We start from the raw sequence: 55,116 nt of genomic DNA on the forward strand, positions 1-55,116 counted from the left end.
CCCCGCGCGGCCGCCGCCGCGCGCGCCCCCCCCCCCCCCCCCCGGCCGTTTCGCGCGGTGCGGTTCGGCCGTTCACGCGGTACGCCGGCGCAACGCGGCCCGGACACCGGCCACCGCGACGACCACCACCAGCGCCGTCATCAGCACCGCGCCCGGCGCCTTGCTGAACCGGGCCAGGTTGGATCCGTCGGGCAGGGTGAGCGCCGAGGCGACCGCGCAGGGCGCCACGAACCAGACCTGCCGGGCCAGCGGCACCGCCGCGACCGCGAGCACTGTCAGCGGCCAGATCGCGTACCAGGGGTGGAAGACCGGGGCGAGCAGCACCGTGGCGGCGAGCGCCAGCCCCGCGCCGAGCAGCGCCACCCGGGGGCGGGCCAGCGTCAGCCGGGCCACCCGCTGCCGGGCGTCGTTGAGTCGGCGCAGCGTCGTCCACGCCTGCCACCAGAGCGCGACGAGCGTCCCGGCCAGCAGCACCAGCGCGACCGCCCGGGCCACCGGAACCGCCTGCGGTCGCAGGCCGGCCAGCTCACCGGCGTAGTCGATGACGAAGCCGACAGCTGTGGGCGGGGACGTCCACTGCTGCGAGTCGCCGCTGTGGCCGAGCCCTCCCACCCAGCCCAGTCCGAGACCGGTGGCGAGCGAGAGGACCAGCAGCGTGCCGAGCACCGACGCGGCCAGCTGCCCGCCGTCGCGTAGCAGCGCACGCCAGGTGTAGCGGCCGAGCACGGCGGCGAGCGCCGCGAACGGCAGCGCCACCACCGCGACCGCCTTCACCGCCACGGCCAGGCCCAGCAGCACCCCGGCCACCAGCAACGCGCGCGGCTTGCCCGGCAGGCGGACCAGCACCAGCAGGCCGAGCAGGAGCAGCCCGAGCGCGAGCGCGTCGTTGTGCGCGCCCGCCACCAGGTGGATCCCGACCAGCGGGCACGCGAGTACCAGCCAGGCGGCGCGGCGGGTGGGCACCCCGGCGGCGCGGGCCAGCCCGGGCAGGCAGAGCGCGGCCAGCAGCACCCCGGCCACCGCGACCAGCCGCAGCGCCACGATCGTCCCGATCAGGCCACCACCGGCGAGGACGGCGAGCCCGGCCAGCAGCACGAAGAACGGCCCGTACGGCGCCGGGGTGTCCCGCCAGATCGGCGACACCGAGTCGGTCCACGGGCAGCCGGCCGCGGCGACGCCCACCCGGTACGGGCTGAGCCCCTGCGTCCACGTCCAGCCCTGGCAGGCGTACGAGTAGACGTCGCGGCTGCCGATCGGCGGCGCGGCGAGCAGCGGCAGCGACCAGAGCCCGGCGGTCACGTACGCCCACCGGCCGGACGGTGCGCCCCACCGCAGCGACCACCAGGCGCCCACCAGCAGCAGCGTCCCGGCCAGCCAGCAGCCGAGCGTCACCGGCCCATGCGGTGCGGTCCAGATCGCGGCGAGCGTGCCGCGCGGGGGCGTGCGTGGCAGCGCGCCGCCGAGCCATCCGGCGACGGTGAGCAGCACGGCCCCGGCGAGGCCGGTGTAGCGGGCGAGACCGGCGGCGATCGGCCGGACGGGTCCGTCGGGCTCGCTCACCGGCACACTCCTCAGTCCACGGGAACCGGCTGCCGACCCTTGCGAGCCGACCGTACCAACCACACGACCACCCCGATCACGAACAGGGTCATCAAGGGCGCACCGGGCATCTTGGTGTACCGGGCCAGCCCGGTGCCGTCGGCCAGCACCAGGAACGACGACACCACTGTGACGATCGAGAACCAGAGCGTGCGGTGCGCGGTGGCGGCGAGCACGGCCAGCGGCCACAGCCAGTACCAGGGGTGGAACAGCGGAGAGAGCGCGACGGTGGCGGTCAGCGCCAGCCCGGCGTGCCAGAACGGATCACCGCGACGGAACGACCGGAACCAGAGCCAGATCAGCACGGCGACCAGCACGACCATGCCGATCGCCCGGGTCACCGGCAGCGCGTCGACGTGCACACCGAACGGCGCCAGCAGGTAGCCGACGGTCTGCCCCACCGCCGTCGGCGGCGACGTCCAGGCCACCACCAGCCCGCCCTGCTCCAGCCCGCTGACGAACCCCAGCCCCAGCCCGGAGGCGACTGTCACGGCGGTGAGCGCGGCGAGCGAGCCGCCGACCACCCACCCGCCGTCGCGCACCAGCGTCCTGATCCGGTACGCCCCGACGATCGCGGCCAGCGCGGCGAACGGCATCACGACCAGCGCGGTGACCTTGACGGCGGCGGCCAGTCCGAGCAGCGCCCCACCGGCGAGCAGCGGTCCGGGCCGGCCCGGACGGGCCGCCACCACCGCCAGCCCGGCCACGAGCAGGCCGATCATCAGCGCGTCGTTGTGCGCGCCGGAGACCAGGTGCACGGGCACCAGCGGGCTCGCCAGCGCCAGCCAGAGCGCCCGGCGCGGCGGCACCCCGCAGCGGCGGGCCAGCACCGGCAGCGCCCACGCGGTGAGCGCCACCCCGGCCACGGCGAGCACCCGGAACAGCGCGACGGCGGCGAGCAGCGAGCCGGTGGCCTCCACCACCGCGCCGGCGAGCAGCACGAACAGCGGCCCGTACGGTGCCGGGGTGTCCCGCCAGATGTAGGAGATGGTGTCCAGCCAGGGGCACGGCAGCGCGGACACGCCCTGCTCGTAGGGGTTGATCCCGGCCGAGAAGCTGGCGCCCTGGCAGGCGTACGCGTACACGTCCCGGCTGCCCAGCGGCGGCGCGACGAGCATCGGCAGCAGCCACAGCGCGACGGTGACCAGCACCCACCGGGACGACGGCACCCGGTCCCGCAGCGACCACCAGGCCCACGCCAGCAGCGCGGTGCCGACCAGCCACAACCCGATGATCAGCGGCCCGTTCGGGCCCTGCCAGATGCTGACCGGGGTGGGACGCAACTCGCCGTCGGGCAGGGCGCCGCCGAGGAACGCGGCCACGGCGAGCAGCACCGAACCCGCCAGGCCGATCCAGCGCGAGAGGTGGTGAGGCACGTCCGACATGCTGCCAGTACGGTGGTTCGCGATCAGGAGGTGGGCATGCGGGGCGGTCGGGTGGTGGCGGTCTCCGCCGTGTCGGCGCTCGTCCTCTGCGTGCTCTACCTCACGCTGCCGGCCACCGGCTCTGACCTGTCCGCGCAGGTCGCCCGCGCCGGGTTCTTCGCCGACCACGGAAGCGCCCTGGTCGACCTGCGCTGGTACGGCGGTGTGCACCCGTGGGGCTACAGCCTCGTCTCGCCGCCGCTGATGGCACTGCTCGGGGTACGCGTCACCGGCGCGCTCGCCCTGCTCGCCTCCGCCACCGCGTTCGCCGCCCTGCTGGTGCGGACCCGGGTGCCCCGTCCGCTGCTCGGCAGCCTGGTGGGCGTGGTCACGATCGCCGGCAACCTGGTGTCCGGGCGGGTCACGTACGCCCTCGGCGTCGCGTTCGGCCTGGCCGCGCTGCTGGCGCTCACCGTCCCCGCCCGCCGCTCCCGGCTCGTCGCCGCCGGTGCCGCCGCGCTGCTCGCCTCGGCGGCCAGCCCGGTGGCCGGGCTGTTCGTCGGGCTCGCCGGCGTCGCGCTGCTGCTGACCCGCCGGTACGCCGACGGCCTGCTGCTCGCCGTACCGGCCGCCGCACCGCTCGCGGTGACCGGGCTGCTGTTCGGTGAGGGCGGCTGGATGAACATCAGCACTGCCGACACCGTGCACGCCGTGGTGACGAGCCTGGTGGTGGCGGCGCTCGTGGCGTACCGGCCGGTGCGGGTGGGCGCGCTGCTGTCCGCGGCCGGGGTGCTGGCGTCGGCGCTGCTGCACACGCCGGTCGGGCTGAACGCCACCCGCCTGGTGGTGATGTTCGCGCTGCCGGTGCTGGCCGCCACCGCGACGCTTCCCGCCCCGGTGTCCGATCGGCTTCGCGCCGCCGGCCGGCGCTCCCGGCTCGCCGGGGCGGTCGGGCTTGCCGCGCTGCTGGCGGTGGTGTGCTGGTGGCAGCCGCCGGTGGTCACCGCCGACCTGCGCAGCGCCGACGACCCGACGGCGGACCCGGCGTACTTCACGCCGCTGCGTGCGGAGCTGGCCCGGCGCGGGCTCACCGGGCGGGTGGAGGTGCCGCCGACCCGCAACTACTGGGAGGCGGCCCACATGGGGGACGTGCCGCTCGCGCGGGGCTGGCTGCGGCAGGCCGACATCGACCGCAACGCGCTGTTCTTCACCACGGTGCCCGGCGCGGACGGCACCGGCGTCCCGCTGACCCCGATCACCTACCGGGACTGGCTGGCCGACAACGCGGTGCAGTACGTGGCGGTGCCCGACGCCGACTTCTCCTGGGTGGGTGCGTCGGAGGCGAAGCTGGTGGAGACGGGCCAGCCGTACCTGACCGAGGTCTGGTCGGACCGGCACTGGAAGCTGTACGCGGTCGCCGAGCCCACCCCGCTCGTCGGCGCGCCCGGTGAGCTGGTCCGCCAGGACGGCGCCTCGATCACGTTCCGCGCCCCCGCCCCCGGCAAGATCCCGATCCGGGTACGCCACGACCGCTGGCTCACCGTCAACGGCGGCGCCGAGGTCACCCGAGACGGCAAGTGGATCACCGTAACGGTCCCCCGAGAGGGCACCTACACCCTCACAAGCTGACCACCCGCCCCCCGCCCTCGTCCCCCTGCCCCGTCGATCTTGCGGTTGCGGCCCCTCGGGAGCCGGAAATGCCGCTTTCGCCGGGGCCACAAGTGCAAGATCAACGCCGCGGGAGGCGGGCGGGGCGGGGCGGGAGGGGCGGCGTGGGGTTAGAGGGGGGACTCGAGGATTCGCTGGACGACTGTGCGGGAGTGGCGGCCGGTGCGCAGGTACTCGTCGAGGAACTCGCCCTGGTCCTCGCGCCCCAGCAGCCGCACCACCCCGGCCAGCTCCACCCCGTGCCGGGGCAACTGGTCCCCGGCCCGGCCGCGGACCAGCATCAACGCGTCGCGCACCTCGGCGGCGAGCGTCCAGCCGGCGGCCAGCTCGGCGGCGTCGGACGGGTCGAGCAGCCCGGCGTCGCGGGCGGCGGCGAGGGCGTCGAGCGTACGGGTGCCACGCAGGGCGGGCACCTGACCGGCGTATCGGAGCTGGAGCAACTGCACCGCCCACTCGACGTCTGCCAGCCCGCCCCGGCCCAGCTTGGTGTGGGTGGCCGGGTCGGCGCCGCGGGGCAGCCGCTCGGTCTCCACCCGCGCCTTGATCCGGCGGATCTCCACCACCTGCTCGCGGCTCAGCCCCTCGGCCGGGTAGCGCACCGGCTCGATCATGGCCTCGAACTCGGCGCCCAGGTCGGCGTCGCCGCAGACGAACCGCGCCCGCAGCAGCGCCTGCGCCTCCCACACCCGGGACCAGCGCGCGTAGTACTGCGCGTACGCGGCGAGGCTGCGGACCAGCGGGCCCTGCCGGCCCTCGGGGCGCAGGTCGGCGTCGACGCCCAGCGGCGGGTCGGGGGCGGGCGCGGACAGCAGCCGGCGCAGTTCCTCGGCGATGGCCTGTGCGGCGGCGCTCGCCGCGCTCTCCCCCAGCCCGGGCGGCGGGTCGTAGACGAACAGCACGTCGGCGTCGGAGAGGTAGTTCGACTCGTACCCGCCGAGCCGGCCCATGCCGATCACCGCGAAGCGCAGGCCGGGCGGTCCGGGGTGGACGGTACGGGCGGCGCGCAGCGCGGCGGCCAGCGTGGCGTCGGCGACGTGCGACAACGCGGTGCCGACGGCAGTCACGTCCACCACAGTGGGCCGGCGTTCCCCGCCGCCGACCGGGCGCGAGGTGAGCGGGGCGAGCGAACCGGCGTGGCTGAGCACGTCGGCGGCGGCGATCCGGACCAGCTCCCGGCGGCGCAGCGCGCGGACCGCCCGGATCGCCTCGACCGGGTCGTCGTGGCGGGCGGCAGCGGCGGCGAAGCCCTCGACGAGCGTCTCCCGTGGACGCGGAGTCAGCTCGCTGTCCTCGGCGAGCAGCCGCAGCGCCTCCGGTTCGCGGGCCAGCATGTCGGCCGCGTACCGGGACGAGGACAGCACCCGGGCCAGCCGGCGCGCGACCGGGCCGGAGTCACGCAGCAGGCGCAGGTACCAGGGGGTGCTGCCGAGCTTGTCGGAGACCTGCCGGTAGTTGAGCAGACCACGGTCCGGTTCGGGGGCGTCGGCGAACTCGTCGAGCAGCACCGGCAGCAGCGTGCGCTGGATCGCGGCGGTACGGCTGACGCCGCCGGTGAGCGCCTGCAGGTGCCGCAGCGCACCGGCCGGGTCGGCGAAGCCGAGCACCTCCAGCCGGTGCCGGGCCGCCTCGGGCGTGAGGCGCAGCCCTTCGGCCGGTACGCGGGCCACGGATTCGAGCAGCGGCCGGTAGAGCAGTTTGGCGTGCAGCCGGCGTACCTCGGTGGCGTGGGTGACCCACTCGGCGCGGAACTCCTCGACGGCGCTGCGGCCCGGCGTGGCCACGTAGCCGAGCGCGGCGGCGAGCCAGCGCAGCGCGGCCGGTTCGGTCGGCACGGTGTGGGTACGGCGCAGGGCTTGGAGCTGGAGCCGGTGCTCGACGGCGCGCAGGAAGCGGTAGCCGCGCAGCAGCGCCTCCCCGTCGGCGCGCCCCACGTAGCCGCCGGCGACGAGCGCGCGCAGCGCCGGCACGGTGCCGGGCACCCGCAGCGACTCGTCGCCCCGGCCGTGCACGAGCTGGAGCAGCTGGACGGCGAACTCGATGTCGCGCAGCCCGCCCGGACCGCGCTTGATCTCGCGTTCCAGCTCCTTCGGCGGCACGTTGTCGAGGATCTTGCGGCGCATGGACCGGACGTCCTCGACCGCCTCGGGGCGTTCGGCGGCGGTCCACACGAGCGGGGCCAGCGCGTCGATCCACTCCTTTGCGAGCTCCAGGTCGCCGGCGGCCGGGCGGGCCTTGAGCAGCGCCTGGAACTCCCAGGTGCGCGCCCAGCGCTTGTAGTAGGCGAGGTGGCTGGCGAGCGTGCGGACCAGCGGCCCCCGGTTGCCCTCGGGTCGCAGCGCCGCGTCGACCGGCCAGGCCACCAGCCCGCAGATCTGGATCAGCCGGGTGGCGATCTGGGTCGCGGCCGGCAGGTCGTCGTCGGTGGCGGAGACGAAGATGACGTCGACGTCGGAGACGTAGTTCAGCTCGTCGCCACCGCACTTGCCCATCGCCACCACCGCGAGCCGGGGGCGCGGCGTGCCCTCGGGGAGTTCGTCGGCGGCGATGTCGTAGGCGGCGGCCAGCGTGGCGTCGGCCAGCCCGGACAGCGCCGCCATGGTCTGCTCCAGGCCGCGCCCGCCGGTCAGGTCGGCCGCCGCGATCCGCAGCAGCGAGAGACGGTACGCCTGCCGCAGCAGCGGGACCGCGCCGGTCATCGTGGTGAGCCGGGCGGCGACGCTCAGGTCGAGCCGCCCGTCCGCGGTGGGGGCGAGCCCGTCCGGCTCGGTCGCCAGCACCGCCCACTGCCCGGGGTTGGCGACCAGGTGGTCGCCGAGCGCGGAGGAGGCGCCGAGCACCGCGATCAGCCGGCGGCGCAGCCCGGGGTCGGCGGCCAGGGCGTCGCGTACGGCCACCTCGTCGCCGGAGCGCCGCTCGGACTCGACCAGCCGGTGCAGCTGACGCAGGGCCAGGTCCGGGTCGGCGGCGCGGGACAGCGCGCCGAGCAGTTCGGCGGCGGGTTCGTCGGCGGGCTCCTGGGTGTCGGGCCGCCACAGGGCGAGCCCGTCCGGGCCGAGCAGGTCGGCGGCGCGGGCGGCGCCGTCACCCTCGGCGAATCCGTAGCGGGCCAGGCGCCCGCGGGCCGGCCGGGTCACCGTCAGGCCCCGAGCAGCGGCAGGCTGCGGCGCGGGTTGTCGTCGCCGAGTTCGCCGAGCGCGAGTGCGGCGAACCGGATCGCGAACGGCTGCCACGCCTCCTCGACGTCGGCCATCACCCGGTCGCAGGCGGCCACCACCAGCTCCGGGTCGTAGCCCAGCTCGGCCAGCACGGCCGAGTCGCGGGACCACTCGGCGATCATCGCGGTGTCGCACTCGATGTGGAACTGCAGCCCCCAGGCCCGGTCGCCGAGGCGGAACGCCTGGTGCGGGTAGCGGGTGGACGCGGCGAGCAGCGTCGCGCCGTGCGGCAGCTCGGTGATCTCGTCGGCGTGCCACTGGAGCACGTCGGGCATCAGCGGCACGTACCGGAACAGGGGGTCGTCCTCGGCGGCGTCGCGCCGCCCGACGAGCGCCGGCCCGACCTCCGGGCCGGACGTGCTGCGCTCGACCCGGCCGGCGTGCGCGGTGGCGAGCAGTTGCGCGCCGAGGCAGACCGCGAGCGTGGGCACGCGCTTGCGGACCGCCTTGCGCAGCAGCCCTTCCAGCGCCGGGAACCAGGGTGCGCCCGGAGCCCCGTCGGACCCCGGGTATGCCTGCTGGTCGCCGCCGAGCACCACGAGCGCGGCGTACCCCTCCAGGTCGTCGGGGAGCGGGTCACCGGCGTGCGGACGCAGCACGCGCAGCTCAAGGCCCCCTTCGGTGAGCCACTCCCCCAGGCGGCGGAGGTCGTCGGTCGGGTCGTTCTCGATCACCAGCGCGGTCGCCACGACGTCGAGGCTAACCGGTGCGGCCGACAGGGCACGGTCCGGCAGGCCCTAGGCTCCGATCGTGCCTGACGACTGTGTGCGCCCACCGGCCCTGCGTCCCGGCGACGCGGTGATGCTGGTGTCCCCGTCCGGACCGACCCGCCCCGAACGGGTGGCCCGCGGCATCGAGCTGCTCACCGGGTGGGGGCTGCGGCCGGTGCCCGCGCCGAACGCGTACGCCAGGCGGGGTTACCTGGCCGGCGACGACGCGCTGCGGGCCGCGGACCTGAACGCGGCGTTCGCCGACCCGGAGATCCGCGGGGTGATCTGCACCCGGGGCGGCTACGGCGCGCAGCGGGTGGTCGACCTGATCGACATGGCCGCGGTACGCCGGGATCCGAAGGTGGTGGCCGGGTTCTCCGACATCACCGCGTTGCAGTTCGCGCTCTGGCGGGGCGCCCGGCTGGCCGGGGTGCACGGGCCGGGCGCCGCGTGGCGGGACGAGCGCACGCCGGTCCGCTCGGCGGAGTCGCTGCACGCCGCGCTGACCAGCACCGAGCCGGTGACGGTGGCGGCGGTCGAGGCGGAGGAGACGTACCCGGTGCGGGTGCCCGGGCGGGCCGAGGGCCGGCTGATCGGCGGCAACCTGTGCCTGATCACCGCGTCCATCGGCACGCCGGACATGCCCGACCTGACCGGGGCGATCCTGCTGGTCGAGGAGGTGCAGGAGCCGCCGTACAAGATCGACCGGATGCTCACCCACCTGCGCCGCTGCGGTGCGCTGGACGGGATCGCCGGGGTGGCGGTCGGCCAGTTCACCGAGTGCGCGGACGGCTGGGACACCACTGTCGTGGACGTGCTCACCGACCGGCTGGGCGACCTGGGCGTGCCGGTCCTCGGCGGCCTGCCCGTCGGCCACGGCCCCGGCCAGCTCACCGTCCCGGTAGGCACCCCCACCCTGCTCGACGCCACCACAGGCACCCTGACGGTGACCGCCGCCGTCCGCTGAGGCCCCCCGCCCCACCCGGCCCGGCACCGCCCGCCCCACCCCGCCCGACCCGACGATCATGAAGTTAGCGGCGGTTTGGAGATCCACAACTGCCGCTAACTTCATGATCAACGCGGCCGGGGCGGCGTGATCAGCGCGGCGTGAGCGAGGTGGGCGGGGTCAGGTGGGCCACGGCGCCGGTCTCCAGGGCCGCCCAGACCGCGCCGTCGGGGGTGACCGTGAGGCCGTGGGGTTCCGAGGCCGGCGTGGGCAGGGTGTGGGCGGTGATATGGCCGTCGGGGTCGATGTGGCCGATGCGGTTGGCGCCCCACTCGGTGAACCAGCAGCCGCCGGCCGGATCCGCGACGATCGCGTGCGGGCGGGCCTCCCGGTCCGGCAGCGGGAACTCGTCGATCCGCCCGTCCGGCGTGATCCGGCCGAGCTGCCCGGCCACGATCTCCACGAACCAGAGCGCGCCGTCGCCGCCCCGGGTGATGCCGACCGGCCCGGCCGCCTCGGTGGGCAGCGGATGCACTGCCACCTTCCCGTCCAGGCCGACCCGGGCGATCGCGTTCGCCTGGTTGAGCGTGAGCCAGAGCGCGTCGTCCGGGCCGGCCGCCAGCATCGACGGGAAGCCCTTGTCGACCGGCAGCGGGAAGGACGTCACCTCCCCGTCGACGCTCACCCGGCCGATCGTGTCGTCGCTCATGCCGGCGTACCAGAGCGCGCCGTCCGCGCCCACCGCCAGCCCGCAGGGGCCGCAGGCGGGCGGCAGCGCCACCGAGCCGGTCTCGCCGTCGACGGTGATCCGGCCGAGCCGGTCGTCGCCCGAGCGGGTGTACCAGAGCGCGCCGTCGGGGCCGCCGACGATGATCAGCGGGCGGCTGCCGGGCGGGTCGTCGCGGTAGGTCCGTACCTCACCGTCGAGGCCGAGCCGGGCGACGCCGCCGGAGCCGGCCAGCGCCAGCCAGAGCGCGCCGTCGGGCCCGACCGTGATCGAGTACGGCCCGGAGCCCGGCCCGGTGAGCGGGATCTCGCGGATGGCGGGCTGTGGCATGGAGTGGCCTTTCGTCGGGTTTCGCCCAGCCTCGCGGGCGCTGCGGCACCCCGGCAACACGAATAATTCGGGCCTTCCGGACGGGATTGCCAGCTCGCTGACAGGTTCGCCACGGGTGGCCCTCAGTTCCGGCGACCACTGTCGGTGACGTCATCGCACCACCACCGAACAGGAGAATCGCATGATCCGCACGATGTCGAAGAAGCACCTGCTGGCCGGCCTGGCCGCTGCCGGCGTGCTCGGCGTCGGGATCGCCGCCCCGACGGTGGCGCTCGCCGACGACAAGAGCCCGAACCCGTCTTCGAGCGCCAGCAGCAGCACCGACCAGGGTGACGACCGCCGCCAGAAGCACGCCGACCGGCAGGCCGAGTTCGCCGAGGCGCTCGCCAAGGAGCTGGGCGTCTCGACCGACAAGGTCACCGCGGCGCTGGAGAAGCTGCACGAGCAGCGCCAGGGCGACCGCCCGGAGCGGCCGGAGCGGCCGTCGACCGAGGACCGGCAGGCCGCGCTGAAGGAGCGGCTGGACCAGGCCGTCACCGACGGCAAGCTCACCCAGGAGCAGGCCGACGCGGTGCTCAAGGCCGCCGAGGCGGGCGTGTTCCCGGGCCCGGGCAAGGGCGGCCACGACGGCCGGCCCGGCCACCACGGCAAGGGCGGCGACAAGGCCGACCAGGGCGCCGAGGCCGAGCAGGAGGGCCAGGGCGGCAAGTGACGTGGTGGCCCCGCCGCCCCTCACCGGCCGTTCCCTCCTCCTGGCCGGAGCTGAGCGGGGCCACCCCCGGGTGGGGGCGGCGCGGCCCGGCGCCCGCCCCCCCCCCCGCCGGGCCCCCCCCCCCCCCCCCCCCCCCCCCCCACGCCGTTCCGGTACGGCAGTCCCGACGACGACCACACCCGACGTACTGTCAGCCCTCGGCGGGCGGGGTGAAGACGCCGAACAGATTGCCCGACGGGTCACGCAGCGTGGCGCGCACCAGGCCGGCCGGCGTGGTCATCGGTGCGGTCAGTACGGCGCCGCCGGCCTCCTCGGCCCGGCGGCAGGTCTCCGCCACGTCGGCCACCTGGGCGTAGAAGGTCGCGTAGTTGCCGTCGTCGGTGCCCCGGATCGCGCCGCCGATCCCCGGCTCACCGCCGGCCGTCGTCTGCCGGTACGACCCGCCCGGGCCGCCCTGCTCGTCGAAACTCCAGCCGAACAGCTCGGAGTAGAACCGCTGCGCCTCGTCCGGGCGGTCGGAGCCGATCTCGAACCAGGTCACGGGCGTGCTGGACATGCTTCCTCCTCGTTCGCGCCGGCGGTCGGCCGGCGTCGTCAGGATTCAGCCTCGTACCGGGCCACGACAGCGTCCTGTCGGTGTTTCCACCCGGATCAGACCAGGGTGAGCGGGCGCACCCGGTCGACCGGCACGTCGAGGTCGCCGGGACGCCACTCCCGGGTCACCGGCTCGGCCAGCGGGTGCACCGACACGATCCGGTCGGTGCGGAAGCAGCGCACACCGTCGCGCAGCCGGCACCAGGCGACCAGGTACCAGTGCACCGAGTTGCCCAGGTAGGCCAGCGGCTCCACGTCGCGTACCGAATCGGTGCCGCCGCGGTCGGCGTACCGCAGGCGCAGCACCCGCCCGGCGGCGACCGCGTCGGCGACGGCGGCCGGGACGGGTGTGCCCGGTCCGTCGCCGACCAGGTGCACCCGGCCGGCGAGCCGGTGCGCCTCGGCCACCGCGGCGGGTGGCATCACCGCGACCAGTTTGCGCAGCGCGGCGCCGGCCGCCGGGGCGAACGGTGAGCCGCCGAGCCGGTGCAGCGCGACGGCCATCGCCACCGCCTCGGCCGGGGTCAGGTTGACCGGCGGCAACGTGCGGGCCCGGTCGACCACGTAGCCGCCGGTGCGGCCCGGCTCGGCCCAGATCGGCACCCCGGCGCCCTGCAACGCGGAGATGTCGCGCTCGACGGTGCGGGTGCTCACCTCGAAGCGGCGGGCCAGCCAGGTCGCGCTGCGCGGGCGCGGCGAGACCGCCCGCAGCTCCTCGACCAGGGCGTAGAGGCGGTCGGTGCGGTTCACCCCCGGACGCTAACCCGGGGGTACGACACTCCTCAGGCGATGCAGGCGCAGACGATCAGCGCGGCGCCGAAGTGGGTGGCGGCGCTGACCTTGGCGGCCGGGTGCGGCTCGTCGGCGGCGATGACGTCGCCGAGCTTGCCCGGGGTGAGCAGGTCCAGCACCAGGAAGGCCAGCGCCATCACCAGCAGGCCGACCAGCCCGAACACCACGGTGGACGCGAGGCCCTTGGTGAACGAGCTGTAGCTGGTCAGCACGGCGGTGAAGACGATGCCGGCGATGCCGAGCTGGTTGGCGGCGAGCAGCAGCGCGGCGTTGCCGTTGCGGCGCACCCAGATCAGCTCCCGCAGCTTGCCCGGGGTGAGCAGGTCGACGAGCAGGAATCCGGCGGCCATCAGGGCGACCCCGACGATCCCGAACACGATGCTCTGCCACGCCCCGTCGAGCAGATCTCCCAGCACCAACGCCTCCCCGGCTCACGCCCGCCCGGCGGTGGTGCCGGGGCGGTGCCGCAGACGATAGCGGCACCGCGCCAGCGTGATCTAGAGCGACAGGTAGCGCTGCCGCTCGTACGGGGTGACCTCGCGGCGGTACTGCTCCCACTCGGAGCGCTTGTTGCGCAGGAAGAAGTCGAAGACGTGCTCGCCGAGCACCTCGGCCACCAGCTCGGAACCGGCCATCACGTCGATTGCCTCGGCCAGGTTCTCCGGCAGCGCCTCGTACCCCATGGCCCGGCGCTCGGCGCTGCTCAGCGACCAGACGTCGTCCTCGGCGCCCGGGGGCAGCTCGTAGCCCTCCTCGATGCCCTTGAGGCCGGCGCCGAGCATCACCGCGAACGCGAGGTAGGGGTTGGTCGCGGAGTCCAGCGAGCGGACCTCGACCCGGGCCGAGTTCGGCTTGCCGTACGCGGGCACCCGCACCAGCGCGGACCGGTTCAGGTGACCCCAGCAGACGTACGCGGGGCTCTCGGTGATCCGGTCCGGCAGCGCCTGCGGGAACAGCCGCTTGTACGAGTTGACCCACTGGTTGGTGACGGCGGTGTACTCCCGGGCGTGGGTGAGCAGCCCGGCGATGAACGACTTCGCGACCTTGGAGAGCTTCATCGGGTCGCCGGCGTCGTGGAACGCGTTGCGCTCCCCCTCGAACAGCGACAGGTGCGTGTGCATGCCGCTGCCCGGCTGGTCGGTGAACGGCTTCGGCATGAAGCTGGCCTGCACGCCGGTGGAGAGCGCGACCTCCTTCACCACGTGCCGGAACGTCATGATGTTGTCGGCGGTGGTGAGCGCGTCGGCGTAGCGCAGGTCGATCTCCTGCTGGCCGGGGGCGACCTCGTGGTGGCTGTACTCCACCGAGATGCCGATCCGCTCCAGCGCCAGCACGGCCTGGCGGCGGAAGTCCCGCGCGACGGCGTGCGTGGTGTGCTCGAAGTAGCCGCCGGTGTCCACCGGGACGGGCACCGAGCCGTCCTGCGGGCCGTTCTCCAGCAGGAAGAACTCGATCTCCGGGTGGGTGTAGAAGGTGAAGCCCTTGTCGGCGGCCCGGGAGAGCATCCGGCGCAGCACGTGCCGCGGGTCGGCCCACGACGGGCTGCCGTCGGGCAGCGAGATGTCGCAGAACATCCGGGCGCTCTCGCCGCTGACCCCGCCCTCGAACGGGAAGACCTGGAAGGTGGTCGGGTCCGGCATGGCCACCATGTCCGACTCGAAGACCCGGGCGAAGCCCTCGATCGCGGAGCCGTCGAACCCGATGCCCTCGTCGAAGGCCGCCTCCAGCTCCGCCGGGGCCACCGAGACGCTCTTGAGCGTGCCGAGCACATCGGTGAACCACAGCCGGACGAAACGGATGTCCCGCTCTTCCAGCGTGCGGAGGACGAACTCCTGCTGACGGTCCACTTCCACCCCTCGTGACACGTACGTCCGCACCGGTCGGGCCGGCCCGGCCTGACCGCCCAGTCTCCACCGGGCTCGTTACGCCGACGTTACGCCCTCCCCGGCCGGCCGTCCCGCCGTGTCCGGCCCGCCGGGACGCGCGCGGGGCCCGCCCCGGTATCCCGCGACCTGTCGGATTCGGCCCGGACGGCTGGGGGAAGATGGAGGCATGCCCACCCTGCGTCTCGCCCTGTGCCAGGTCAACCCGACGGTAGGCGACCTCGCCGGCAACGCCGCCCTGATCCGCTCGTGGACCCGTCAGGCCGCCGACGCCGGCGCCCAGCTCGTCCTGTTCCCCGAGCTGATGCTCACCGGTTACCCGGTCGAGGACCTGGTGTTCCGCCGCTCGTTCGTGGCCGCGTCCCGCGCCGCGCTGCACCGGCTCGCCGCCGACCTGGCCGCCGACGGCCTCGGTGACCTCCCGGTCATGGTCGGCTACCTGGACGCGGACGGCCCGCCGCAGGTCAGCTCCGACGCCCAGCCGGGCCGGGGTGCCCGCAACGCGGCGGCGGTGCTGCACCGGGGCGAGGTGGTGGCCACCTACTTCAAGCACCATCTGCCGAACTACGGCGTCTTCGACGAGGACCGCTACTTCGTCCCCGGCGACACGCTCACCGTGGTGCGCGTCGGCGGCGTCGACGTGGCGCTGACCATCTGCGAGGACCTGTGGCAGGCCGGTGGCCCGTTCGCGGTGGCCCGGGAGGTCGGCGTCGGGCTGGTGCTGAGCATCAACGCCTCGCCGTACGAGCTGAACAAGGACGACGTGCGGCTGCCGCTGGTGCGCCGGCGCGCCGCCGAGGCCGGCGCCCCCATCGCGTACGTGAACATGGTCGGCGGCCAGGACGAGCTGGTCTACGACGGCGACTCGATGATCGTCACCGCGGACGGCACGCTGCTGACCCGGGCGCCGCAGTTCGTCGAGCACCTGGTGGTGCACGACCTGGAGCTGCCGGCGGCGGCCGGTGCGCCCGGCGGGACCGGCGCGCTGACCGACGGGATGCGCGTGGCCCGCCACGAGATCCCGGCGATCCCGGCCGCGCCCGCCGGACCGGCTGCGGACGGCGGCATCATCGAGCCGGTCGCCGACGAGGCCGAGGTGTGGCACGCGCTGGTGCTGGGCCTGCGCGACTACATCGACAAGAACCGCTTCCCCTCGGTGGTGCTCGGCCTGTCCGGCGGCATCGACTCGGCGGTCGCGGCGGCCATCGCTGTGGACGCGGTCGGCCCGGAGCGGGTCGTCGGCGTCTCGATGCCCAGCCAGCATTCCTCCGAGCACTCCCGCACCGACGCCGAGGACCTGGCGAAGCGCACCGGTCTGGACTACCGGGTCGAGCCGATCCAGCCGATGGTGGACACGTTCCTGGCGAACATGTCGCTGTCCGGGGTGGCGGTGGAGAACCTCCAGGCCCGGGTACGCGGCGTGATCCTCATGGCGCTGTCGAACCAGGAGGGCCACCTGGTGCTCACCACCGGCAACAAGAGCGAGCTGGCGGTGGGCTACTCGACGCTCTACGGCGACTCGGTGGGTGGCTACAACCCGGTCAAGGACGTCTGGAAGACGCTCGTGTGGCGGCTGGCGAAGTGGCGCAACGCGGACGCGGCGCGGCGCGGCCAGACGCCGCCGATCCCGGAGAACTCGATCGGCAAGCCGCCGTCGGCCGAGCTGAGCCCCGGCCAGCTCGACAGCGACACGCTGCCCGACTACGACGTGCTCGACCCGATCCTGATCGGCTACGTCGACGGCGACCTGGGCCGCGACGGCCTGGTCGAGTCCGGCCACGACCCGGCCGTGGTGGACAAGGTGCTGCGGATGGTGGATACCGCCGAGTACAAGCGACGGCAGTCCGCGCCCGGCACCAAGATCTCCATGAAGGCGTTCGGGCGGGACCGGCGGCTGCCGATCACCAACCGGTGGCGCGAGGACGGCTGACCGCTCCTCCGGCCGGGGAGTGACATCCTCCACTCCGACCTGCCCGCGGCCCGCCGCCCGGTGCGACGATCGCGGGGAACCCGGGGACCGCGTGCGCGGCCTCGAGGAAGGAGATTGTCATGGTGGAGTCCACCCCGGCCGAGGTGACCGCCCTCTACGGCGGGCCGGCCACCCGGCGGGTACGCACCCGCGACCTGATCGCCGCCAAGGAGCGCGGCGAGCGGTGGGCGATGCTGACCTCGTACGACCAGTACACGGCCTCGATCTTCGACCAGGCGGGGATCCCGGTGCTGCTGGTCGGCGACTCGGCGGCGAACAACGTCTTCGGCTACGAGACCACGCTGCCGGTGACCGCCGAGGAGCTGCTGCCGCTGGTGCGCGCCGTGGTGCGGGCCACGAAGCACTCGCTGATCGTCGGTGACCTCCCGTTCGGCTCCTACGAGGAGGGGCCGGCGCAGGCGCTGCGGACCGCGGTGCGGTTCATGAAGGAGGGCGGCTGCCACGCGGTGAAGCTGGAGGGCGGGCGGCGCTGCGCCGCCCAGATCGAGGCGATCACCGGCGCCGGCATCCCGGTGATGGCGCACATCGGCTTCACCCCGCAGAGCGAGCACACGCTGGGCGGCTACCGGGTGCAGGGCCGGGGGGAAGCGGCCGAGGAGGTGCTCGCCGACGCGCGTGCGGTGGCCGAGGCGGGCGCGTTCGCGGTGGTGCTGGAGATGGTGCCGGGCGAGGTGGCCAAGCGGGTCACCGCCGAGCTGCCCATCCCCACCGTCGGCATCGGGGCCGGCGCAGACACCGACGGTCAGGTGCTGGTCTGGCAGGACATGGCCGGGCTGCGTACCGGCCGGGCGCCGCGCTTCGTGAAGCGCTACGCCGACCTGGCGGGCGCGCTGACCGACGCCACCCGCCGGTTCGCCGACGAGGTGCGCGGCGGCGAGTTCCCGGCGGCCGAGCACACGTTCTGAGGCGGGTACGGCGGGAGCCGGCGCCGGCCGGTTCCCGCCGCGCTCGTCAGAGGTCGGTGACGCGGATGCCGGCGTGCGCCTTGTAGCGCTTGTTGATCGCGATCAGGTTCGCGGTGAACGCCTCGATCTGGTGGGCGTTGCGCAGCCGCCCGGCGTAGATGCCCCGCATGCCGGGGATCCGCGCGGCCAGCGCGCCGACCACGCCCACGAGTTCCCGGTCCTCGGTGCAGATCAGCACGTCCAGGTCGATCCGGTCGATCTCCGGGTCGGCCAGCAGCGGCGCGCTGACGTGGTTGAACGCGGCGCAGACCCGGGACTCGGGCAGCAGCGCGGCAGCCTGCTGCACGGCGCTGCCCTCGGCGACGGTGAGCGCGTACGGGCCCTGCTTGTCGAAGCCGAGCGGGTTGACGCAGTCCACCACGATCTTCCCGGTCAGCGGTCCGGCGAGCGCGGCGACGGTGGCCGCGTGCCCGTCCCACGGCACCGCGACGATCACCACGTCGCTGCGCCGGGCGACGTCCTCGTTGTCGCCGCCGGAGACGACGGCACCCTCCGGTACGTGCGGCAGGGCGGCGATCTCGGCGGCGGCCTGGGTGGCCCGCTCCGCGGTGCGGGAGCCGATCAGCACGGTCTGCCCGGCCCGGGCGAACCGGTAGGCGAGACCCCGTCCCTGGTCGCCGGTGCCACCGATGATGCCGACGGTCAGCCCGGAGACGTCGGGCAGCGTGGTCGCGTCGTAAGCCATGCGCTCATCCTCGCAAAGCGGGGGCACGTGCGGTGCATCCCGATGCTGTGACAATGGCCGCGCTGGTCACGCCCGTTCGAAGGCGACCCGGCGCTGGGCCGGGTCGGCGGCGGTGAGGCGTACCCGGACGCGTTCGCCCAGCGGCAGCTCTCCGGTGCAGCGGGCGCGTACCGGCGGCTCGTCCAGCGCGATGCTGCCGCCGGGCGGTCGGCCGGTGCGGCCGTTGCCCGCCGGGCGCGGTTCGTCCACGTCGAGCACGGCCGCCTCGAACGTCTCCCCCACCCGGTGCGCGAGCAGCACCGCCTCGGCCAGTTCCACGGCGCCGCGGCTGGCCGCGCCGGCGGTCCGGTCGGTGGTGGCCATCACCTCGGGCAGCTTCGGCAGCGCGGCCCGCACCTGCTCGGGCACCTCCCGGCCCTCGTGCAGCGCCAGGCAGACCTCGGTGGCGTAGCGGTCGGCCAGCCGCCGCAACGGTGCCGTCACGTGCGCGTACGCGGCGGCCACCCCGCCGTGCTCGGGCTGCTCGGGCAGTTCCCCGTCGAACGCGGTGTACGCGGCGCCGCGCATCAGCTCGGCGGCCTGGTCGACGAAGGCCGCGACCCGGGGCTGGGAGGTGTCCAGCCCGTCGAGCACCTGACCCACCGGGGTGCCGTCCGGCCAGGGCACGCCGAGCGGTCCGGCGGCGAGCCGCAGCCGCTCGACCGCCTCCGGCCGGGGCCGGGGCATGGTGCGCAGCAGCCCGATCCGGCCGGCCAGCATGATGTCGGCGGCGGCCATCCCGGTCAGCAGCGAGATCTGCGCGTTGTGCTCCTCCATCGGGCCGGGGCCGCGCAGCACCAGCCGCCACCCGTCGCCGTCGGGCTCGACGTCCTGCTCCGGCAGCGGCAGGTTGATCGCGCCCCGGGTCAGGCCCCGCGCGGTGAGCAGCGCCCCGATCTCGGGCAGCAGGGCGATCGGCTCGGGCAGCCGGCCCGCGTCGGCGTCGCGCTGCACGCCGCCGTAGTCGAGCTTGGCCCGGCTGCGCACCAGCGCCCGCTCCAGCGTGACAGCGACGGTGCCGCCGTCGGCGTCCAGGTCGACGGTCCAGAGCACGGCGGCCCGGTCGGCGTCGGGCAGCAGACTGGCCGCCCCTTCGCTGAGCGTGTGCGGGTGCAGCGGCACGTTGCCGTCGGGCAGGTAGACCGTCTGTCCCCGGCGCCACGTCTCGGCCTCCAGGTCACCACCGAGGCGTACGTGGGTCAGGACGTCAGCGATCGCGTACCGGACGCGGTAGCCGCCGCCGGGACGGCGGGTGAGGTGCATGGCCTGGTCGAGGTCGCGCGAGGTCGCCGGGTCGACGGTGACGAACGGGATGTCGGTCCGGTCGGCGACGGCCGGCGGCGGCGCGGCGGCCGCCAGGTCGGCCTCGCGCTGCGCCGCGGCCGGGAAGCCCTCGGGCAGTCCCAGCTCGCGGCGCAGCGCGCCGAAGTCGATACGGGGCGCCAGTACGCGTCGGATCACCACGGGGTAATCCTGACAGCGCCCCGCACGTTCCGCTCCCCGGGAGGGAGCGGTGTCCGCGGCGTCAGGCGCGGCGGGCCGGCGCCTTACGTGCGGTGGTGCTCTTCGCGGCGGTGCTCTTGCGGGCCGGCGCCTTCTTCGCGGCGGTGGTCTTCTTCGCCGTGGTGGTGGTGGTCTTGCGCGCGGTGGTGGTCTTGCGCGCGGGCGCCTTCTTCGCCGCCGCCTTGCGCGCCGTGGGACGCGTCGAGGCGGTGGTCTTCTTCGCCGGCGCCTTCTTCGCCGCCGTGGTCTTCTTGGCGGCGGTGGTCTTCTTCGCCGCCGAGGTGACCTTCCGCGCGCCGGTGGTCTTCTTGGCCGCCGCCGCCGCCGTCGTCTTCTTCGCCGCCGTCGTCGTGCGGGCCGGCGCCTTCTTCGCGGTGGCGGTGGTCCGGGCCGTCGTGGTCTTCCGGGCCGCTGTGGTCTTCTTCGCCGCCGCCGCCGTCTTCTTGGCCGCCGTGGTCTTCTTCGCGGTCGTCTTCTTCGCCGTGGTCTTCTTGGCCGGCGCGCTCTTGGCGGTGGCCCGGCCGGCCGGTGCCGTACGAGCCGCGGTCTTCTTCGCCGTCGTCCTGCTGGTGGTGGTCTTGGTGGCCGGCGCCTTGCGCGCCGCCGACACGACCTTCCTGGCGGCCGCCTTCTTGGCCGCCGCCTTCTTCGCCGGTGTCCGTCCGGCGCCGGCGCCCGAGGCGTTCGGCGACGCCTTGGTGACCGTCGTCGTCCTGCCCGCAGCGGTCCTCTTCGCGGTCGTCCGTTTCGCGGCCGGGCGGGTGGCCTGCTGTGCTTCGGCCATCTCGGTTCCCTTTCCTGGGGACGTGCTCTCGCCCTCGCGGAGCACGGATCACCTCGACGCGGGCCCTCCCGCGCCGTCTAGCGGCCCTCCCCGGCCCAACGGGCGTCCTCGGCGTCCCACGCGTCGTTACGCTCCCGCACTGTCTGCAGGGCGTTGTCCGCGTCGGCGGCTGAGGCGTACGGTCCGAGAACGTGCTTGGCGGGGCACACGTCGGCATCGGTCTCGACCCGGTGGTGTCGCGTGCACCAGTAGTAGTGCCCACCACTTCCGTCGTCGCTCATGCGATCACTGTGCACCGGGAACCGCCCGGCCGCCACCGGAACGGCACAAATAGTCACGGCCTCCTCCACATTAGACCTGGTCGGGGCGGTTGTGGCGGGGAACGGCGGAAGACTCGGAGATGCCCGCACTCGTCCGAACGGCCGGTACCGGCGCCGGTGGGGAACGGACAGGATCGGCGCTCGTGATCACCACGACGACGGGCACGGGGGCCTGTCCGCGATGCGGCGCGACGCCGGTGTCGCTGGACGGGGCGTTGCCCTGGTGCGCCGGCTGCGACTGGAACCTGGACACCTACGACGCGCGCCGGCAGCCGCCGGAGTTCGGCTGGTCCTGGGTCGACCGGCGGACCCACCGGCTCGCCGCGCGGCTCACCCGCCGGCAGTACGCCGCGCTGCTCGGCCGGTCGCTGGAGCGGACCGGGCCCGGGTTCACCGGCGTTCTCGTCGCCGGCATCTCGGTGCTGCTCCTGCTCGGGGTGGCGGGGATCGCGGTGGCCGGGGTGTGGCTGCTGTTCGCGTACCCCTTCCCGAACCTCGCGGTGGTCGGCGGCGTGGCGCTGATCGCGCTCGCGGTGGCGCTGCGGCCGCGTTTCGGCCGGCTCGACCGGGACCTGGACGTGCTCACCGAGCGGGAGGCGCCGGAGCTGCACGCACTGGTCCGGGAGGTGGCGACGGCGGTGGGCGCGCCGATGCCGCACGTGATCGGCGTCGACGGCGCCATCAACGCCTACGCGACGTCGGTGGGACTGCGCCGGCGGCGCGTGCTCGGCCTCGGGCTGCCGCTGTGGGGCGCGCTGGACGGACCGGCGCGGGTCGCGTTGCTGGGCCACGAGCTGGGCCACTTCGTCAACGGCGACGTACGCCGGGGGCCGGTGACCCAGCCGGCGCTGACCATGCTCGGCAACGCCGCCGACCTGTTCCGGCCGCGGGGTGGGTCCGACGGCGGCGGCCTCCTGGTGATGGTCGGCGAGTGGCTCGGGCACCTGGCGTCCTGGACGCTGTCGCGGCTGCTGTTCGCCGGGCACGTGGTGCTGGTCGCGACCGCGCTGCGGGAGAGCCAGCGGGCCGAGTACCTGGCCGACGAGATGGCCGCCCGCGCCGGCGGCACGGCGGGCGCGACCCGGCTGCTGGACACGACGCTGCGGACCGACTCGGTGGCCACCGCCGTGCGCAACGCGGTACGCGGCGGCCACGGGCCGGACACCTGGCGGGTGGAGACGGGACGCGCGCTGGACGCCGCGGCGCAGCGGCTGGCGCTGGAACGGCAGCTCACCGTCCGGGAGGACGCCTCGCTGTTCGCCGCCCACCCGCCGACCGGTCTGCGGCACCGGATGCTCGGCGCGCGGCCCTGGCAGGACCCGGCGGTGACGCTCACCGAGGCGCGGGCCGCGCGGATCGACGCCGAGCTGGCCCGGCACTACGAGCGGGCCGGGCGGGCGCTGAGCTGGAACGCCTGACGCTCAGGCGGGTGCCGGGACGGGCACGGCGGCCGCCGCCGGCCGAGCCGCCGCCATCGCGTACGCCACGGCGTAGGGCGTGCAGGCCAGATAGAACAGCGGCTCGACGAGCACCCGGTCGGTGATGAGGAACCGTTCCCACCCGGTCGGCCGGGGCAGCCCGAACGACGAGTCGGTCCAGCAGGTGAACAGCCAGAGCGGCGCGGAGATCCGGTCGACCGCGTCCGGCGGCAGACCGTCGGCCACGGGTGCGGTGGCCGGGATCGAGGTGACCACCGCGAGCACCACCGCCGCGTCGGCCGCCACCAGCGCGCCGAGCAGACCGGCCAGCCACGCGAGGCGGACCCGGTCCCGGCGCGCCAGCGCCCCGGCGGCCCAGAGCGCCGGGACCAGCAGCGCCAGCCAGAGCAGCAGCCCGGGCACCGTCTCCCACACCCGGCTCTCGCCCCGGGCGGCGAGCAGCGCGAGCGTCGCGGTCACCGTCGCGGCGACCGGCAGCACCACGCCGAGCGCGGTGGGCAGCGCCCCCACGCGTACGGTCCGGCGCGCGGCCCGGGTGACGACGATCGCGAGCGCCGTGCCAAGCAGCGCGGTGAGCGCCGACCAGGTCGGCAACTGCGCGGCGACGGCCCACGGTACGCGCATCTCCAGCCACCCGTGGGCCACGCCCATCACCGCGCCCGCGAGCACGAGGACCGCGACGCAGACCGGCGGCGCGAGCAGCAACACCCCTGCGGTACGCCCCAGCGGCCGGGTCACCACACCGGCGCCCAGACCGGGTCCGGGCCGGCAGGTTCGGCGGGTACGAGGGCACGCAGGTCGGCCAGCGCCGGCCGCGCCGAGCGGATGCCCTCGCCGGTGAGGCGGTAGTAGCGGCGGGCCGGGCGACCGGCGGCGACCGGGTCGACGTCCTCCCAGTCGGCGGCGAGCCAGCCGGCCGCCCGGAGGCGGTGCAGCACCGGATAGAGCGTCCCGCTGGGCAGGCCGGTGAGCCGCATCAGATCGAGGCCGTAGCGCGGCGCCTCGGGCTCGGCGAGCAGCGCCGAGAGCACCTTCGCCACCGGAATGGTGAGTCGCACGGGCGCACTCTATCGGATCTCTACATAGCGTGGATGCACCGTCTTACCGGGACAGACGGCGACAAGTAATGGACGGCGCGGTCCCTTTGCCGGGACCGGCGGCCGGTCCGGGAGGGCCCGCTCAGGTGGATCACCGGTGGCCCGTGTGCACCTCGCGTCTCCATATGCGAGCCTCGACGGACCGCACCCGCTGCCCGCCCGCTCCGGCGGACAGCGACCCGAGCTGGGGAGAGAAAATCGTGGGCAACCTTGACATCGCGCTGAAGAACGCGATGAACATCGACGGCGCGATCGGGGCCGCGCTCGTCGACTACACCAGTGGCATGACCCTCGGCGTCGCCGGGGGCACCGGCGAGATCGACCTGACGGTCGCCGCCGCCGGCAACACCGACGTGGTACGCGCCAAGCTGCGCACCATCGAGATGCTCAAGCTCGACGACGAGATCGAGGACATCCTGATCACGCTCGGCAGCCAGTACCACCTGATCCGACCGCTGAGCAACCGCACCGGCAAGGGCCTGTTCCTCTACCTGATGGTCAGCAAGAGCCGGGCCAACCTCGCGATGGCCAGACACCAACTGCGCACGATCGAGGAGAGCCTGGAACTGTGAGCCGGGTGGACGACCTCCCCCGCCGTACGCGCCCCCAGGCCGGCACCCTGCCGCCACCCCGGGCGCTTCCACAGTCGCTGGCCGGAAACCCGGCGCTGCCGTACCCGGCCATCGCCCAGGAACTCTCCGCGCTGCGGCTGCAGATCCCCGGCGTGCACGGATGCGTCCTCGGCGGCGTCGACGGCCTGCTCGTCACGCACAACCTGCAGAACGGCGCCGACCCGGACGACCTGGCCGCGCTCGCCGCCACCATGTACGGGCTCGGCCGCCAGGTCGGATCACGGTTGGGGCAGGGCGACTTCCAGCAGTCCACGGTACGCAACGCGGGCGGCTACCTCAGCGTGTACGCGATCAACGGAGAGGCGCTGCTCGCCGTGATCGGCACGGACAGCATCAACGTGGCGCGGCTGCACCTGCACGCCCCGACCACCGCAGCCCGGCTCGCCGAACTGCTCGACGGCGTCAGCCCGGCCACGTCCTGACGTACGCCGGTCGTCCCGGTCCCACCCGTCCGGACCGGAGGCGGCCGGCGTACCCCCGGGTTCTGCCGTTCGTGTGGCGCGGAGGTCGCGCGGCTTGTGCGGCAGCGCGCTCGGCGCGGCGGTCGCGTGGTGCGCGGTGGGCGCTGCGGCTCAGAGGCCGAAGCGGCCGGCCCACGCGGTCACGTCGGCGACAGTGGCGTTGCCGCCGCAGACCACCAGGCCCAGCCGGGCGTCATCCCCCACCCGCTCGACCACGCGGCGGGCGGCGGGCAGCAGGCACCCGGCGGCGGGCTCGGCCCACACCTTGGCGTGCTCGGCCAACTCCAGCGTGCCCCGCACCGCCTCGGCGTCGGAGACCACGAGAACGTCGCTGACCAGCGCGGTCACATGGTCGTAGGTGAGCTGCGAGACGCTCGGCGCGCTGAGCGTGGTGACGATCGACGACAGCGGTACCTCGACCGGGCCGCCCTTCGCCAGCGCCTGCGACATCGCCTGCGCGCCCTCGGTCTCCACGCCCCAGACACGTACCCCCGGCCGGCGCGCCCGCAGCGCCGCCGCCACACCCGAGATCAGCGCGCCCCCGCCGATGCTGACCAGCACGTCGGTCAGCTCACCGGCGTCGTCGGCGAACTCCAGCCCGACAGTGCCCTGCCCGGCGAGCACGATCGGGTCGTCGAACGGGTGCAGCAGCGTCACGCCCTCGTCCCGCAGCCGGTTCATCAGCGCGAACGCGCCGGCCATGTCCTCGGTCAGCCGGACGTCCGCCCCGGCCGCGCGCGCCACCTCGACCGCACGGGCCGGCGCCGTGCGGGGCATGACCACTGTCGCCGCCACCCCGAGCGCCCCGGCCATCACCGCGACCGCGATGCCGTGGTTGCCGCCGCTGACCGCCACCACCCCGGCCGCCCGCTCCGCGTCGTCGAGCGCGAGCAGCTTCGCCGCCGCACCACGGGCCTTGAACGAGCCGGTACGTTGCAGCAGCTCCAGCTTGGCGGTGACCGGTACGCCGAGCAGCTCGGTCAGTCCCGGGATGGGCAGCGTCGGGGTGTGTACGACGACGTCGGCGATCCGGTCGGCGGCCGCCTGGATGTCCGCAAGCTCGATCACCACCGCAGCGTCCCACACCAGCCCTCACACCCCGCGCCGTCCCCGCCGCGCGCCCTCGTGGCCCGCGCTCGCGGCCCGCGCTCGCGGCCCGCGCTCGTCGATCTTGGAGTTGTGGCGCCCAGAACGCCCCATCCGCGAAGTTCGAGAGGTGCCACAACTCCAAGATCGGCGGTTGGAGCTGGGGCGGCCGTTCGGTCGCTGTCACGAGCGAGTGGCGGCTACCTCGGCGTCGCTGCGGAGGATGCAGAACTCGTTGCCCTCCGGGTCGGCGAGCACCACCCAGCCGGTGCCGTCGCTCTCACGCCGGTCGGCCACCACTGCCGCACCCAGCCCGGTCAGCCGGGCCAGTTCCTCGTCGCGCGTCCCCTCGACCGGGCGCAGGTCGAGGTGGATGCGGTTCTTGACCTGCTTCGCGTCCGGCACCTCGATGAACAGCAGGCGGTGCCGCCCGTCCCGCGAGGAGATCATGCACTCCTCGTGGCCCGGCTCGTTCGGGTCGTCCGGGTCCTCGCGGTAGTCGAGGACGGAGGCCCACCAGCGGGACAGGGCGAAGGCGTCGGCACAGTCCACGGTGGTGTGGGACACGTAGGAGGTCATCACCGGATCATCGCAAGTCCTGATCACCCCGGGGCGCCCGGCCGCTCCCGGACCGGCCACCGGCTCGCTAGGTGTCAGCGCCGCTCCCGGACGCATCGCCGGCAGTCAGTCCCGCGGCGAGCGCGGCCAGGAAGTCCAGCAACTCACGCCGCGCGGCCTCGTCATGTGTGCGGTGGTTCAAAAAGTCCGACGTGACGCAACGGGAGCGGTCCTCGACCACCTCGATCAGATCGATGAGTTGAAGTCGGGCCTCGACCACCGCGGCCGAGCCCACCTGGTGGCACCAGTCCTCGATCAGGTCGGGGTCCGTGGAGACGGCATCGATCCCGCAGCACCCGACAACGCACTCGACCTCGCAGAAGGCGATGCACGTACGCAGGGGCGACGGCACGTCGACCGAAACGTCCGCCATCGCCTCTCCTCCCCTGAACCCGCCGCGACAGTGACGGGTGGCCGATGCTGGCGCCACAACCGTCCGGCACTCCTGCGAATTCGGCGGCCACTCGCGATCGTCGAGGAGGTCGCCTCGTGGACATCGCGTGGAGCGCTGCGTCTCCCTCGTCAACCGCCGGGGTCAGCTGTCAGTCGTCGAACTCGAACCCGCGCGCTTCGGCGTCGTCGACCAGCCGCCGGATGCGTTCGCCGTCGGTGGCCACGGCGTTCATCAAGGCCTCCAGTTCTTGCAGCGCGCCACGATCGGTGCCGTAGGCGCAGAACATGCCGGCCTCAGGGTCATAGGCGAATCGACCTTCGAGCGCCGGGGCCTCGGTGCGGACGAGGACCTCCGCGACGCCTGCCCAGAAGTACCCGTTGGGCTCGTGACCAAGCTCCCCGATCACACCGTCGACTGGGGTGGTCCCGGCATCCAGCAGCAGCGAATACTGTCCGGGAGTGGTCTCGATCAGCCTGAGCAAGGTCATCTTCGAAGCCTGGCAGTGGTCGGTGGTCGTGGCAAGATCCGGAAGTCTCCATCACGCGCTCAGTTCCGCTCCTCCACGCGGCGCGGTCATCTGCAAACCTCACACTCAACGGGCACGAGGTGCGGCGAAAGTTCGATCCGGCGGGACTGTCCGGCATCTCGACCGACCACGACAGCGGAGGCGACGTGAGCAGCGACGTAACGACAGTGCTGTGGCGTCCCCTGGGACAGCAGGAACTCGGTCTCGTCCGCGAGGCAGGAGGTCGCAGGTGGCCGCCACTCTCGCCGGAGCAAACTCACTTCTTCCCGATGCTCGACGAGGCTTTCGCGGTCAGGGCTGCGCAGAACTGGAGCCTGTTCGGACCCGTTCGCTACGTGGCCCGCTTCCACGTCGAGACAGGTTTCCTGGGCCGCTACTCGACACGCTCCTTCGGCGGATCCACCGCTCCGATGCTGTGGGTTGCAGCCGAGGAACTCGACCAGTTCAACGCGCACATCGTCGGTTGGATCGAGGTCATCCACGAATTCCGGTAACGGGTGACCGGTACAGACGGCACCTTCGCGCGGCGTCGTCAGCCCAACCGGCCGCACGTCGCCGGGATCATCCGATGACCATCGACACCCGGACATAGAACCAGCTCAGAGCCTTGATCACGGCTCTGAGCTGTTGGGCGACGGACGAGTCGACCTGTACGCCGGATTAAGATCCTCGCACCCCCGCCGATCAGGGGCGGAGCCTGGCGAAGGCCGCCGTAGGCCGTCGCCAGGCCGTCCGGGCTCGTATGCGGTAGTCCAGCGGACAGGGCCAGAGGCGTGCTACTGGTAGCGCCAGACATTCATGTCCCGCCGGAAGTCGCGGTACCTCCGTGCCGCTGCCTGTGGAGTCCGCACCCGCAGCGGTGCACGAACGAGGATCCGATCCACAGGCTCACGCAGGCTCCACCGATCTTGTCAAGAACCACGTCGTTGTAGATCTCCGCGAACCTCGCCATCAGGCACATCGCCAACGCGTATCCCCCGCTTTCACGGCTGGTCCGGGGCTTCGCGCGACGCATGAGTAGAAGCCTTGATCGAAGGCAATCTTCATCGCCTCCACCGAGATCGAGTGTGGGTCATCGCGCCGTAGGCCACTCACCGCGCAGCTCCCTGCCAACCATGTCTAGGCCCGATTGCGAGCGACCTCATCTTCATCTTTACCTAATTGGGAGATCAAATTCGGATCTTGCGGAGGCGGCACCGCCTCCGAGGCAGCCTGCGGCGACTTGGATCTAAGCCTCGAAGCCACCTGATTCAATCTCTGCAGGGCCGCTTCCCGTAGAATTTCTTCTATTTTTCTTCTAATTTCTGGCGTCCGCTCAATCCGAGGCCGCTCGAGGGGAATAAAAAGCTCGTCACCGTAAAGCTTCTCTCGCGTCACGCCTACCAGATTCTGCAACAGGCAGGCGTATAACAATTGACTTGCACGTCGCGTGCGCTCGGCTCCAGCGGCGTGAATCATCCCGCCTGCCCCGACTGCTGCGACGGCTAGCATTAGTCCCGCGCCCGGTGTCATACGGAAGCCCAGGAAGTCATATATGGTTAGGACCGCCGCAATCGAAAAGGCCATCAAGGGCCAGGCTACACCCTTACGGAACTCACCCTCCGACCTAATACGATCAATTTCATTATGAAGATCCTTGTAATTTACTCGCAACACTACCTCTGCCTGCTCCATGCGCGCGCGGAGCCGGTCCCGCTGAGCCTTCAAATTGAATACAGCAGCCGCGAATTCAACTCGAGCAGCCGAATCTTCTTTCAACTTCTGAGCGATGGCCATACGCGCCATCTCCGCAATATTCTCATCACGGCGAATATAGAAACTCAGTAACGATATGTCGTCGGCCCTCGCAATTCTGGGCTTTTGCTCCTCAGTCGCGAAAGGATACACTTCCCGATTACCAAGGTGCACCGCCTCGGCGGCCTTGCTCAATGTTTCTGAAGTCATTACCTTCAGGGCATTGTCGAGAATGCCTGGATTCTCTCCGAACGCCGACTCAAGATCAGTCTTCAGCAGTTCTTGAAAATTTCCATAGTCGGGCTCGGTAATTTCTCGAACTTGTCGAAAGAAAGCGGCTACGCGGCCGCCAACGGACTCGATAGACTGCAAGGCCGTGTCTTCGAGCACCTTCCGATACGGCTCATCTAGAAGCTTGCGTCGCATTCTAGACGCAGCCAAAGCTACGTATATGGTGAATGCTATAAGAACGACAAGGATCAGCGAAAGTGCTGCCCCCGTGCTGCGAAAAGCAGCAAATACCAGCCCTACACTCAGGAGCACGAGGGCGATCATGCACAGCCCCCAAAAAACCCTGCTAAGCATCTCCAGCAAGACGCCCAACAAGTAAATCAAAAAGATGCCGAAAACAAGCAAGAGTTGATCAGGAAGCGCTTGGAGTGGCTCGACAACAGGCTTAATATGCGAGTTGCGCCAATCCTGTTCAGGGATAAGGAAAAAGATCAACCAAAAAGTGCCTGACCAGAGCAGACCAACCGAGAACGGCGTACGCGTGTCGCGCAGGCCCGGAACCACTTGTGACAGGATGTTCATATCTTTCCGACTCCCGAGAAAAAGTGCGCCGATGCGATATGGCGGGTTAGAACCCTAGCCTTAAGTCAGGAATTGCCGACTTCCTAGTCCGATAACCGACAGGATAGAGGGATCAGCGACCCGGCACAGCCCTTGGTCCTCAGGCCGTGCGATCAAACGAGCTACCGCCCGAGAGCACCCTCTCCGCTGAATTCCGGGCAGCCCGCGGCACAATTCGTCAGGCCATAGCTGTACTACGCGAGGCAGGCTTGGTAGCCACGGAACACGGCCGCGGCACCTACTCAACCCCCTTCCGGCATAGGAGCGAGCCGGACAATAATCCCCAGCCGGAGGTACGAGAGCGCCCAGTGGCGGCCGACCCGGAGCTTGCAGCCGTCTTTGGCGTCCAGGTCGGAGCGGCGTTGATCGAGGCTGAGAGTGTCACGCGAAGGGGAGAGCAGGTCGAGACTGTCGTTCGAACATACCGGCTAGCCGTGATCGAACACGCCGGATCTTAGGAATTGCAATTACCCCACGACGAGAGCCATTCAGGGCGCCTCAGTCGCAGTTTGCCCAAACCTCAACCAAGAGAAAGCACTGCTACCCATCAACCACTCTTAGCGCATCTGCCATTACAGATCTATGCGCGATCAATCTTCGCTAGGGCAACGCGCAACTGCGCTCCATGAATAGCGCGAACCGCGATTTCGAGGTTTACCTTACTGAAGAAGAATAGCGAATCCACCAGTGGCCCCGACCTCTCCGTAGCAAGCGCAAAAACGATTGTCCAATCCGAGAACGAGCCGATCGACGGATCCTGACCGACCTTACGTAGGTGACCTAGCACGGTCTCCCGATAGGGCTGACTATCTCTTAGAAGTTGAGCAGAAACGGCACCTTGCGCAAATAGATGGGAAAGAGTGGCGGAGCTCGTCATCTTCTTGACGCAAATCAACTGCTTTCCTGCGGTTAGCAGGTCGCACACTTCAACCTTTTGGTTACGGCCACCCTTACTATAGAAGAGCGCCTTGTCTAAGACTACGTGGTCCAGACTTTTTGGCAATGCATGCCGATTATAGAGCTCTTCGTTACTAAAACCGCTATGCCATGGAGTGAAGGGCATTACGCCGGTTAGATCAGGAAGCCGGCTTATCCGCTCATTCAGGTCTCTGAGGTGGTTGCCATCCAACCGGTACCAAACCCCCGAGCAGGGTGCGAACAACTTCCCGTCAAGCTCGACCTCGGTTACGACGTAAGGCAACAAGGATGACCGCTGAGGCGTGTCGACGCCCTCATAGAAGGCGTTCACCTTCAGCGAATCGAGGGGGTTACCCATGCCCCATCGCGATACAACATCCAAGATGGCCGCTCTGTTTAGCTCGCCAATCTCGCTAGCCTTACGCCCATACCGCAGCACGAATCTCTCAGGCTTTCCTTGCCGGTCAAGCTCAGGGTTCATGAATTCAAGGCGCTTGCTGTCCTCTATCAGTAGCCTGCCCACCTCTGCATTCAGCCGAGACCGGAGGTCCACGTCGGAGCGCGGAACTCTTACGAAGTAGTCGAGGAAAGGAAAAGTGTCCTTGTAGGTAGTAGAATCATATGCAGCGATAATTTCGTCCAGCTTTTCGGCCAGAGAGTTTAGGTTAAAAGACTTTAATGTAAGGCGAAGTACATCACCCCCGGCTATTCCACTTGCAAATTCATCGGAAGGCTTCCCTTCCAGGTATCTAACCAGATCCACAGTCGGCTCGATTCCCAGCCGATGGAGCGGCCCAGCTGACGGCATCGATACAACTTGACTGCGGCCCGATCCTACGATAGAGCGAGTATCCACACCTCTCAAGGATTCAGGATCAATAACATTCGCAGCCACACGCAGACCGAAGCCAGTCTCAATTTTAGTTGAATCTACCGCATGTCGGCCTGATCCGTATACAAGAACAAAACGATGTCCTCGACGCTCGATCAGAACTAGAGCTCCAGTGCTCTGGTTTTGCAACTCCCTCAATAGCTTTGAGCCCTGGTCGGCTGCGATGGACAGCAACTCCTTTTGCCATCGAGGTACGCTGACCTTAGATGTCCTAACGTAAAGCCTTAAATCGACACCAGGCATCTTCTTTACTGCCACCGGCCTATAGTCGGCCGCAGCCGTGCGTAGCCCCCAGTCTCCCTCCTCCAGGTCATCTCGGATCTTGTAGAGGGCCAGGTCCATTCGCTTCTCCTTATGCCAGATGCAATAGAATAGCGATAGATTCAGGGACGCTTTTTGCCCTGTCAGGTTGTCGACAGCATGGTCCGACAGCCTCTGCCGAATAGCTCTGTAATTGATCAAGGCACCGCGCTCCGCGCGGTGCGGGGCGGCAAGCCCGGCCGGCGGCAAGCCGCCCCGGCCGCCTACGGCGCCGGGGCGGTGAGCCACCGACAGCCGCCGGGACACCGCCCACGGGTCGGATCTCAGCTCAGCGCGAGTTCGTCCGGGAAGCGCTCGTGAAGCGCGGCAACCGCATGCTTCAGGCAGTAGTCGAGGCTGTGGCCGTCAACCCTGATCGACGCACCGTCAAGCCGCTGACCCGAGATCACCACGGTCCAGGGCTTGCGCTCCCGCTCCCCGTCAATCTTGACCAGCCCGACCAGACCCATCTCCCCCAGGTGCGCCAGCAACTCCGGCACGCACTCATCCCACCGCATCCACGAATGGGACCACCAAAGGCCGCGACGGAAGCCAGCGGGTCGGCCTGGTCGTGCGTCAGGGCTTCCGGCTGCCGCGCCAGTCCAACCCCGGGACTGGCTTGCCACCGAGTCACCGGGTCACGGCGCCAGCTCCACCGCCAGGAGGTGCCCGCCCCTCCCCCACAGCCGCCGGCTCGACTCCCGAGACCAATCGAGCCCAGGCCGAGGGATGGCCACGACGTCACAGCGAAGGACCGAAACCAAGGCCAACTGAGCCAGCACTCAGGCCGTCTCCAGGCCGTCCCAGGCCGTGGCCAGGCCGTCAAACGCCACCCAACGATGACCAAGGTCAACCAACGGCACCAGATAAAGACCCAGCTCAGAGTCATGGTCGAGGCGCTGAGCTGGTGGGCGACGGACGAGTCGACCTGTACGCCGGATTCTGTGCCCGGCACGCCCGCAGGCGCACCGGCGGCGGCCATCCATCTCGGCCTGCCGTTGCCGGCAGGCTCCAGCGGCCTACCCGCAGACATCGGGCGGGCAGCCCTCAAGCGTCTGCGCGGGTCGTCATCTTGCGGTGACGGCCCTTTCTTGGCCTTGCTCCGGGTGGGGTTTACCGAGCCACCCCGGTCACCCGGGGTGCTGGTGGGCTCTTACCCCACCGTTTCACCCTTACCGTCCCGTTACGGGCCGGCGGTCTGTTTTCTGTGGCACTGTCCCGCGGGTCACCCCGGGTTGCCGTTAGCAACCACCCTGCCCTGTGGAGTCCGGACGTTCCTCGGCGACGGGCCGGAGCCCGTCGACGCGACCGCCCGGTCGACTCGTCCGTCGCGCCCTCATCCTAACGACGCACCCGCCGCGCCCATTTCCGCCCCGGCCCGCGAGTGCGCGCCCGCCACTTCGGGGAGGTGGCGGCATCAACCGGCCCTCGATACAGCCACTTCCCCGAGCTGGCGCGGAACCCACTGGCGCGGAACCCACCGGCCCCACCGGCCCGGGAACCGGACGGGCTAGCCTCGGGGGACCATGGATCTCTCCGACGCCGCGCTCCTGATCGCCGCCGGCCTCGCTGCGGGCACAGTCAACGCGGTGGCCGGTGGGGGCTCACTGATCACGTTCCCGGCGATGATCGCCACCGGCCTGCCGCCGGTGGCGGCGAACGTCTCGAACTCGGTGTCGGTCTTCCCGGGGTACGTGGCGAGCGTGGCGGGCAGCCGGGTGGACCTGCCGCGCGGGCGGGAGCTGTGGTCGCTGCTGCCCACCGCCGTGGTCGGCACGATCGCCGGGTGCGCGCTGCTGCTGGCGACTCCGGCACGCGCGTTCGAGCTGGTGGTGCCGTTCCTGGTGCTGGGCGCTACCGCCGTACTCGCGTTCCAGGGCCCGCTGCGCCGCCTGGTCGGCCATCCGGAGCGGCTGGGCGCGCGCCGCCGTACCGTCACGGTTCAGACCATGGTCGCGGTCGGCACTGTGTACGGAGGCTACTTCGGCGCGGCCCTCGGGGTGATGCTGGTGGCCGGGTTGGCGCTGGTGCTGGACGCGACGCTGGCCCGGGTGTCGGCGGTGAAGAACCTGCTCTCCGCCGTGGTGGGGCTGACCACGCTCGTGGTGTTCGCCCTGTTCGGCCCGGTGAACTGGGCGGCCGTCGCGGTGGTCGCGCCGGCCACCCTGTTCGGCGGGTACGCGGGCGCGCGGCTGGCCCGCCGGCTCCCGCAGGTGGTACTGAAGACGATCATCGTGGTGTTCGGCACCACCATCGGTCTCTACCTGCTGTGGCGCGCGCTGAACTGACCGACGAGCGGTCAGTACGCCTCCCCCACCGGCTCCTCCGGGGCGTGTTCGGCGCGGCGGGCGGCCCGGTTCCAGATGACCCGTTCGCCGTAGCCGGCCGCCATCAGGTGACCGAACGCGAGGTACGCGAGCACGCCGGCGGCGAGCACCCCGAAGCCGACCCAGAACGGCAGCGCCAGGCTGTGCTCGGCGAGCTTGCCGGAGATGATCGGCGCGGGCGCGGCGGCGCCCCAGCGGACCAGGTTGAACGCACCGGTGGCGACGCGCCGGTCGGCGGAGCCGAGCCCGAGTGCCAGGTCGGTCAGGTTGGCGTTGGCGAGGCCCATGAACAGGCCGGCGACGACGAGGACGACGAGCGACATGGCGGTGCCGGTGGAGGTGGCGAACAGGACCATGCAGACCAGCAGGCCGAGCAGGGCGACGCCGACGGTCTGCACGGCGCCGATGCGGTGGGCGAGCCGGTGCCCGATCAGGAGGATGCCGGCGGCGAGGCCGAGGCCCCAGCCGGTGAACGCCAGGCCCAGCGGGATGACGTCGAGGCGCAGGAACAGCGGCGTGTAGCCGAGTACGACGAAGAAGACGAAGTTGTACGCGGCGGTGACCACGCACAGCGTCACGAACGCGGGTCTGCGGTAGGTGGCGAAGATCTGGCCGACGCGTACCGGCTGTTGCTTGTGGGCGGGTTCGCGCAGCTTGCGGGCGGCGACGCCGAGCGCCAGCACCATGAACACGCCGCAGACGAAGAACGGCAGCCGCCAGCTCACCTCGCCGAGCAGGCCGCCGATCAGCGGGCCGACCGCGAAGCCGAGCCCGAGGGCGGTCTCGAACAGGCCGACCACCCATTCCCTGTCGTTCGCCAGGTTGACCAGCACCACCATGGCGGTGGCGAAGAACATCGCGTTGCCGAGGCCCCAGACGCCGCGCAGCACGGAGAGCTGCACGATGTCGCTGCTGAACGAGGCTCCGATGGCGGCCAGGCCGACGACGGAGACGCCGGTGACGAGCACCGGCTTGAAACCGAACCGTCCGCTGGCGAGCGTCGCCGGGATCATGCCGACGGCCATGACCGCGATGTACGCGGTGAAGAGCATCTCGACCTGCCAGGCGGTGACGCCGATCGCTTCGCCGATTGCGGGCAGGATCGGGTCGACCACGGCGATGCCGGCGATGGCGAGGAACGCCACGAGCGTGGTGGCGTAGATGGCACTGCGGTTGGGCTCGGATCGGCGATCCACTCCGCAACCTCCCAGATAGCTGTATCATACAGGTATTTTCCTTGTATCATACAGCTATGAGTGAGGACGTCCACGCCGCCGAGGTCACCCTCGGCCGGATCGAAACAGAGGTCGCGCTGCTGATGCGCCTGGGCGAGGCCACCCGCCGGGGCACCGGCACGATGGAGCACTGGCTGCTGGACCGCGCCGCGTACGTGATCCTGCGGCACCTGGACGCCGCCGGTCCGCAGAACGTCTCGGCGCTCGCCGCACGGCTGAGCCTGGACGGCTCCACAGTCACCCGACAGGTCTCCGCGCTCCAGCGCGACGGCCTGATCTCGCGTACCCCTGACCCGGCCGATGGGCGCGGCACGGTGATCTCCGCGACGGCGGCCGGGCTCCAGCGGATGGCCGCCGTCCGGGCGGCCCGCACCCGGCTGTACGGCGACATCCTCGCCGCCTGGCCCGAGGCGGACCGGGAGACGCTGGCGGACATGTTGCACCGCCTCAACGAGGCGCTCGACGCGCGCAACCGCCGCCGCTGAGCCGACGCTTGACCTTCCCCCTCGGGCCGGGTCGAGGGTTCTCCCGCAACCAGAGGGGGAAACAGGATGAGCAGGTGCGTGATCCTGGACATCGGCGGCGTACTGGAGATCACTCCGGTAACCGGCTGGCAGAGCCGGTGGGAACGGCGGCTCGGGCTGCCGCCCGGGTCGGTGGACCGGCATCTGGCCGACGTCTGGCAGGCGGGCAGCGTCGGGGAGGTCACCGAGACCGGGGTACGTGAGGCGGTGGCTGGCCGGCTGCGCCTCGCGGACGCCGATGTCGACGCGTTCCTGGCCGATCTGTGGGCGGAATACCTGGGCAGTCCGAACGTGGAACTGATCCGTCAGGTGCTCGCGTGGCGGACCCGGTGCCGGTGGGGCATTCTCAGCAACAGCTTCGTCGGCGCGCGGGAGCGGGAGGCGGCCCGGTACGGCTTCGACGAACTGGTGGACGAGATCGTCTACTCGCACGAGATCGGCGTGGAGAAGCCGGACCCGAGGGCGTTCGCCACGGCATGCGAACGGTTGGACGTCCGCGCCGAGGAATGCCTCTTCGTTGACGACGCGCCCGCGAACGTCGCTGCCGCGGCCAGGGCGGGCATGCAGGCGCACCTGTTCCGCGGCAATACCGCCACCCTCGACCGTATCTCCGCTCACCTGGCGCCGGCCCAGGCCCGGTGACCAGCGATGTCGGGGCCCTCACCCGTGCGGAGCCCGCTGGGTGAGGGCCCCTCCTTTCACGCGACCGGTTCCGGCGCGGAGTCGGCGCGGTCGGCGGAGGCCGTGACGCGCGGGTCGCCCTCGTCGGCGAAGTAGTCGTCCGGCGTGGTGCCGTCCGGCCCGTCGGCGACCTTCGCGGCCCGCAGCACCAGCGTGAGCAGCGCGGCCACCACCAGGTTCACCAGCACCGCCACGATGCCCACGTAGATGGTCTTCGGCGTGTCGAAGCCGAATTTCTCCAGCGGGAACGCCGACCCGGCGAAGTGCTTCTTGCCGGTCGCCGGGTTGCCGATCTGGTAGAGCATCCACATGCCCAGGCCCATGCCGGCCACCCAGCCGGCGATCAGCGCGCCCCTGTGGAACCAGCGGGTGTAGAGGCCCAGCGCCACCGCCGGCAGCGTCTGGAGGATGATCACGCCGCCGATGAGCTGCAGGTCGATGGAGAACTGCGGGTCGAGGAAGACGATGCAGGCCACCGCGCCGACCTTCACCACCAGCGAGGTGATCTTCGAGACGTTCGCCTCCTGCGCCGGGGTGGCGTCCCGCTTCAGGTACTCCTTGTAGATGTTGCGGGTGAACAGGTTCGCCGCCGCGATCGACATGATCGCCGCGGGGACCAGGGCGCCGATGCCGATGGCGGCGTACGCGACCCCGGCGAACCAGTCCGGGAACTGCTGGTCGAACAGCAACGGCACCACTGTGTTGCCGTCGGTGGTGCCCTCCTTCGCGCCGGGCAGCGGCTTCACGTTCGCCGCGATGGCCATGTAGCCGAGCAGCGCGATCAACCCCAGCAGCAGGCTGTACGCGGGCAGCGCGGACATGTTCCGCTTGATCACGTCGCGGTTCCGGCTGGCCAGCACACCGGTGATGCTGTGCGGGTAGAGGAACAGCGCCAGCGCCGAGCCGAACGCCAGCGTCACGTACTGGATCTGGTTGTTCTGATTCAGCAGGATGCCGTCGCCGGGCGCCGGTGACGCCTGGAACTTCGCGTCGGCGGCGTCGAAGATGGCACCCCAGCCGCCGAGCTTGTACGGCAGCCAGATCACCGCGACCAGGATCACGATGTAGATCAGCGAGTCCTTGACGAACGCGATCAGCGCCGGGGCGCGCAGCCCGGACTGGTACGTGTACGCGGCCAGGATCGCGAACGCGATGATGATCGGCAGGTGCCGGGCCAGCGCGCTTTCCCCTGTCACGCCCATGGTCTTGAGCACCGCCTCGATGCCGACCAGCTGCAGGGCGATGTACGGCATGGTGGCGACGATGCCGGTGATCGCGACCAGCAGCGCCAGGATCGGCGAGCCGAACCGGTTGCGCACGAAGTCGGCCGGGGTGACGAACCCGTGCCGGTGCGAGACCGACCAGAGCCGGCACAGCACCAGGAACACCAGCGGGTAGATGACGATCGTGTACGGCACGGCGAAGAAGCCCGCCGCGCCGGCCCCGAAGATCAGCGCCGGGACCGCCACGAACGTGTACGCGGTGTAGAGGTCACCGCCGACCAGGAACCAGGTGATCCAGCCGCCGAAGCTGCGCCCGCCCAGTCCCCACTCGTCGAGGTGGGCCATGTCCGTCGGTCTGCGCCACCGGGCGGCCACGAAACCCATGGCGCTGACCAGCAGGAACAGCAGCGTGAAGACGATGATCTCGGTGAGGTGGTCCCGCCACATCAGTGGTCACCCCGCTTCTTGGTCATCTGGTAGACCAGCGTGGTGGTGCCGACGCCGAGCAGGATCCAGGCCAGTTGCAGCCAGTAGAAGCGCGGGAAGCCGAACAGCCGGGGCGAGTCGGCGTTGAACAGTGCCGGGATCAGCGGCACCACGATCGGGATGAAGAGCAACCAGTTCCAGGGACTCTTGTCCTTCGCCCTGGATCGCGCCGTGTCGAGCGCCTCCGGTTCCGGTGCGGACATGTGACACCCCTCCGGGCATTCGTAGCGGGCCATGTGACGGCCGGAGGCTACGACCCTGTGACGGGGGTCACGTCCGATCGGGTGATGTCGATGCGCCGAACGGCCGCCGGCATGCGCCGAGCGGCCGTCAGACGTCCGTGAGGTGCGAGGTGTCGTTGACCGAGCGGACCGCGACGCCGCCGTCCGGGTACAGGTCGAGCACCGAGATACCCGCCGTGTCCAGGTAGAGCCGGTGCAGGAACGCGTCGCCTGCGGCGAGCGCGTCGCGCAGCACCAGCTTGATCGGCGAGACGTGGGAGACCACCACGACCGTCTCCCCCGGGTACGCCGACCGCAGCCGGTCGACGGCCCGCCCGGTCCGCTCGGCCACTGTCACGAACGACTCGCCCTTCGGCGGCGCGACCCGGGTGGAGGCGAGCCAGGCGTCCAGCTCGGCCGCCCAGCCCTCGCGCACCTCGGCGAACGTGTGCCCCTCCCAGACGCCGAAGTCGCACTCGATCAGGTCGTCGTCGGTGCGTACCGGCGGGTTGCCGACCTGCGCGGCGACCGCCTCGGCGGTGGCCGTACACCTCGACAGCGGGGAACTGACCACTGCCGCGACGGACGGGGCCAGCGCGGCCACCCGGGCGGCGGTGGCCCGGGCCTGGGCCCGGCCGCGCTCGGTGAGCGGCACGTCGCCCCGGCCGGAGTAGCGCTTCTGCACCGTGCGTTCGGTCTCGCCGTGCCGCACCAGGATCAGCCGGGTGGCCTCCTCGGTCGGGCGCGGCTCCCAGGAGGCGGGCGTGGTGGCCGGGTCGGTGCCGGTGGCCCGTACGACAGTCGCCTCCCGCGCCGCGGCCTTCACGGGGGCGGCCGCCGGCGCGGCGCCGGACGCGGCGGCGTCCATGGCCGCGTTGGCCAGGGCGTCGGCGTGGCGGTTGCGCTCCCGCGGCACCCAGGTGAACCGTACGGCGGCGAAGCGGCTGACCAGCCCGGCCGCCTGGGCGGCGAGCGGACGCAGCCCGGGGTGCTTGATCTGCCAGCGGCCGCACATCTGCTCGACCACCAGCTTGGAGTCCATCCGCGCCTCGACCTCGGCCGCGCCCAGCTCGGCGGCGGCCTCCAGCCCGGCGATCAGGCCCCGGTACTCGGCCACGTTGTTCGTCGCCGTACCGATCGACTCGGACCGCTCGGCCAGCACCTCGCCGGTCTCCGGATCCCGGACCACAGCGCCGTAGCCGGCCGGGCCGGGGTTGCCCCGGGAGCCGCCGTCGGCCTCGATCACTACCGCGCGCACCGCCACGGCGGTTACAGCCCCGACTCGTTGGTCCGGACCATGATCCGCCGGCACTCCTCGCAGCGGACCACGTCGTCCGGGTCGGCCTTGCGGATGCGGGCCAGGTCGGCGCCGGACATCTCCAGCCGGCAACCGCCGCAGCGGCCACCGGTGAGCAGCGCCGCGCCCATGCCGGTGTCCTCGCGGATCCTGTCGTAGAGGCCGATCAGGTCCGCCGGGAGGTCACCGGCGAGCGGCTGGCGGGCGGTGCGCTTGAACTCCTCCTCCTTGGCGATCTCCGCCAGGGTGTCGTCGCGGCGCTGCTCGGTCGCGGCGCGGCGCTCGCGGGCCTCGGCGAGCCGGCTCTCGATGCCGTCGAGCACGCCCTGCGCGGTCTCCCGCTGCTCCATCAGCTCCAGCTCGGCGTCCTCCAGGTCGCTCTGCCGGCGGTTCAGCGAGACCAGCTCGTGCTGGATCGCCTCCAGCTCGCGGGCCGGGCCGCTGCCCGAGGCCAGCCGGGCCTCGTCCTTGCTCTTGCGCGCCCGTACCTGGTCGACGTCCTTCTCGATCCGGGCGATGTCCCGATCCAGGTCGTCGACTGCCACCTGGGCGCGGACCCGCTCGTCCTCCAGCGCGGACAGCTCACGCGCCAGGGCCTCCAGCTCGGCACGCTCCGGCAGGGTGCGGCGGCGGTGCGCGAGCTGGGCCAGCGCGGTGTCGATCGCCTGGAGGTCGAGCAGGCGGCGCTGCACCTTCGGGTCAGCCTTCACGTCGGGGCTCCTTGTCGTCCGGCCGGGGCGCGGCGGCGTGCACGGTCCACGGGTCGGTGTCCAGGTCGGACACCACGGTCTCGACGTCCAGCTCGGCGGCCAGGTAGGCGGCCAGGTCGTCCAGCCAGGGTCGCTCCGTCGCCCAGTGGGCGGCGTCCAGCAGCGCCGGGCCACCGGCGGCGAGGTGTTCCCCGGCCGGGTGGTGGCGCAGGTCCGCGGTGAGGAACGCGTCCACCCCGGCCGCGGTCGCCTCGGCGAGGAAGCCGTCCCCCGAGCCGCCGCTGACGGCGAGGGTACGAACCATACGCCCGGGATCCCCGGCGGCGCGAACTCCCCAGGCGGTGACCGGGAGCACGGCGGCGGCCAGCCGGGTCAGCTCGGCGAGCGTCATCGGGGTGGGCAGCTCACCGATTCGGCCGATGCCCCGGCCGGGCCCGGCGGCGGGCGAGCCGGGGCGGGGCGGGTGCAGCGGGCGCAGCCCGGTCAGCCCGAACCGGGCGGCGAGCGCGTCGGACACCCCCGGGTCGGCCACGTCGGCGTTGGTGTGCGCCACGTGCAGGGCGACGTCCGCCTTGATCAGCCGGTGCACGATCCGGCCCTTGTACGTGGTGGCGGCCACCGAGGAGACGCCGCGCAGCAGCAGCGGGTGGTGCGCGACGATCATGTCCGCGCCGGCGTCGAGCGCCTCGTCCACGGTCTCCGGGACCACGTCGACCACACAGGCGACCCGGCGTACCGGGTGGTCGGGCTCGCCCAGCACCAGGCCGACCCGGTCCCACTCCTCGGCCCAGGCGGGCGGATAACGGCGGTCCAGCGCGGCCACCACGTCGGCGACGGTTGTACTCACGGGCGGCCAGCTTACCGGCGTCCGTGCCGATACGGGCCGAGCGCCGCCGGGTCCGGCCCCCGGCAGATGCCGAGGACCGTTTCCCGTCGCGCCTCTCAGCCGACCGGGGCGACCGGCCGGTCCGCGCCGCGCAGGGCGGCCAGGCCGGCGTCCCAGGGGAAGGCGTCCGCGCGCCGCTCCCCCGTGCCGGGCGGGTGCAGGCGTACGACGTGGTCACCGAACACCACCCGGACGCCCCACTGCACCAGTAGGTCGAGGCTGGCCCGGAACGCCGGATGCCCGGCCATCGCCTCGTTCGTGTACGGCACGGCAGCGATCGGCACTCCCATCCCCTGCGCCTCGACCAGCAGGCCCAGCGCCAGGGTGTCGGTGATGCCGACCGCCCACTTGTTGATCGTGTTGACGGTGGCCGGGCACACCAGCATGGCGTCGGCCGGGGGCAGCACGTCCGGGTCACCCGGGTTCTTGTAGTGCGTTCGCACCGGGTGGCCGGTCTGCCGGGCCAGGGCCGCCCGGTCGACGAACTTCGCGCCGTCCGGCGTGGTGACCACGCAGACCGTCCAGTCCTCCCGCTGGGCGAGGTCGACCAGCCGGCCGACGTGACGGGCCAGCGGCGAACCGCAGGCGATGACGTAGAGCACCCGCTGGTGCCCGTTTGCGGTCTCCGGACCGCTCATACTCCGACTCCCATGTGCTCAGCCAACTCCGCGATCGGCGGAGGCGGCGCACCACGTGTGCGACGGAGAATCTCGGACATCAATTCGTGGGCTATCGGCCGGCACCGGATCTCGGAGGGCGCGAGCCGGTCGCCGCGCAGCAGCATGTCCCCGGCGTTGGCGACGTCACCGATCTGGGAGTAACCCCGGGCCAGGTCGAGCAGGTGGTGCGCGCGCCGTTCCGGCAGCAGCGCGTTGAACGCGGGCTCGGCCAGCCGCATGTGGGTCTCCACCGCCCGGCCGCCGTCGCCCAGCTCGACCGCCGCCGCCGCGCGGTGCAGCTCCAGGTTGGTCGGGCCGAAGGAGGTCCAGTAGTGGTTGTGGTCGCCGCCGAGCAGCTTGGCCGCCTCGTCGGCGCCGGCGAGCAGGTCGTCCACCGTCGCCGAGTCGCCGATCCGGGCGGCCGCCATGGCGCCCTGGAGCAGCAGCATCCCGTACACCGAGAGCCGTTCCGGGCGGACGTCGTTGTCGCCGCCGGGCGCGAGCCGGCCCGCGATGCGGACGTTGAGCTCCAGCGCCGGGCGGGGGCGGCCCATCGCGACGAGCGCGTTGCAGACGCGCGTGGTGGCGATGCCGGCCAGCAGCGGGTCGTCTGCGCGCTGGGCCACCGCCATCGACCGGTCGGCGGCGAGCCAGGCCAGGTCGCACTCGCCGAGCTTGCGCAGCACCGAGGAGGCGATCTGGTAGACCTGCCCGAGCAGGTGGGCGGCCTCGCGTACCTGGTCGCCGGCGGCGTAGCCGGCGTCCGCCGCCTGGGCGTCGCGCAGCAGCTTCGGCAGCGCGCGGGTGAGCATGCCGTACCGGCCGTACTGATAGGTGAGCCAGGCGTGGTTCACGGCCTTGCGCATGTCGGCCAGCGGCGGGGGGTAGGGCGCCGCGTCGAAGTAGGCGCTCATCGAGTCGTACCGCTCCAGGGCGGTGCGGATCTCCTCCACCTCGACCTGGTCGATGCAGTTGAGCGCGTCGGTACGCCGTTCCGGGTCCTTGCCGTGCAGCAACTGCACGTCGATCTGGAGGATGTCGGCGATCTCGTAGAGCACGGAGAACTTGTCCAGCCGGCGGACGCCGCGCTCCACCTTGTCCACCCAGCTCTTGGACTTGCCGAGCCGGTCGGCGAAGACCTGCTGGGACATCTTACGGCGACTCCGCCAGTACGCCACCCGCCGGCCTATGGGCAGTTCGTCCATTCCCGCTCCCTCCCCCTCACGGCGCCGGCCGGTCCCCCCACGTCCCCCAGGCTCGCGCCGATCGCACAGGTTGTGCGTCCACCGTCCAGCCAGTTCTCGTAGTTTTCGTGCAAGTTGCACCGACCGTTAGTCACCTCAACGAGCGTGGGTTACGGCAGTGACGGCTTTCAACGTGTGGCTTGTGGACGGTTCGGCCTGTGAGCGGTTCGAGCCTGTGGACGGTTCGGCGGGACCAGAGGGGACGGCAGACATGTGGAGGAACGTCCGACCGCGCGTCGCTCACCTCTCGCCGCTGGAACGGGTCCGGCTGCGCCGGATCGCGGTGCGGTACGCGCTGCACGGCTGGCCGGTCACCCCCGGCGCCTGCCTGGCGAACAGCCGGTTCGTGTGCGGCCGGGCCGGCTGTCCCACGGTGGGCTGTCACCCGGCGCTGGAGGACTGGGAACACGCCGCCAGCGCCGACCCGGCCCGGGTGGCCACCTGGTGGCGCAGCCGCCCGCACGGCATCCTGCTGCCCACCGGCCGCGCCTTCGACGTCCTGGAGGTCGCCGCCCACCTGGGTCGGCAGGTCCTGGACGCGGTCGCCACCCATCCCGCCGGGTTCGGCGTACGCGGGCCCGCGCTGGTCACCCCGACCGGCCGCTGGATGTTCCTGGTACGCCCCGGCGACCCGCTGCGGCCCGAGTTGGAGCACTGCTTCCACGTGGTACGCCACGGACCCGGCTCGTGGATCCCGGCCCCGCCGACCCGGCTGCCCGAGGGGACGGTGCGCTGGGTGGTCGCCCCGGAGCAGGCCCGCTGGCAGCTACCCGACTCCTACCTGGTGCAGAACGCGCTGATCGCCGCGTTACGCGCGGCCGGGGTGACGCTCGGCGCGGACCTGTTCCCCGGTCATCTCCCGCTGCCCCGCCGCGGCCGCTGACGTCCCGGCACCCGGCCGGTGCCGCCGCAGCGCGTGCGTCCTCCCTGGTCACGGCGGGTCCGGTGACCCGGACGGGTGGCCGACAGCGACCTCACCGGCACCGGACTCGTTGAACCTGGCGAGGGCGCGTCTGCGCCAGAGCGGGGGTTTGACCATGTCCAGGGACGACGCTGCCCGCCACACCGGCGGTACCGAGCCGGCGCGGCCCCGCCGCCGCCTGCACCCGTGGGCCTTCACGCGCCCCTTGGGCGTCCGCCCCGGCCGTCCTCGCCCGACGGGCTCCCGCCCCGCCATCCTCCACCGCCCCCTCCGCTGACCCCGCCTCTCCTCTCCCTCCCAGCCCGCGCCTCGCCCCCCGACGCCCCGTTGATCATGAAGTTGGCGGTGCGACACGCCGGGCGGCGGTGCCGCTAACTTCATGATCGACGGGGCAAGGGGCGGGCGGAGGGCGAGCTGGCAGGGCGGGTCAGGAAGGCTGCAGGGTGGGGAGGGTGCGGGAGTGGTGTTGGTGGGCCTCGTCTGTGACCACGGCGTGCTGCCAGGGCGACGGTAGGCGGTCCAGCCAGGCCAGGCCCGGTTCGCCCATCGCCACCGCCGCTGTCGCGTACGCGTCGGCCACGCCCAGGTCCGGGCCCACCACAGTCACCGAGCGCAAGCCCGTCGCCGGTACGCCCCGGCGCGGGTCGACGACGTGGTGGCCGCGCTCGTACACGCCCGAGGTGGCGACCGCCAGGTCGGTGCCGGTCAGCACCAGACAGATCGCCGCCGCGTCCCAGGGATGCCGCACCCCGATCCGCCACGGCTCGCCTGTCGCGTCGTGGCCGCGTACCCGCACGTCGCCGCCCGCGTTCACGCAGTGGTTCGGCGCGCCCGCGGCGACCAGCCGGTCCGAGGCGACCTGCGCCGCCCAGCCCTTCACGTAGCCGGACGGGTCGAGGCGCCCGGTCGCGTACGCGTCGAAGAACCCGTCGGTGGCGGTCCACAGGTCGGCGCAGGCGGCCAGCACGGCCCGCAGGTCGGCGGAGGCGTCGGCGGCCCGCAGGTCGCCCCGGTCCAGCCGGCACACCTCGCTGTCGTCCCGGTACGTGCTGAACCGCGCGTCCACCTCGCGCAGCCAGCCGAACGTCTCCCCGGCCAGCTCGTGCAGGGTCGCCGAGGGCAGGTCGTCGGCCAGGTCGAGGCTGATCGCCGTACCCATGACGTGTTCGACCCGGCGCAGGCCGCGCCGGGCGGACGGGCCGGGACCGACGGCGGCACCGGCACGAGCCGGGACGGTCACGCCTTGTCCAGCGCGGCCTGCAACGACTGCTTGTACGCGGTGCTGGTGTAGGTGGCCCCGGAGACGGTGCTCAGGTTGGCGCTCTGCCGGGCCACCACCTCGCCGGAGGTGCCGCTGTAGCGGGCCTGCACGTCGTCGCTGCGCTGCCCGGACTGCCCGCCGAGCGGCAGTCCGATCGCGGTGGCGTCGACGACGCGGCTGCCGCTGAGCGTGATCCGGACCTGGAGCGAGCCGTACTCGTAGGTGACCGACGGCCCGGTCACCGTGCGGGTGGTGACCTTCGGCGCGCTGGTGGTGGTCCGCGGCGCGGCGGGTGCGGTGGTGGTACGGGTGCCGCCCCGGCTGGCCGCGCTGCGGTCGGCGGACGGCTTCGGGGTGGGCTTCGACGAGGCGCGCGGTGACGGGGTGACGTCGCCGGGCGCGGAGCCGGTGGGCGACGGCGGTTCGGGCGCGGCCGAGCCGCCGGGGGCGACCGGGGCCAACGCGACCGGTACGTCCGCTCCGGCCTGCCCGGCGCCCGGCGCGCCCTTGAGCACCACCAGTGCGGTGGTGCCGGCGGCCAGTCCGGTGATCGCGAGCAGCGCGCGACGCATGGGTAGTGCCTCTCTACAGCTCGAACGCGGTCAGGTGGATCTGGCGGCGGGGCACGCCCGCCGCCCGCAGCGCGGCGACCGCCTCGTCGACCAGGCCGCCGGGGCCGCACAGGTAGACGTCGCGGCGGGTCAGGTCGGGCACGAGCCGGCGCAGGCCCTCGGGGTTCATCACCTGGCGGGGGCCGGGGTCGTCACGGCGGCCGACGACGTACCAGACGGAGGTGTGCCGGGCCTGCGCGAGCCAGTCCAGCTCCTGGTGCAGCAGCACGTCGGCCGGGGTACGCGCCCGGTAGATCAGCGCCGCGCCGGGCGGCAGTTCCTCCAGCATCGCCCGCAGCGGCGCGATGCCGCTGCCCCCGGCGATGAGCAGCGCCCGTTCCCGGGTGCGGTGCGCGGCGGTGAACGTGCCGGAGGGGCCCTGCGCCCAGACCCGGGTGCCGGGCGTGAGATCCCGCAGCTCGGCGGTGTACCCGCCGACGACCTTGACGGTGATCCGCAGCCAGCGGTCGTTGGCGGCGGCGGAGACGGAGAACGGGTGCGACTGCCACCAGCAGCCGGGGTTCAGGAAACGCCAGCGGAAGAACTGCCCGCCGAGCAGGTCGATCTGGTTGAGCCGCTGCCCGGTCAGGTAGACCGAGACGGTGTCCGGGCTCTCCGCCACCACGTCGGCGACGCGCAGCCGGTGCCGCAGGTTGAACGCCAGCGGCGCGAGCATCCGGCCCCACACCAGCGCGGCCACGACCAGCAGGTACGCGGCGATCCAGCCGGTACGCACCGGCCCGGGCTCGTAGAGCTGCGCGCCGTTGCTGAACTGGTGCGCGTACCCGAGCAGCAGCGTGAGGTAGCTGGCGGCGTGCAGCAGGTGCCACAGCTCGTACGGCAGGCGGCGCCGCACGGCGCGTACCGCGGTGAACGCGACAGTGACCAGGATGCCCGCGGCGAGGAACGCGGTGACCATGTCCTCGTAGTCGGTCAGCAGCGCGCCGACCTCGCCGAGCACCGTCTTGCGTTCCTGGCGGGCGTAGCCGACCACCAGCAGCGACATGTGCGCGAGCACCGCCACCAGCAGCGTCGCGCCGAGGTCCCGGTGCACCCGGGAGATCCGCTCGCCGCCGAGCGCACGTTCCAGCACGCCGAGCCGGCTCATCATCAGCACCTGGACCAGCAGCAGGTAGCCGGCGATCAGCCCGGTGATCCGGCCGCCCGCGGTGAGCAGGTCGGCGGTGTCGGCGAGCGATCCGGCCGGTGTGTCCAGCCACCACGGTCCGACCGCGGCGACCAGGCCCAGCCAGAAGAGCGCGGCGAGCGCACGCCGGCCGCCGGGTCCGCGACGCGGACGACCCGGGGGTACGGGGGCAGCCGGACGGCCGCCGTACGGGGCGGGATGCCCGGTACGGCGGCCGGCGGCGCGGGTGTCCTGGTACGTCACGCGTAGATCTTGACCGGGGTGAACTTCTGCCGGGGGAAGACCTTGTCCACCTGCGCGGTGGTCAGGCCGAAGCGGCCCTGCGCGACCGACCCGTAGACGTTGAACATGTTGTTGTATTCCGGCACGTCGCCGCTGTCCAGCTTGTCCAGCCCGTTCCAGGTGCCGAGCAGCGAGTTCGCGAGCTTGCGGCCGGACAGCACGGTGACCACGCCGCCGTGCCCGTGGTCGGTGCCGCCGCCGTTCGAGCCGACCCGGCGGCCGAACTCGCTGGACACCATGATGGTCACGTCCGCCGACCGGTCGCCCAGGTCGGTGAAGAACGCGGCCATCGCCTTGGCGAGTTCGTTGAGCCGCCGCCAGAGCTGACCGCCCTCGCGGGTGCCCTGGTTCTCGTGGGTGTCGTAGCCGCCCATGCCGACGGTCGCCACCCGCACGTTCGCGCCGCCCTTGATGAGCTGGGCGAGCTGCTTGAACGCGTTCCCGACGCCCTGGTACTCGACGCCCTCGGCGGCGGCGTACGGCTTGGCGGCGAGCTTCTGGGCGGTGGCGAGCGCGCCCATGCCCTCGATGACCGCCTCCTCGACCGGGTGGTTGATGCCGGTGAACAGGCCGCGGATCGCCTTCTCGGTGGCCGCCCGGAACTTGTCGTCGCCGTTGAGCCGCAGGTCGCCGACGCTGTTGAGGGAGATCGCGCCGTTCACGCCGACGAGCGAGCGGGGCAGCGTGCTGCCGATGCCGACGCTGCGGAACGCGGTGCCCTTGCCGAGCGAGTCGACCAGGCTGTCCAGCCAGCCCCGGCCACCGGTCTCGCCGGGCAGGCCGCCCAGGTTGCAGGCGTCGGCGGCCTGGAAGTGGCTGCGGGACAGCCGCGGGTCGGACACGGCCGGCACGAAGCCGAGCTGACCGGCCTTGAGCCACTTCTCCAGCGGCGCGAACGCACTGGTCAGCTTGAAGCCGCGGGCCAGCGCCAGCGAGTCCTCACCGAGCAGCAGGTCGGGGCGGGCCTTGGCGAGCACCGGGTCGTTCGCCGGTGCGACAAGGCTCAACCCGTCCAGCCCGCCGTAGAGGAAGACGTGGATCAGCGTGCCGGTCTTGGTCGCGGCGAACGACGCCGAGGTGGTGACGAACTGCGCGGTCGCGAGCGCGGTCGCGGTCGCGGCGGCGCCGGCGACGAAGGTACGCCGGGTGACGCCCCGGCCGTCCTGCTGCGCCTCCTCGATCTCCTCCAGCCGGCGGTACCGGTCGGTCTCGGCCGCGTTCTCGGCCGCGACGATGTCCGCCTCCGCGCGCAGCAGCGCCTCGGCCGGGTTGTCGGCCAGCCGCCGCAGGTCGGGGCATTCGGGGTGCAGGGGGTACGGGTTCACGGTCATCTCCATCGAATGCCTCACCGGAGGTGGTGCTGGGGGGACGCGAGGATCGTCCGCGCGACAGCGGCGATGGCCCCGTTGAAGGTGGCGTCGACCTTGGCGCTCTCGGCCACACCGGCGACGGCGAGCACGAGCTTCTTCTCCTTGGCGCTCAGCTTCTGGTGCACCAGCCGCTGGGCGAGCGCGTCCACGTACGCCCCGGCGGTGGCCGGCGGCTTCGCCACCAGCTTCTCCGGCTTGACGAAGGTGAACTGCTTGCGGTAGCCGGCGATCAGGTCACCGGCCTCGTTCCAGCCGTCGATCATCGTGCCGGCGGAGGTCCAGGCCAGGTAGACGTCGGCGTAGCCGTCCGGGGTGGGCTTGCCCATCGGGTACTGGCCGAGTTCGCGCATCTTGTCCTGGATCTGCCGCAGGCCCTGCGCGAACGGGGTGCGCCGGTTGTCACCGGAGTAGTCGGGGGCCGCGTCCGGCGAGACGCCGAGCGCCCGGTAGGTGGCGACCAGGTACTCCATCGGGCGGCGTACCTTCTGGCCGACCGCGGCCCAGAACTCCGAGGAGCTGAACAGCGTCGCCAGCACCGGCCGGATCTGCCCCTTGTTCGTGGTGTACGCCTTCGCGAGCCGGTCCACCACGGACTTCGGCGGGGTGTCGGAGACGAACCGGGTGGCGAGGTTCTGTGCCACGTACCGCGCGGTCGACGGGTGCATCGCGATGTAGCGGATGTACGAGTCGATGACCTTGTCGGCGGCCACCGGGTCGTCGGAGTTGTTGGCGTGGCTGAACCCGAGGATCTTCACCTTGCCGAGGTAGTGCCGCTCGGCGAAGAACTTGTACTTGCCGTCGGCGACACCGCGTCCGGTCTGGAGCAGTGCGGCCTGACGGACGTCCTTCTCGGTGTAGCCGCCGTCGACGCCGACCGAGTACAGCTCCAGGTTCTCCCGGGCCAGGTTCTCGTTGACGGCGTCCTTACGCGAGTCGACCTGGTTCAGGTAGAGCAGCAGCGCCGGGTGCTTGTTCGCGGCGACGAGCATCTCCGGGTAGCTGCCCAGCGCGTGCTTGCGGATGACGTCCCGGTCGAACGCGTTGCGGTAGTTCTCCCCGCCGTCGAAGTCGGCGGCGACGTGCAGGAAGTCGTTCCAGAAGTCGACCATCACCTCGAACAGTTGCCGGTCGGACCAGATCTGCCGGGCGATGGTGGCGTCCACCGTCTCCCGGGCCGGGTCGACGCCCTTCTCGTTGAGCTGCTCGCGCTGGTCGCGCAGCTGCGTCGGGCTCAGCTTGAGCGACTGCAGCTCGGCCAGCTTCAGCTCGGCCTTCGTCGGGGCCTGCTTCTCCGGCTGGAGCTGCCCACGCAGCCAGTCGTCGATGCCGACCCGCTTGACCTCGGCCATCATCTTCTGCGTCGGACCGAAGGTGGTCCGGCTCAACAGGTGCCGGATCGGGTCCTTGGCGAGGACCGTCTTCACAGTCACCTTGGTCGCCGCGGCGGCTTCGGCCGGGCTGCCGTAGAGCCGGCCACCGGACGGCGCGTTGCGCTTGAGCGCCTCGCCGGCCCGGGAGCCCATGTAGCTCTCGTTCTGCTCGGTGTAGGTCCGCACCGTGCTGGGCTGCTGGCCACTGGGCCGGGCGGCGTTGCCATCGGTGGTCACCGTGCCGGTGGCGTCGCCGGCCGGCGCGTCACTGAACAGGCCGCGCACCTGCGGGGACATGGCCAGGGCGGCGCCACCGGCGACCACCACGGCACCGCCGAGGGTGGCGAGCGCCCGGCGCCGGCCACGCTTCGGGGCCTCGTCGCCGTCGTCGTCCAGGTCGGGCAGTCCACCGCCGGGCGGCGGGCCGTACCCACCGGCGGGCTGGGCGTAGCCGCCGGACTGGGGGTAGCCGGCGGGGGCCGGCGCGGCCGGGGCGAAGCCGTTCGGCCCGACCCACTGCGGGCCCGAGGCCGGGTGAGCGCCGGCGTGCGGCGCGGCGTGCGGGTCGCGGTACCCGTCCGGATGGGGGTGCTGGTATCCGTCCCAGCCGCGGTCGTCCCGGGGGCGACGCGGTGGCACGTTCAGGTCGGCCATGTACCTATCCCGTTTTCTTCGAGCGCCGGCACGCCTGCCACCCGGGGGGTCGGGTGGCGCAGGGGCGGCGACGGTTGCCGGAGAAGTTGCCTACGGGAAAGTAGCCATGCCGTCCCGAGCGCTCAAGGCGCGCCGAACGCGCTCGTGAGCGCACTTAAGACGGTGCTCAGGCCCGCCGCGAAGCAGCCGGCGGGGCGGCGGGGACGCGGCGACCTCCGGAGCAGGGCCGACCCGGGCGCGCACCGACCGGATGCGAGGTTTCGCACCCCGGTGACGCCGCCGGGAGCGTTCACCGCCTCACCGAAACTTAAGGTACGGATAAGCCTGCGCTGAGAACCTCGTTCCGCCTGTCCGGTCCGGCGAAACAGCAGCAGCGGCGGCGCGTGACCCGCCTCCGATCCGGGTATGCCGCCGAACCGCTGAAGCCGTGAGGGGAAGGCACCGCCATGCTCAGCCAAGAGGATCAGCGCAGGTTCGAACAGATCACCCGCCAGCTACGAGAGAGTGATCCACGATTCTTCGCCCGGTTGGACAGCCGGATCAAGGGCCGCCGGGGCCGGTACATGATGCTGTTGACGATCGTGCTGTGGGCGTCGCTACCGGCGATGACAGTGCTCGTCGGACGGCTCGCCGGGGCGATCTGCGCGGTGGTGCTCGTCGCCAACGCCGCAGTGATGTGGCGCTTCCGCCGCCGCCTCCTTTAGGTGTAAGGAGGGGCCCCTTATTAACGCTCGCCTGCGGCTTCGCCGCGGCCGAACTCCCGGGGGGACGCGGCTTCGCCGCGACCGAACTCCCGGGGGGACGCGGCTTCGCCGCGGCCGAACTCCCGGTACGCCCGGCGCAGCCGCTCGGCCAGGCCCGGCCCGCCGATCCCGGCACCGGGTGAACCGAGCTGGCGCAGCAGCAGCTCCGGGCCGGTAGCGAGCGTGGGCGGACGGTCCGGCAGCGCCACCGGCGACAACCAGAACCGATCCGGCTCGGCGTCCGCCTCGACCGGCGGCAACCCGGCCAGGGCCCGCGCCGCGCCGACCACCGGCACACCGGTCGGCTCCGGCTCGACACCCGGCACCGCCTCCGCGCCCGCACCCGCGCCACCGATTCCGCCCGGACCGCCGGCTCCGCCCAAGCTGCCGGTATCGGCGGCGCGCAGCGTACGCAGACGGTCCAGCAGCTCGGTGCGGGATCGGCCGCGCCAGTGCAGCAGGTGGAACGGGTCCGCGTCGAACGCCTCGGCGAGCAGATAGAACGTGGCCGCCAGGTGTTTGCACGGCACCGCGAAGTCGGGGCAGCCGCAGCGCTGGTCCAGCTCGCCGATCTCGGCCGGGAACAGCGGCGCGCCCGCCTCGGCGAACAGCTCCTCCAGTTCGGCCGGCAGGTCACCGGCGAGCAGCCGGGCGCTGAAGAACGCCTGCCCGGCCAGTTCGGCCTCGATCCGCCGCCACACCCTCTCCGGGTACGCGGCCAGCCCGATCCGCACCGGGTACGGCCGTGGCCGGGAGCCCTGCACCTCGGCGGTGACCTCGCCCGGCGACACGTCCAGCCGGAGCACCTGGCCCCGGCGCGCGTACGCCCGGCCGCGGGTGAGCCGGGAGCCGAGCGCGAACGACTCCAGCACCTCCACGAAGCGCCGGGACCACCAGGACTGACCGATCGCGCCCCTGGTGCTGCGCGCCCGCAGGCCGCCCTCGACGCGTACCGGCGGCCCGTAGTCCTCGAACCGGTTGAACGGGCTCACTCGACCACCGCCCCGGCCTCCAGCCGGAACAGGTCGCGCAGCGTGTCGGTGGACAGCTCGGTGACCCACTGCTCGCCGCTGCCCACCACCGACCGGGCCAGGCTGCGCTTGTCGGCGATCATCGCGGCCACCTTCTCCTCGACGGTGCCGGCGCAGACGAACTTGCGTACCTGGACGCGGCGGCGCTGTCCGATGCGGAACGCCCGGTCGGTGGCCTGGTCCTCGACGGCCGGGTTCCACCACCGGTCCACGTGCACCACGTGGTTGGCGGCGGTCAGGGTCAGCCCGGTGCCGCCGGCCTTGAGGGACAGGACGAACAGCGGCGGACCCTGCGGCGTCTGGAACCGGGTCACCATCGCGTTCCGTTCGGCCTTGCCGACGCCACCGTGCAACAGCAGCACCTCCCGGCCGGTACGCGCCGACAGGTGCCCGCGCAGCATGCCGCCGAACTCGGCGTACTGGGTGAACAGCAGCGCCTTCTCCTCCGCCGCGAGCACCTCGTCGACGATCTCGTCGAGGCGTTCCAGCTTGCCGGACCGGCCGTCGAGCGCGGATCCGTCGTGCAGCAGCTGGGCGGGATGGTTGCAGACCTGCTTGAGCCGGGTCATGGTGGCCAGCACCAGCCCGCGCCGCTCGATGCCGTCGCTGGACTCGATCTTCGCCATCATGTCGTCGACCACGGCCTGGTAGAGGGCGGCCTGTTCGGCGGTGAGGTTGCAGACCACCTCCATCTCCAGCTTCTCCGGCAGGTCGGTGATGATCGTCGGGTCGGTCTTGAGACGGCGCAGTACGAACGGGCCGGTGATCCGGCGCAGCCGCTCGGCGACCTCGGCGTCGCCGTGCCGCTCGATCGGTTCGGCGAAGCGCTTGCGGAACGTCGCGGCCGGGCCGAGCAGCCCCGGATTCGCGAACTGCATGATCGACCAGAGGTCGGCGAGCCGGTTCTCCACCGGCGTACCGGTGACCGCGACCCGGTGCCGCGCGGGCAGCGACCGGACCGCCTCGGCCTGGCGGGTGGCGGCGTTCTTGATCGCCTGCGCCTCGTCCACCACCACCCGGTGCCAGTCGACGCCGGCCAGCTCGAACGCGTCCCGGGCCGCCACCGAGTACGTGGTGAGCACCAGGTCCGCCTCGCCCACTGCGGTCGCGAAGCTCTCGCCCCGGGCGCGCTCGGCGCCGTGGTGCACGTGTACGCGCAGCCCGGGCGCGAACTTCGCCGCCTCGCGCTGCCAGTTGCCGACGAGCGACATCGGGCAGACCAGCAGCGTGGGCCCGGCTTCCGGCGGGTCCCCGGCGAGCAGCGCGAGCAGCTGCACGGTCTTGCCGAGGCCCATGTCGTCGGCGAGGATGCCGCCGAGCCCGAGCGACTGGAGGAACGCCAGCCAGGCCAGCCCGCGCCGCTGGTACGGCCGCAGCGTCCCGGTGAACCCCGGCGGCGGGTCGGCCGGGGTGAGCCGCCGTTCCGCCTCACCGGCGAGCAGTTCGCCGAGCGCGCCGTCGGCGACCACGTCCAGCACCGGCAGCTCACCGGCACTGTCGTCACCGGACAGTCCCATCCGGAGCAGGTCGGCCACCGTCAGCTCGCCGGAGGACCGCAGCAGCTTCAGCCCGGCCTCCAGCCGCTGCGGGTCCAGCTCGACCCACCGGCCGCGCAGCCGGACCAGCGGCGATTTCAGGTCGGCCAGCGACGCCAGTTCCTCGGCGGTCAGCGGCTCGTCGCCGAGCGCCAGCTCCCAGCGGTAGTCGACGAGCGCGTCCAGCCCCAGCTTCCCGGTGTTGGTGGCGACAGCACCCGGCGCGGTACGGCTGCGCGCCCGCAGCCGCGCCCCCAGCCGCGACGAGGAACGCCGCCACCACGACGGCAGCAGCACCCCGAACCCGGCCGCGTGCAGCACCGGCGCGCCCTCGCGCAGGAACCGGTGTGCGCCCTCGGCGTCCAGTTCCATGCCCTCGGGCGCGGCGGTACGCAGCGCGGCGTCCACCTCGGGCCACAGCCGGCTGGCCCGGCCCAGCTCGGCGAGAAGCGTCTCCTGCGGCTCCACGCCCCGGGCGGCGAGCGCCGGTGCGGGCCGCTGCCAGATGTGCGCGGCGTCGACCACGAGTCCCGGCTCGTCGGCCGGGTGCAGGCCGAACTCGACCCGCCACACGGCGTCCTCGACCAGTTCGGCGACCGGGTCGACGGCCGGTTCGACGAGGCGGAACGTGGCCCGTACCGCGCCGCCCGCGGCGTCGCGCTGCCAGGTGTCCAGTTCGTCGCGCAGCGTCGCCAGCGCGTCCGGCTCGTGCGGGAAGGCGCGTTCCGGGCCGGTGAGCGCGGCCAACCAGCGCGGCACCGCACCGACCGGGCGCATCCCCCGGTGCAGCCGGGTGTCGGTCAAGGCCACCCGGGCGGCGGCGTCGACGAGCGCGTCCAGCGCCTCCGCGACCAGCTCACCGGCCCCGATGTCGTCGGCCCGTCCGGCCCACGCGCCGCCCGTCGGACCGCCCGCACCGACC

The 55,116-nt window shown here is 72.2% G+C and carries 52 protein-coding genes and 1 other RNA gene; 15 read left to right on the forward strand and 38 right to left on the reverse strand.

Annotation, left to right across the window (positions count from 1 at the left end; translation table 11 throughout):
* Positions 1-72: 72 nt before the first annotated feature.
* Together mptB (AC2CHG_RS06485) and mptB (AC2CHG_RS06490) are read right to left on the reverse strand one after the other, a co-directional pair.
* On the reverse strand, positions 73-1,560 hold the full coding sequence (gene mptB / locus AC2CHG_RS06485; protein WP_484524360.1) for a polyprenol phosphomannose-dependent alpha 1,6 mannosyltransferase MptB: 1,488 nt from the start codon (positions 1,558-1,560) through the stop codon (positions 73-75).
* An 11-nt stretch (positions 1,561-1,571) separates the two neighbouring features.
* Positions 1,572-2,984 (reverse strand): polyprenol phosphomannose-dependent alpha 1,6 mannosyltransferase MptB, encoded by a 1,413-nt coding sequence (gene mptB, locus AC2CHG_RS06490; protein ID WP_484524361.1) that lies wholly within the window; start codon positions 2,982-2,984, stop codon positions 1,572-1,574.
* Between the two features lie 36 nt (positions 2,985-3,020).
* Here mptB (AC2CHG_RS06490) and AC2CHG_RS06495 point away from each other — a divergent pair, with 36 nt between their 5' ends.
* Positions 3,021-4,592 carry a hypothetical protein gene (locus tag AC2CHG_RS06495; protein WP_484524362.1) on the forward strand — a complete coding sequence of 524 codons (1,572 nt, stop codon included), beginning with the start codon at positions 3,021-3,023 and terminating at the stop codon, positions 4,590-4,592.
* 149 nt (positions 4,593-4,741) lie between these two features.
* Here the strand turns inward: AC2CHG_RS06495 and AC2CHG_RS06500 are convergent, their stop codons facing one another.
* Both AC2CHG_RS06500 and AC2CHG_RS06505 read right to left on the reverse strand, forming a co-directional pair.
* Positions 4,742-7,765, reverse strand: a complete 3,024-nt coding sequence (locus tag AC2CHG_RS06500) for a bifunctional [glutamine synthetase] adenylyltransferase/[glutamine synthetase]-adenylyl-L-tyrosine phosphorylase (protein ID WP_355508116.1) — start codon at positions 7,763-7,765, stop codon at positions 4,742-4,744.
* A 2-nt stretch (positions 7,766-7,767) separates the two neighbouring features.
* Positions 7,768-8,535, reverse strand: a complete 768-nt coding sequence (locus AC2CHG_RS06505; protein ID WP_355508118.1) for a type 1 glutamine amidotransferase — start codon at positions 8,533-8,535, stop codon at positions 7,768-7,770.
* Between the two features lie 112 nt (positions 8,536-8,647).
* On the opposite strand from AC2CHG_RS06505, the gene AC2CHG_RS06510 reads away from it, so the two are divergent.
* On the forward strand, positions 8,648-9,523 hold the full coding sequence (locus AC2CHG_RS06510; protein WP_402811445.1) for a S66 peptidase family protein: 876 nt from the start codon (positions 8,648-8,650) through the stop codon (positions 9,521-9,523).
* Between the two features lie 130 nt (positions 9,524-9,653).
* On the opposite strand, the gene AC2CHG_RS06515 is transcribed toward AC2CHG_RS06510, so the two are convergent.
* On the reverse strand, positions 9,654-10,559 hold the full coding sequence (locus AC2CHG_RS06515; protein ID WP_357210426.1) for a Vgb family protein: 906 nt from the start codon (positions 10,557-10,559) through the stop codon (positions 9,654-9,656).
* A 181-nt stretch (positions 10,560-10,740) separates the two neighbouring features.
* On the opposite strand from AC2CHG_RS06515, the gene AC2CHG_RS06520 reads away from it, so the two are divergent.
* The gene (locus AC2CHG_RS06520; RefSeq protein ID WP_357210423.1) at positions 10,741-11,271 is read left to right on the forward strand and encodes a hypothetical protein; all 531 of its coding nucleotides are present in this window, start codon (positions 10,741-10,743) and stop codon (positions 11,269-11,271) included.
* 190 nt (positions 11,272-11,461) lie between these two features.
* Here the strand turns inward: AC2CHG_RS06520 and AC2CHG_RS06525 are convergent, their stop codons facing one another.
* From AC2CHG_RS06525 to glnA, 4 genes are all read right to left on the reverse strand, one after another.
* Entirely contained in the window at positions 11,462-11,827 is a 366-nt protein-coding gene (locus AC2CHG_RS06525; RefSeq protein ID WP_366621141.1) for a VOC family protein, read from the reverse strand.
* A 95-nt stretch (positions 11,828-11,922) separates the two neighbouring features.
* Positions 11,923-12,615 (reverse strand): helix-turn-helix transcriptional regulator, encoded by a 693-nt coding sequence (locus AC2CHG_RS06530; RefSeq protein ID WP_484524363.1) that lies wholly within the window; start codon positions 12,613-12,615, stop codon positions 11,923-11,925.
* A gap of 32 nt (positions 12,616-12,647) precedes the next feature.
* Positions 12,648-13,073, reverse strand: coding sequence for a DUF350 domain-containing protein (locus AC2CHG_RS06535; RefSeq protein WP_357210415.1), 426 nt, complete (start codon positions 13,071-13,073; stop codon positions 12,648-12,650).
* An 81-nt stretch (positions 13,074-13,154) separates the two neighbouring features.
* A complete protein-coding gene (glnA, locus tag AC2CHG_RS06540; protein WP_194801106.1) occupies positions 13,155-14,504 on the reverse strand; it encodes a type I glutamate--ammonia ligase in 1,350 nt (449 codons plus the stop codon).
* A 205-nt stretch (positions 14,505-14,709) separates the two neighbouring features.
* Here glnA and AC2CHG_RS06545 point away from each other — a divergent pair, with 205 nt between their 5' ends.
* Positions 14,710-16,470 (forward strand): NAD+ synthase, encoded by a 1,761-nt coding sequence (locus AC2CHG_RS06545; protein WP_357210413.1) that lies wholly within the window; start codon positions 14,710-14,712, stop codon positions 16,468-16,470.
* Between the two features lie 119 nt (positions 16,471-16,589).
* Positions 16,590-17,435 (forward strand): 3-methyl-2-oxobutanoate hydroxymethyltransferase, encoded by an 846-nt coding sequence (gene panB, locus AC2CHG_RS06550; protein WP_355508129.1) that lies wholly within the window; start codon positions 16,590-16,592, stop codon positions 17,433-17,435.
* A 46-nt stretch (positions 17,436-17,481) separates the two neighbouring features.
* On the opposite strand, the gene npdG is transcribed toward panB, so the two are convergent.
* The 4 genes from npdG to AC2CHG_RS06570 form a co-directional block, all read right to left on the reverse strand.
* Positions 17,482-18,180 carry an NADPH-dependent F420 reductase gene (npdG, locus tag AC2CHG_RS06555; RefSeq protein ID WP_484524364.1) on the reverse strand — a complete coding sequence of 233 codons (699 nt, stop codon included), beginning with the start codon at positions 18,178-18,180 and terminating at the stop codon, positions 17,482-17,484.
* A 66-nt stretch (positions 18,181-18,246) separates the two neighbouring features.
* Positions 18,247-19,683: an RNB domain-containing ribonuclease gene (locus AC2CHG_RS06560; RefSeq protein ID WP_484524365.1), complete on the reverse strand. Its 1,437-nt coding sequence runs from the start codon at positions 19,681-19,683 to the stop codon at positions 18,247-18,249.
* 61 nt (positions 19,684-19,744) lie between these two features.
* Positions 19,745-20,506: a histone gene (locus tag AC2CHG_RS06565; RefSeq protein ID WP_484524366.1), complete on the reverse strand. Its 762-nt coding sequence runs from the start codon at positions 20,504-20,506 to the stop codon at positions 19,745-19,747.
* 77 nt (positions 20,507-20,583) lie between these two features.
* Complete coding sequence (locus AC2CHG_RS06570; protein ID WP_030273123.1) at positions 20,584-20,787, reverse strand: hypothetical protein; 204 nt, start codon at positions 20,785-20,787, stop codon at positions 20,584-20,586.
* A 182-nt stretch (positions 20,788-20,969) separates the two neighbouring features.
* On the opposite strand from AC2CHG_RS06570, the gene AC2CHG_RS06575 reads away from it, so the two are divergent.
* Entirely contained in the window at positions 20,970-22,244 is a 1,275-nt protein-coding gene (locus tag AC2CHG_RS06575) for a M48 family metallopeptidase (RefSeq protein ID WP_484524367.1), read from the forward strand.
* 3 nt (positions 22,245-22,247) lie between these two features.
* Here AC2CHG_RS06575 and AC2CHG_RS06580 read toward each other — a convergent pair whose 3' ends face one another.
* Positions 22,248-23,003 carry a hypothetical protein gene (locus AC2CHG_RS06580; RefSeq protein WP_484524368.1) on the reverse strand — a complete coding sequence of 252 codons (756 nt, stop codon included), beginning with the start codon at positions 23,001-23,003 and terminating at the stop codon, positions 22,248-22,250.
* Complete coding sequence (locus AC2CHG_RS06585) at positions 23,000-23,323, reverse strand: PadR family transcriptional regulator (RefSeq protein ID WP_484524369.1); 324 nt, start codon at positions 23,321-23,323, stop codon at positions 23,000-23,002. The genes AC2CHG_RS06580 and AC2CHG_RS06585 overlap by 4 nt, the downstream gene beginning before the upstream one ends.
* 239 nt (positions 23,324-23,562) lie before the next feature.
* On the opposite strand from AC2CHG_RS06585, the gene AC2CHG_RS06590 reads away from it, so the two are divergent.
* Together AC2CHG_RS06590 and AC2CHG_RS06595 are read left to right on the forward strand one after the other, a co-directional pair.
* Entirely contained in the window at positions 23,563-23,934 is a 372-nt protein-coding gene (locus tag AC2CHG_RS06590; protein ID WP_013287772.1) for a hypothetical protein, read from the forward strand.
* Positions 23,931-24,416 carry a roadblock/LC7 domain-containing protein gene (locus AC2CHG_RS06595; RefSeq protein ID WP_281599962.1) on the forward strand — a complete coding sequence of 162 codons (486 nt, stop codon included), beginning with the start codon at positions 23,931-23,933 and terminating at the stop codon, positions 24,414-24,416. Before AC2CHG_RS06590 ends, AC2CHG_RS06595 begins: the two co-directional genes overlap by 4 nt.
* Positions 24,417-24,566: 150 nt before the next feature.
* On the opposite strand, the gene AC2CHG_RS06600 is transcribed toward AC2CHG_RS06595, so the two are convergent.
* The 4 genes from AC2CHG_RS06600 to AC2CHG_RS06615 all read right to left on the reverse strand — a co-directional run bounded on the left by AC2CHG_RS06600 (position 24,567) and on the right by AC2CHG_RS06615 (position 27,040).
* Positions 24,567-25,523: a threonine/serine dehydratase family protein gene (locus AC2CHG_RS06600; protein WP_484524370.1), complete on the reverse strand. Its 957-nt coding sequence runs from the start codon at positions 25,521-25,523 to the stop codon at positions 24,567-24,569.
* 201 nt (positions 25,524-25,724) lie between these two features.
* Entirely contained in the window at positions 25,725-26,120 is a 396-nt protein-coding gene (locus AC2CHG_RS06605; protein ID WP_484524371.1) for a VOC family protein, read from the reverse strand.
* A gap of 67 nt (positions 26,121-26,187) precedes the next feature.
* Positions 26,188-26,532 carry a DUF6331 family protein gene (locus tag AC2CHG_RS06610; protein ID WP_484524372.1) on the reverse strand — a complete coding sequence of 115 codons (345 nt, stop codon included), beginning with the start codon at positions 26,530-26,532 and terminating at the stop codon, positions 26,188-26,190.
* A 169-nt stretch (positions 26,533-26,701) separates the two neighbouring features.
* Positions 26,702-27,040, reverse strand: coding sequence for an immunity 51 family protein (locus AC2CHG_RS06615; RefSeq protein WP_357210394.1), 339 nt, complete (start codon positions 27,038-27,040; stop codon positions 26,702-26,704).
* Between the two features lie 185 nt (positions 27,041-27,225).
* Here AC2CHG_RS06615 and AC2CHG_RS06620 point away from each other — a divergent pair, with 185 nt between their 5' ends.
* On the forward strand, positions 27,226-27,573 hold the full coding sequence (locus tag AC2CHG_RS06620) for an ADP-ribosylation/crystallin J1 (RefSeq protein ID WP_484524385.1): 348 nt from the start codon (positions 27,226-27,228) through the stop codon (positions 27,571-27,573).
* Between the two features lie 625 nt (positions 27,574-28,198).
* On the opposite strand, the gene AC2CHG_RS06625 is transcribed toward AC2CHG_RS06620, so the two are convergent.
* Positions 28,199-29,626, reverse strand: a complete 1,428-nt coding sequence (locus AC2CHG_RS06625) for a hypothetical protein (protein WP_484524373.1) — start codon at positions 29,624-29,626, stop codon at positions 28,199-28,201.
* A 146-nt stretch (positions 29,627-29,772) separates the two neighbouring features.
* Between AC2CHG_RS06625 and AC2CHG_RS06630 the strand changes: the two genes are divergently transcribed.
* Positions 29,773-30,123: a GntR family transcriptional regulator gene (locus tag AC2CHG_RS06630; protein ID WP_484524374.1), complete on the forward strand. Its 351-nt coding sequence runs from the start codon at positions 29,773-29,775 to the stop codon at positions 30,121-30,123.
* A 122-nt stretch (positions 30,124-30,245) separates the two neighbouring features.
* On the opposite strand, the gene AC2CHG_RS06635 is transcribed toward AC2CHG_RS06630, so the two are convergent.
* From AC2CHG_RS06635 to rnpB, 3 genes are all read right to left on the reverse strand, one after another.
* Entirely contained in the window at positions 30,246-31,817 is a 1,572-nt protein-coding gene (locus AC2CHG_RS06635) for a DUF6119 family protein (protein ID WP_484524375.1), read from the reverse strand.
* A 242-nt stretch (positions 31,818-32,059) separates the two neighbouring features.
* A complete protein-coding gene (locus tag AC2CHG_RS06640; RefSeq protein WP_484524376.1) occupies positions 32,060-32,275 on the reverse strand; it encodes a hypothetical protein in 216 nt (71 codons plus the stop codon).
* 415 nt (positions 32,276-32,690) lie between these two features.
* An RNA gene (rnpB, locus tag AC2CHG_RS06645) (RNase P RNA component class A) lies at positions 32,691-33,099 on the reverse strand.
* A 202-nt stretch (positions 33,100-33,301) separates the two neighbouring features.
* On the opposite strand from rnpB, the gene AC2CHG_RS06650 reads away from it, so the two are divergent.
* Positions 33,302-34,063 (forward strand): sulfite exporter TauE/SafE family protein, encoded by a 762-nt coding sequence (locus tag AC2CHG_RS06650; protein WP_366621204.1) that lies wholly within the window; start codon positions 33,302-33,304, stop codon positions 34,061-34,063.
* An 11-nt stretch (positions 34,064-34,074) separates the two neighbouring features.
* Here the strand turns inward: AC2CHG_RS06650 and AC2CHG_RS06655 are convergent, their stop codons facing one another.
* Positions 34,075-35,298: an MFS transporter gene (locus AC2CHG_RS06655; protein ID WP_484524377.1), complete on the reverse strand. Its 1,224-nt coding sequence runs from the start codon at positions 35,296-35,298 to the stop codon at positions 34,075-34,077.
* Between the two features lie 56 nt (positions 35,299-35,354).
* Between AC2CHG_RS06655 and AC2CHG_RS06660 the strand changes: the two genes are divergently transcribed.
* Together AC2CHG_RS06660 and AC2CHG_RS06665 are read left to right on the forward strand one after the other, a co-directional pair.
* Complete coding sequence (locus AC2CHG_RS06660) at positions 35,355-35,822, forward strand: MarR family winged helix-turn-helix transcriptional regulator (protein ID WP_484524378.1); 468 nt, start codon at positions 35,355-35,357, stop codon at positions 35,820-35,822.
* 66 nt (positions 35,823-35,888) lie between these two features.
* Positions 35,889-36,503, forward strand: a complete 615-nt coding sequence (locus AC2CHG_RS06665; RefSeq protein WP_484524379.1) for an HAD-IA family hydrolase — start codon at positions 35,889-35,891, stop codon at positions 36,501-36,503.
* Positions 36,504-36,559: 56 nt separating this feature from the next.
* Here the strand turns inward: AC2CHG_RS06665 and mctP are convergent, their stop codons facing one another.
* The 7 genes from mctP to AC2CHG_RS06700 all read right to left on the reverse strand — a co-directional run bounded on the left by mctP (position 36,560) and on the right by AC2CHG_RS06700 (position 43,229).
* Complete coding sequence (mctP, locus tag AC2CHG_RS06670) at positions 36,560-38,212, reverse strand: monocarboxylate uptake permease MctP (RefSeq protein WP_484524380.1); 1,653 nt, start codon at positions 38,210-38,212, stop codon at positions 36,560-36,562.
* Entirely contained in the window at positions 38,212-38,454 is a 243-nt protein-coding gene (locus AC2CHG_RS06675) for a DUF3311 domain-containing protein (RefSeq protein WP_013475661.1), read from the reverse strand. The genes mctP and AC2CHG_RS06675 overlap by 1 nt, the downstream gene beginning before the upstream one ends.
* A gap of 127 nt (positions 38,455-38,581) precedes the next feature.
* Positions 38,582-39,736 (reverse strand): bifunctional RNase H/acid phosphatase, encoded by a 1,155-nt coding sequence (locus AC2CHG_RS06680; protein ID WP_355508163.1) that lies wholly within the window; start codon positions 39,734-39,736, stop codon positions 38,582-38,584.
* Positions 39,737-39,741: 5 nt separating this feature from the next.
* Positions 39,742-40,479, reverse strand: a complete 738-nt coding sequence (locus tag AC2CHG_RS06685) for a zinc ribbon domain-containing protein (protein WP_114921079.1) — start codon at positions 40,477-40,479, stop codon at positions 39,742-39,744.
* Positions 40,469-41,326 (reverse strand): Nif3-like dinuclear metal center hexameric protein, encoded by an 858-nt coding sequence (locus tag AC2CHG_RS06690; RefSeq protein ID WP_120568674.1) that lies wholly within the window; start codon positions 41,324-41,326, stop codon positions 40,469-40,471. Before AC2CHG_RS06690 ends, AC2CHG_RS06685 begins: the two co-directional genes overlap by 11 nt.
* A 95-nt stretch (positions 41,327-41,421) precedes the next feature.
* Positions 41,422-42,003, reverse strand: coding sequence for a flavoprotein (locus AC2CHG_RS06695; RefSeq protein ID WP_484524381.1), 582 nt, complete (start codon positions 42,001-42,003; stop codon positions 41,422-41,424).
* Positions 42,000-43,229: a helix-turn-helix domain-containing protein gene (locus AC2CHG_RS06700; RefSeq protein ID WP_355508168.1), complete on the reverse strand. Its 1,230-nt coding sequence runs from the start codon at positions 43,227-43,229 to the stop codon at positions 42,000-42,002. Before AC2CHG_RS06700 ends, AC2CHG_RS06695 begins: the two co-directional genes overlap by 4 nt.
* Before the next feature lie 250 nt (positions 43,230-43,479).
* On the opposite strand from AC2CHG_RS06700, the gene AC2CHG_RS06705 reads away from it, so the two are divergent.
* A complete protein-coding gene (locus AC2CHG_RS06705; RefSeq protein ID WP_355508170.1) occupies positions 43,480-44,151 on the forward strand; it encodes a bifunctional DNA primase/polymerase in 672 nt (223 codons plus the stop codon).
* Between the two features lie 466 nt (positions 44,152-44,617).
* Here the strand turns inward: AC2CHG_RS06705 and AC2CHG_RS06710 are convergent, their stop codons facing one another.
* From AC2CHG_RS06710 to AC2CHG_RS06730, 5 genes are all read right to left on the reverse strand, one after another.
* Positions 44,618-45,349 (reverse strand): FAD:protein FMN transferase, encoded by a 732-nt coding sequence (locus tag AC2CHG_RS06710; RefSeq protein WP_366621488.1) that lies wholly within the window; start codon positions 45,347-45,349, stop codon positions 44,618-44,620.
* A 77-nt stretch (positions 45,350-45,426) separates the two neighbouring features.
* On the reverse strand, positions 45,427-46,023 hold the full coding sequence (locus tag AC2CHG_RS06715) for an FMN-binding protein (RefSeq protein WP_357210383.1): 597 nt from the start codon (positions 46,021-46,023) through the stop codon (positions 45,427-45,429).
* A gap of 13 nt (positions 46,024-46,036) precedes the next feature.
* Positions 46,037-47,452 carry a ferredoxin reductase family protein gene (locus tag AC2CHG_RS06720; protein WP_366621221.1) on the reverse strand — a complete coding sequence of 472 codons (1,416 nt, stop codon included), beginning with the start codon at positions 47,450-47,452 and terminating at the stop codon, positions 46,037-46,039.
* Positions 47,449-48,822 (reverse strand): DUF1501 domain-containing protein, encoded by a 1,374-nt coding sequence (locus AC2CHG_RS06725; RefSeq protein ID WP_355508451.1) that lies wholly within the window; start codon positions 48,820-48,822, stop codon positions 47,449-47,451. Before AC2CHG_RS06725 ends, AC2CHG_RS06720 begins: the two co-directional genes overlap by 4 nt.
* Before the next feature lie 14 nt (positions 48,823-48,836).
* The gene (locus AC2CHG_RS06730; protein ID WP_484524382.1) at positions 48,837-50,885 is read right to left on the reverse strand and encodes a DUF1800 domain-containing protein; all 2,049 of its coding nucleotides are present in this window, start codon (positions 50,883-50,885) and stop codon (positions 48,837-48,839) included.
* A gap of 446 nt (positions 50,886-51,331) precedes the next feature.
* Here AC2CHG_RS06730 and AC2CHG_RS06735 point away from each other — a divergent pair, with 446 nt between their 5' ends.
* Positions 51,332-51,589 carry a DUF3040 domain-containing protein gene (locus AC2CHG_RS06735; RefSeq protein ID WP_135241429.1) on the forward strand — a complete coding sequence of 86 codons (258 nt, stop codon included), beginning with the start codon at positions 51,332-51,334 and terminating at the stop codon, positions 51,587-51,589.
* A 20-nt stretch (positions 51,590-51,609) separates the two neighbouring features.
* Here the strand turns inward: AC2CHG_RS06735 and AC2CHG_RS06740 are convergent, their stop codons facing one another.
* The gene (locus tag AC2CHG_RS06740) at positions 51,610-52,620 is read right to left on the reverse strand and encodes an SWIM zinc finger family protein (protein WP_484524383.1); all 1,011 of its coding nucleotides are present in this window, start codon (positions 52,618-52,620) and stop codon (positions 51,610-51,612) included.
* Positions 52,617-55,116: DEAD/DEAH box helicase (locus tag AC2CHG_RS06745; protein WP_484524384.1), on the reverse strand; the 2,500-nt coding region annotated here is incomplete at its 5' end. The genes AC2CHG_RS06745 and AC2CHG_RS06740, both read right to left, overlap by 4 nt.

This window comes from Micromonospora sp. ATLC20 (genome assembly GCF_057196585.1).

Bases quoted from the DNA above. Each gene is read 5' to 3' on its own strand.
- mptB (WP_484524361.1), bottom strand. From the start codon at position 2,984: ATGTCGGACGTGCCTCACCACCTCTCGCGCTGGATCGGCCTGGCGGGT.
- AC2CHG_RS06495 (WP_484524362.1), top strand. From the start codon at position 3,021: ATGCGGGGCGGTCGGGTGGTGGCGGTCTCCGCCGTGTCGGCGCTCGTC.
- AC2CHG_RS06510 (WP_402811445.1), top strand. From the start codon at position 8,648: ATGCTGGTGTCCCCGTCCGGACCGACCCGCCCCGAACGGGTGGCCCGC.
- AC2CHG_RS06515 (WP_357210426.1), bottom strand. From the start codon at position 10,559: ATGCCACAGCCCGCCATCCGCGAGATCCCGCTCACCGGGCCGGGCTCC.
- AC2CHG_RS06520 (WP_357210423.1), top strand. From the start codon at position 10,741: ATGATCCGCACGATGTCGAAGAAGCACCTGCTGGCCGGCCTGGCCGCT.
- AC2CHG_RS06525 (WP_366621141.1), bottom strand. From the start codon at position 11,827: ATGTCCAGCACGCCCGTGACCTGGTTCGAGATCGGCTCCGACCGCCCG.
- AC2CHG_RS06545 (WP_357210413.1), top strand. From the start codon at position 14,710: ATGCCCACCCTGCGTCTCGCCCTGTGCCAGGTCAACCCGACGGTAGGC.
- panB (WP_355508129.1), top strand. From the start codon at position 16,590: ATGGTGGAGTCCACCCCGGCCGAGGTGACCGCCCTCTACGGCGGGCCG.
- npdG (WP_484524364.1), bottom strand. From the start codon at position 18,180: ATGGCTTACGACGCGACCACGCTGCCCGACGTCTCCGGGCTGACCGTC.
- AC2CHG_RS06565 (WP_484524366.1), bottom strand. From the start codon at position 20,506: ATGGCCGAAGCACAGCAGGCCACCCGCCCGGCCGCGAAACGGACGACC.
- AC2CHG_RS06570 (WP_030273123.1), bottom strand. From the start codon at position 20,787: ATGAGCGACGACGGAAGTGGTGGGCACTACTACTGGTGCACGCGACAC.
- AC2CHG_RS06605 (WP_484524371.1), bottom strand. From the start codon at position 26,120: ATGACCTCCTACGTGTCCCACACCACCGTGGACTGTGCCGACGCCTTC.
- AC2CHG_RS06610 (WP_484524372.1), bottom strand. From the start codon at position 26,532: ATGGCGGACGTTTCGGTCGACGTGCCGTCGCCCCTGCGTACGTGCATC.
- AC2CHG_RS06615 (WP_357210394.1), bottom strand. From the start codon at position 27,040: ATGACCTTGCTCAGGCTGATCGAGACCACTCCCGGACAGTATTCGCTG.
- AC2CHG_RS06625 (WP_484524373.1), bottom strand. From the start codon at position 29,626: ATGAACATCCTGTCACAAGTGGTTCCGGGCCTGCGCGACACGCGTACG.
- AC2CHG_RS06635 (WP_484524375.1), bottom strand. From the start codon at position 31,817: ATGGACCTGGCCCTCTACAAGATCCGAGATGACCTGGAGGAGGGAGAC.
- AC2CHG_RS06650 (WP_366621204.1), top strand. From the start codon at position 33,302: ATGGATCTCTCCGACGCCGCGCTCCTGATCGCCGCCGGCCTCGCTGCG.
- AC2CHG_RS06660 (WP_484524378.1), top strand. From the start codon at position 35,355: ATGAGTGAGGACGTCCACGCCGCCGAGGTCACCCTCGGCCGGATCGAA.
- AC2CHG_RS06665 (WP_484524379.1), top strand. From the start codon at position 35,889: ATGAGCAGGTGCGTGATCCTGGACATCGGCGGCGTACTGGAGATCACT.
- mctP (WP_484524380.1), bottom strand. From the start codon at position 38,212: ATGTGGCGGGACCACCTCACCGAGATCATCGTCTTCACGCTGCTGTTC.
- AC2CHG_RS06675 (WP_013475661.1), bottom strand. From the start codon at position 38,454: ATGTCCGCACCGGAACCGGAGGCGCTCGACACGGCGCGATCCAGGGCG.
- AC2CHG_RS06695 (WP_484524381.1), bottom strand. From the start codon at position 42,003: ATGAGCGGTCCGGAGACCGCAAACGGGCACCAGCGGGTGCTCTACGTC.
- AC2CHG_RS06700 (WP_355508168.1), bottom strand. From the start codon at position 43,229: ATGGACGAACTGCCCATAGGCCGGCGGGTGGCGTACTGGCGGAGTCGC.
- AC2CHG_RS06705 (WP_355508170.1), top strand. From the start codon at position 43,480: ATGTGGAGGAACGTCCGACCGCGCGTCGCTCACCTCTCGCCGCTGGAA.
- AC2CHG_RS06710 (WP_366621488.1), bottom strand. From the start codon at position 45,349: ATGGGTACGGCGATCAGCCTCGACCTGGCCGACGACCTGCCCTCGGCG.
- AC2CHG_RS06715 (WP_357210383.1), bottom strand. From the start codon at position 46,023: ATGCGTCGCGCGCTGCTCGCGATCACCGGACTGGCCGCCGGCACCACC.
- AC2CHG_RS06725 (WP_355508451.1), bottom strand. From the start codon at position 48,822: ATGACCGTGAACCCGTACCCCCTGCACCCCGAATGCCCCGACCTGCGG.
- AC2CHG_RS06730 (WP_484524382.1), bottom strand. From the start codon at position 50,885: ATGGCCGACCTGAACGTGCCACCGCGTCGCCCCCGGGACGACCGCGGC.
- AC2CHG_RS06735 (WP_135241429.1), top strand. From the start codon at position 51,332: ATGCTCAGCCAAGAGGATCAGCGCAGGTTCGAACAGATCACCCGCCAG.